The 56,783-nt window shown below is 68.5% G+C and carries 49 protein-coding genes and 2 pseudogenes (2 of these 51 cut by a window edge); 22 read left to right on the top strand and 29 right to left on the bottom strand.

Features of this window, described 5'->3' with window-relative positions:
- The 7 genes from ACIQRW_RS32320 to ACIQRW_RS32290 form a co-directional block, all read right to left on the bottom strand.
- Positions 1-606 carry the 5' portion of a P1 family peptidase gene (locus ACIQRW_RS32320; protein ID WP_403767154.1) on the bottom strand. Its footprint begins 579 nt before the window's first position, so only the first 606 of its 1,185 coding nucleotides appear in the window; it begins with the start codon at positions 604-606; its stop codon lies off the left edge, out of view.
- Positions 603-1,466 carry an ABC transporter ATP-binding protein gene (locus tag ACIQRW_RS32315; RefSeq protein WP_403767151.1) on the bottom strand — a complete coding sequence of 288 codons (864 nt, stop codon included), beginning with the start codon at positions 1,464-1,466 and terminating at the stop codon, positions 603-605. The genes ACIQRW_RS32320 and ACIQRW_RS32315 overlap by 4 nt, the downstream gene beginning before the upstream one ends.
- Positions 1,463-2,464: an ABC transporter ATP-binding protein gene (locus ACIQRW_RS32310; protein WP_403767149.1), complete on the bottom strand. Its 1,002-nt coding sequence runs from the start codon at positions 2,462-2,464 to the stop codon at positions 1,463-1,465. Before ACIQRW_RS32310 ends, ACIQRW_RS32315 begins: the two co-directional genes overlap by 4 nt.
- Position 2,465: 1 nt before the next feature.
- A complete protein-coding gene (locus ACIQRW_RS32305) occupies positions 2,466-3,329 on the bottom strand; it encodes an ABC transporter permease (RefSeq protein ID WP_403767146.1) in 864 nt (287 codons plus the stop codon).
- Positions 3,326-4,300 (bottom strand): ABC transporter permease, encoded by a 975-nt coding sequence (locus ACIQRW_RS32300; RefSeq protein WP_403767143.1) that lies wholly within the window; start codon positions 4,298-4,300, stop codon positions 3,326-3,328. The genes ACIQRW_RS32305 and ACIQRW_RS32300 overlap by 4 nt, the downstream gene beginning before the upstream one ends.
- Positions 4,297-5,931 carry an ABC transporter substrate-binding protein gene (locus tag ACIQRW_RS32295; protein ID WP_403767140.1) on the bottom strand — a complete coding sequence of 545 codons (1,635 nt, stop codon included), beginning with the start codon at positions 5,929-5,931 and terminating at the stop codon, positions 4,297-4,299. Before ACIQRW_RS32295 ends, ACIQRW_RS32300 begins: the two co-directional genes overlap by 4 nt.
- Positions 5,932-6,085: 154 nt before the next feature.
- Entirely contained in the window at positions 6,086-6,688 is a 603-nt protein-coding gene (locus ACIQRW_RS32290) for a M23 family metallopeptidase (protein WP_403767137.1), read from the bottom strand.
- Between the two features lie 224 nt (positions 6,689-6,912).
- Here ACIQRW_RS32290 and ACIQRW_RS32285 point away from each other — a divergent pair, with 224 nt between their 5' ends.
- A complete protein-coding gene (locus ACIQRW_RS32285) occupies positions 6,913-7,518 on the top strand; it encodes a TetR/AcrR family transcriptional regulator (RefSeq protein ID WP_403767134.1) in 606 nt (201 codons plus the stop codon).
- A gap of 86 nt (positions 7,519-7,604) precedes the next feature.
- Here the strand turns inward: ACIQRW_RS32285 and ACIQRW_RS32280 are convergent, their stop codons facing one another.
- Both ACIQRW_RS32280 and ACIQRW_RS32275 read right to left on the bottom strand, forming a co-directional pair.
- Entirely contained in the window at positions 7,605-8,027 is a 423-nt protein-coding gene (locus tag ACIQRW_RS32280; RefSeq protein ID WP_403767131.1) for a type II toxin-antitoxin system VapC family toxin, read from the bottom strand.
- Positions 8,024-8,254, bottom strand: a complete 231-nt coding sequence (locus ACIQRW_RS32275) for a FitA-like ribbon-helix-helix domain-containing protein (protein WP_403767128.1) — start codon at positions 8,252-8,254, stop codon at positions 8,024-8,026. Before ACIQRW_RS32275 ends, ACIQRW_RS32280 begins: the two co-directional genes overlap by 4 nt.
- A 154-nt stretch (positions 8,255-8,408) precedes the next feature.
- Here ACIQRW_RS32275 and ACIQRW_RS32270 point away from each other — a divergent pair, with 154 nt between their 5' ends.
- Positions 8,409-9,947, top strand: coding sequence for a UvrD-helicase domain-containing protein (locus ACIQRW_RS32270; RefSeq protein ID WP_403767126.1), 1,539 nt, complete (start codon positions 8,409-8,411; stop codon positions 9,945-9,947).
- A gap of 583 nt (positions 9,948-10,530) precedes the next feature.
- Complete coding sequence (locus ACIQRW_RS32265; RefSeq protein WP_403767123.1) at positions 10,531-11,376, top strand: hypothetical protein; 846 nt, start codon at positions 10,531-10,533, stop codon at positions 11,374-11,376.
- A gap of 188 nt (positions 11,377-11,564) precedes the next feature.
- Here the strand turns inward: ACIQRW_RS32265 and ACIQRW_RS32260 are convergent, their stop codons facing one another.
- The 3 genes from ACIQRW_RS32260 to ACIQRW_RS32250 all read right to left on the bottom strand — a co-directional run bounded on the left by ACIQRW_RS32260 (position 11,565) and on the right by ACIQRW_RS32250 (position 15,462).
- The gene (locus ACIQRW_RS32260) at positions 11,565-13,754 is read right to left on the bottom strand and encodes a hypothetical protein (RefSeq protein WP_403767120.1); all 2,190 of its coding nucleotides are present in this window, start codon (positions 13,752-13,754) and stop codon (positions 11,565-11,567) included.
- Positions 13,754-14,410, bottom strand: coding sequence for a hypothetical protein (locus tag ACIQRW_RS32255; RefSeq protein ID WP_403166073.1), 657 nt, complete (start codon positions 14,408-14,410; stop codon positions 13,754-13,756). The genes ACIQRW_RS32260 and ACIQRW_RS32255 overlap by 1 nt, the downstream gene beginning before the upstream one ends.
- Positions 14,411-14,619: 209 nt before the next feature.
- Complete coding sequence (locus tag ACIQRW_RS32250; protein WP_403166070.1) at positions 14,620-15,462, bottom strand: vWA domain-containing protein; 843 nt, start codon at positions 15,460-15,462, stop codon at positions 14,620-14,622.
- A 477-nt stretch (positions 15,463-15,939) separates the two neighbouring features.
- Here ACIQRW_RS32250 and ACIQRW_RS32245 point away from each other — a divergent pair, with 477 nt between their 5' ends.
- The 4 genes and pseudogenes from ACIQRW_RS32245 to ACIQRW_RS32230 all read left to right on the top strand — a co-directional run bounded on the left by ACIQRW_RS32245 (position 15,940) and on the right by ACIQRW_RS32230 (position 20,981).
- Positions 15,940-17,115 carry a DUF3631 domain-containing protein gene (locus ACIQRW_RS32245; protein WP_403767117.1) on the top strand — a complete coding sequence of 392 codons (1,176 nt, stop codon included), beginning with the start codon at positions 15,940-15,942 and terminating at the stop codon, positions 17,113-17,115.
- Between the two features lie 418 nt (positions 17,116-17,533).
- On the top strand, positions 17,534-18,388 hold the full coding sequence (locus tag ACIQRW_RS32240; RefSeq protein ID WP_403767114.1) for a DUF2637 domain-containing protein: 855 nt from the start codon (positions 17,534-17,536) through the stop codon (positions 18,386-18,388).
- A gap of 324 nt (positions 18,389-18,712) precedes the next feature.
- Complete coding sequence (locus ACIQRW_RS32235; protein ID WP_403767111.1) at positions 18,713-19,273, top strand: MobC family plasmid mobilization relaxosome protein; 561 nt, start codon at positions 18,713-18,715, stop codon at positions 19,271-19,273.
- Positions 19,270-20,981, top strand: a pseudogene (locus ACIQRW_RS32230) (mobilization protein). Before ACIQRW_RS32235 ends, ACIQRW_RS32230 begins: the two are co-directional and overlap by 4 nt.
- Before the next feature lie 105 nt (positions 20,982-21,086).
- Here the strand turns inward: ACIQRW_RS32230 and ACIQRW_RS32225 are convergent.
- The 7 genes from ACIQRW_RS32225 to ACIQRW_RS32195 all read right to left on the bottom strand — a co-directional run bounded on the left by ACIQRW_RS32225 (position 21,087) and on the right by ACIQRW_RS32195 (position 25,591).
- Positions 21,087-21,500 carry an NUDIX hydrolase gene (locus ACIQRW_RS32225; protein ID WP_103417968.1) on the bottom strand — a complete coding sequence of 138 codons (414 nt, stop codon included), beginning with the start codon at positions 21,498-21,500 and terminating at the stop codon, positions 21,087-21,089.
- A 183-nt stretch (positions 21,501-21,683) separates the two neighbouring features.
- Positions 21,684-22,058 (bottom strand): hypothetical protein, encoded by a 375-nt coding sequence (locus ACIQRW_RS32220; protein ID WP_403767109.1) that lies wholly within the window; start codon positions 22,056-22,058, stop codon positions 21,684-21,686.
- Between the two features lie 19 nt (positions 22,059-22,077).
- A complete protein-coding gene (locus ACIQRW_RS32215; protein WP_403767106.1) occupies positions 22,078-22,665 on the bottom strand; it encodes a class IV adenylate cyclase in 588 nt (195 codons plus the stop codon).
- An 11-nt stretch (positions 22,666-22,676) separates the two neighbouring features.
- Positions 22,677-23,339, bottom strand: a complete 663-nt coding sequence (locus tag ACIQRW_RS32210) for a bifunctional 2-polyprenyl-6-hydroxyphenol methylase/3-demethylubiquinol 3-O-methyltransferase UbiG (protein ID WP_128818216.1) — start codon at positions 23,337-23,339, stop codon at positions 22,677-22,679.
- The gene (locus tag ACIQRW_RS32205; RefSeq protein ID WP_403767103.1) at positions 23,257-23,829 is read right to left on the bottom strand and encodes a hypothetical protein; all 573 of its coding nucleotides are present in this window, start codon (positions 23,827-23,829) and stop codon (positions 23,257-23,259) included. Before ACIQRW_RS32205 ends, ACIQRW_RS32210 begins: the two co-directional genes overlap by 83 nt.
- A 61-nt stretch (positions 23,830-23,890) precedes the next feature.
- Positions 23,891-24,793 (bottom strand): radical SAM protein, encoded by a 903-nt coding sequence (locus tag ACIQRW_RS32200; RefSeq protein WP_403767100.1) that lies wholly within the window; start codon positions 24,791-24,793, stop codon positions 23,891-23,893.
- A gap of 105 nt (positions 24,794-24,898) precedes the next feature.
- Positions 24,899-25,591 carry an HAD family hydrolase gene (locus ACIQRW_RS32195; RefSeq protein WP_403767097.1) on the bottom strand — a complete coding sequence of 231 codons (693 nt, stop codon included), beginning with the start codon at positions 25,589-25,591 and terminating at the stop codon, positions 24,899-24,901.
- A 96-nt stretch (positions 25,592-25,687) separates the two neighbouring features.
- Here ACIQRW_RS32195 and ACIQRW_RS32190 point away from each other — a divergent pair, with 96 nt between their 5' ends.
- The gene (locus tag ACIQRW_RS32190; RefSeq protein ID WP_403767094.1) at positions 25,688-26,461 is read left to right on the top strand and encodes an XRE family transcriptional regulator; all 774 of its coding nucleotides are present in this window, start codon (positions 25,688-25,690) and stop codon (positions 26,459-26,461) included.
- Complete coding sequence (locus ACIQRW_RS32185; RefSeq protein WP_403767091.1) at positions 26,448-26,915, top strand: NUDIX hydrolase; 468 nt, start codon at positions 26,448-26,450, stop codon at positions 26,913-26,915. Before ACIQRW_RS32190 ends, ACIQRW_RS32185 begins: the two co-directional genes overlap by 14 nt.
- Here the strand turns inward: ACIQRW_RS32185 and ACIQRW_RS32180 are convergent.
- Positions 26,903-27,457 carry an HD domain-containing protein gene (locus ACIQRW_RS32180; protein WP_403767188.1) on the bottom strand — a complete coding sequence of 185 codons (555 nt, stop codon included), beginning with the start codon at positions 27,455-27,457 and terminating at the stop codon, positions 26,903-26,905. The genes ACIQRW_RS32185 and ACIQRW_RS32180 overlap by 13 nt on opposite strands.
- A gap of 418 nt (positions 27,458-27,875) precedes the next feature.
- Here ACIQRW_RS32180 and ACIQRW_RS32175 point away from each other — a divergent pair.
- Together ACIQRW_RS32175 and ACIQRW_RS32170 are read left to right on the top strand one after the other, a co-directional pair.
- A pseudogene (locus ACIQRW_RS32175) lies at positions 27,876-28,644 on the top strand (transposase).
- Between the two features lie 677 nt (positions 28,645-29,321).
- Entirely contained in the window at positions 29,322-32,099 is a 2,778-nt protein-coding gene (locus ACIQRW_RS32170; RefSeq protein WP_403767088.1) for a HEAT repeat domain-containing protein, read from the top strand.
- An 831-nt stretch (positions 32,100-32,930) separates the two neighbouring features.
- On the opposite strand, the gene ACIQRW_RS32165 is transcribed toward ACIQRW_RS32170, so the two are convergent.
- On the bottom strand, positions 32,931-33,095 hold the full coding sequence (locus ACIQRW_RS32165; RefSeq protein WP_403767087.1) for a hypothetical protein: 165 nt from the start codon (positions 33,093-33,095) through the stop codon (positions 32,931-32,933).
- 134 nt (positions 33,096-33,229) lie between these two features.
- Entirely contained in the window at positions 33,230-33,988 is a 759-nt protein-coding gene (locus ACIQRW_RS32160; RefSeq protein WP_403767084.1) for an ASCH domain-containing protein, read from the bottom strand.
- Positions 33,989-34,927: 939 nt separating this feature from the next.
- Here ACIQRW_RS32160 and ACIQRW_RS32155 point away from each other — a divergent pair.
- On the top strand, positions 34,928-35,956 hold the full coding sequence (locus ACIQRW_RS32155) for a polyprenyl synthetase family protein (RefSeq protein WP_403767081.1): 1,029 nt from the start codon (positions 34,928-34,930) through the stop codon (positions 35,954-35,956).
- Between the two features lie 13 nt (positions 35,957-35,969).
- Here the strand turns inward: ACIQRW_RS32155 and ACIQRW_RS32150 are convergent, their stop codons facing one another.
- Positions 35,970-36,641 carry an FMN-dependent NADH-azoreductase gene (locus ACIQRW_RS32150; RefSeq protein ID WP_403767078.1) on the bottom strand — a complete coding sequence of 224 codons (672 nt, stop codon included), beginning with the start codon at positions 36,639-36,641 and terminating at the stop codon, positions 35,970-35,972.
- Between the two features lie 132 nt (positions 36,642-36,773).
- Between ACIQRW_RS32150 and ACIQRW_RS32145 the strand changes: the two genes are divergently transcribed.
- Entirely contained in the window at positions 36,774-37,694 is a 921-nt protein-coding gene (locus ACIQRW_RS32145; RefSeq protein ID WP_403767075.1) for a LysR family transcriptional regulator, read from the top strand.
- Between the two features lie 26 nt (positions 37,695-37,720).
- On the opposite strand, the gene ACIQRW_RS32140 is transcribed toward ACIQRW_RS32145, so the two are convergent.
- Genes ACIQRW_RS32140 through ACIQRW_RS32130 form a run of 3 tightly spaced genes read right to left on the bottom strand, consistent with a single transcriptional unit; the run spans position 37,721 to position 42,031 of the window.
- Positions 37,721-38,188 (bottom strand): nuclear transport factor 2 family protein, encoded by a 468-nt coding sequence (locus ACIQRW_RS32140; protein ID WP_403767072.1) that lies wholly within the window; start codon positions 38,186-38,188, stop codon positions 37,721-37,723.
- 10 nt (positions 38,189-38,198) lie between these two features.
- The gene (locus ACIQRW_RS32135) at positions 38,199-39,173 is read right to left on the bottom strand and encodes an NAD-dependent epimerase/dehydratase family protein (RefSeq protein ID WP_403767070.1); all 975 of its coding nucleotides are present in this window, start codon (positions 39,171-39,173) and stop codon (positions 38,199-38,201) included.
- Complete coding sequence (locus ACIQRW_RS32130; protein WP_403767067.1) at positions 39,173-42,031, bottom strand: AMP-binding protein; 2,859 nt, start codon at positions 42,029-42,031, stop codon at positions 39,173-39,175. The genes ACIQRW_RS32135 and ACIQRW_RS32130 overlap by 1 nt, the downstream gene beginning before the upstream one ends.
- 1,023 nt (positions 42,032-43,054) lie before the next feature.
- Here ACIQRW_RS32130 and ACIQRW_RS32125 point away from each other — a divergent pair.
- The 4 genes from ACIQRW_RS32125 to ACIQRW_RS32110 all read left to right on the top strand — a co-directional run bounded on the left by ACIQRW_RS32125 (position 43,055) and on the right by ACIQRW_RS32110 (position 46,524).
- Positions 43,055-43,729 carry a LuxR C-terminal-related transcriptional regulator gene (locus ACIQRW_RS32125; RefSeq protein ID WP_403767064.1) on the top strand — a complete coding sequence of 225 codons (675 nt, stop codon included), beginning with the start codon at positions 43,055-43,057 and terminating at the stop codon, positions 43,727-43,729.
- A 101-nt stretch (positions 43,730-43,830) separates the two neighbouring features.
- Positions 43,831-44,622, top strand: coding sequence for a LuxR family transcriptional regulator (locus ACIQRW_RS32120; protein ID WP_403767061.1), 792 nt, complete (start codon positions 43,831-43,833; stop codon positions 44,620-44,622).
- Positions 44,623-44,809: 187 nt separating this feature from the next.
- A complete protein-coding gene (locus ACIQRW_RS32115) occupies positions 44,810-45,754 on the top strand; it encodes an ACP S-malonyltransferase (protein ID WP_403767058.1) in 945 nt (314 codons plus the stop codon).
- The gene (locus tag ACIQRW_RS32110; RefSeq protein WP_403767056.1) at positions 45,751-46,524 is read left to right on the top strand and encodes an IclR family transcriptional regulator; all 774 of its coding nucleotides are present in this window, start codon (positions 45,751-45,753) and stop codon (positions 46,522-46,524) included. The genes ACIQRW_RS32115 and ACIQRW_RS32110 overlap by 4 nt, the downstream gene beginning before the upstream one ends.
- 37 nt (positions 46,525-46,561) lie before the next feature.
- On the opposite strand, the gene ACIQRW_RS32105 is transcribed toward ACIQRW_RS32110, so the two are convergent.
- Entirely contained in the window at positions 46,562-47,257 is a 696-nt protein-coding gene (locus ACIQRW_RS32105) for a hypothetical protein (protein ID WP_403767053.1), read from the bottom strand.
- 235 nt (positions 47,258-47,492) lie between these two features.
- Here ACIQRW_RS32105 and ACIQRW_RS32100 point away from each other — a divergent pair, with 235 nt between their 5' ends.
- From ACIQRW_RS32100 to ACIQRW_RS32090, 3 genes are all read left to right on the top strand, one after another.
- Positions 47,493-49,034: an acyl-CoA carboxylase subunit beta gene (locus tag ACIQRW_RS32100; RefSeq protein WP_403767185.1), complete on the top strand. Its 1,542-nt coding sequence runs from the start codon at positions 47,493-47,495 to the stop codon at positions 49,032-49,034.
- Between the two features lie 11 nt (positions 49,035-49,045).
- Positions 49,046-49,288 (top strand): acyl-CoA carboxylase epsilon subunit, encoded by a 243-nt coding sequence (locus tag ACIQRW_RS32095; RefSeq protein WP_403767050.1) that lies wholly within the window; start codon positions 49,046-49,048, stop codon positions 49,286-49,288.
- 100 nt (positions 49,289-49,388) lie between these two features.
- Positions 49,389-52,391: a BTAD domain-containing putative transcriptional regulator gene (locus ACIQRW_RS32090; protein WP_403767047.1), complete on the top strand. Its 3,003-nt coding sequence runs from the start codon at positions 49,389-49,391 to the stop codon at positions 52,389-52,391.
- 21 nt (positions 52,392-52,412) lie between these two features.
- Here the strand turns inward: ACIQRW_RS32090 and ACIQRW_RS32085 are convergent, their stop codons facing one another.
- Positions 52,413-52,586 carry a hypothetical protein gene (locus ACIQRW_RS32085; protein ID WP_403767044.1) on the bottom strand — a complete coding sequence of 58 codons (174 nt, stop codon included), beginning with the start codon at positions 52,584-52,586 and terminating at the stop codon, positions 52,413-52,415.
- 212 nt (positions 52,587-52,798) lie between these two features.
- Between ACIQRW_RS32085 and ACIQRW_RS32080 the strand changes: the two genes are divergently transcribed.
- Positions 52,799-54,622 (top strand): BTAD domain-containing putative transcriptional regulator, encoded by a 1,824-nt coding sequence (locus ACIQRW_RS32080; protein WP_403767041.1) that lies wholly within the window; start codon positions 52,799-52,801, stop codon positions 54,620-54,622.
- A 73-nt stretch (positions 54,623-54,695) separates the two neighbouring features.
- Here ACIQRW_RS32080 and ACIQRW_RS32075 read toward each other — a convergent pair whose 3' ends face one another.
- A complete protein-coding gene (locus ACIQRW_RS32075) occupies positions 54,696-54,935 on the bottom strand; it encodes a DUF6269 family protein (protein ID WP_403767038.1) in 240 nt (79 codons plus the stop codon).
- 247 nt (positions 54,936-55,182) lie between these two features.
- Between ACIQRW_RS32075 and ACIQRW_RS32070 the strand changes: the two genes are divergently transcribed.
- On the top strand, positions 55,183-56,783 hold the 5' portion of the coding sequence (locus tag ACIQRW_RS32070; protein WP_403767036.1) for an ABC1 kinase family protein. 472 nt of this gene lie beyond the right edge of the window; only the first 1,601 of its 2,073 coding nucleotides appear in the window; its start codon is at positions 55,183-55,185; its stop codon lies beyond the right edge, outside the window.

Below are 56,783 nucleotides of genomic sequence, written 5' to 3'. Positions count from 1 at the left end.
CTTGTAGCCGTAGCAGCTCATGCCGGTGCCGCCGCCGACGGATCCTTCCTCGATCGCACCGCCGGTGGCTGCGTCGAGGGCTCGGCGTGCGAGGGCTGTGGTGATGTGGTCACCGTTGATGTCGTTCAGGTAGCCGTCGTACGTTTCGGCGACCACGGGCGTGTGCCACCGGTCGCGCAAATCCGGACGTGCGGTGTTCAGCCAGTCGATAGCGCCGCGGTGGCAGGCGCCGACGGCATGCGAGTTGGTCAGCAGAATCGGGGTGGTCAGTGCGCCGATTTCGTTGATCCATGCGGTGCCGGTCATCTCACCGTTGCCGTTGAGGACGCTGGTCCCGGCCGCGCACGGCTGGTCGAGGCCCTCCCTTCCGCGCGGAAGGATGGCGGTGACCCCGGTGCGGACCGGGCCTCTCCCGGTCTCCAAGGGCCCGTTGCCGTCGATCACCGTGACGTATCCCACCTGAACGCCGGGCACGTCGGTGAGAGCGTTGCTGGTGCCCGGTGCTCCGGCGAAGGGTATGCCGAGCCCGCGGGCGCGCAGAAGTCCCGAAGGGGTGGTGCGGTGCGGGTCGGCTCGGGGGACGTGAGGTGTGGTGGGTGTGGTCATGTGGTGGGGCCCTTCGTCAGGGGCCGGCGGGTGCTGGGCACCGGCGGCGCTGGGGTGTCGAGTGCGGCGCGGGCCGCGGCGATGTCGTGGAGGTCCCAGCCCGGGCGCGGGACGGAGGCACGCAGCAGCCTGGTGTAGGGGTGGGCGGGGGTGCGCAGGATCTGCCGGGTCGGCCCCGTCTCGACGATGGAGCCGTGCCGCATGACGGCGACCGTGTCGGTGATGTGTGCGACGACGGCGAGGTCGTGGCTGATGAACAGGTATCCGATCCGTGTGGCCTCGCGGATGTCGGCCAGCAGGTTGAGGATCTGGGCCTGGACGGAGACGTCGAGCGCGGCGACGGCCTCGTCGAGGATCAGCAGCTGCGGCCGTGCGGCGAGCGCGCGGGCGATGGCGACCCGTTGGCGTTGCCCGCCGGACAGCTCGCGGGGCAGCGCGGCCGACTCCCGGGTGCCGAGTCCCACGAGGTCGAGCAGTGAGGAGATCCGCCGGGCTGCTTCGGCTCCGCTGGTGCGGTGAAGGCGCAGGACCTCCGCCAGTGTCGCGTGGACGGTGATCCGCGGGTCGAGGGAGAGGTAGGGGTCCTGGAAGACCATCTGGATCTGGCGGGCACGCTCGAGCCGGACGGCTTTCCTCGGTCGGTGGACCCTCGTGCGGGGTGCTCCGTCGAAGGTGATGGTCCCGGCGTCGGGCTGGTCCAGGCCCAGCAGGAGGCGGGCCAGCGTCGTCTTGCCGGAGCCCGACTCTCCGACGATCCCGAGGGAGCCGCCGGGCGGTATGTGCAGGCTGACGTCATCAAGGGCCCGCAGGTCACCGAAGTTCTTCCGCAGGCCGTCTACGGCCAGCAGCGGCGTGCTCATGGAGCGCTCACCTCCAGGGGGTGCCGGCAGGCGACCTGGCCCGGATCGGACGGTTCTCGGGTGGTGGGAGCCAAAGGGACGCGGCCGGCGCGGCAGGCATCGGTGGCGCGGTCGCATCGCGGGGCGAAGGCGCAGCCCGGGGTGGTCTCGTCGAGGCCGAGAGGACGTCCGCGAACCGCGGTGAGCCGGTCGGAGTGACGGTCCAGGCGGGGCCGGGACGCGAGGAGCGCCGCGGTGTAGGGGTGGCGGGGGGAGTGGAACAGCCGGGCCGCGGGTGCGTGTTCGACGATCCGGCCCGCGTACATCACGTAGATGTCGTCGCAGATGGCGGCGGCGAGATCGAGGTCGTGGGTGACGAACAGCAGGCCGAGGTCTCGTTCGGTACGCAGCTTTGCGAGCAGGGCGATGACCTCGGCCTGGATGGAGACGTCGAGGGCGGTGGTGGGCTCGTCCGCGAGCAGGAGCCGTGGCCGGCAGGCGAGGGCTGCTGCGATCATGACGCGCTGGAGCATCCCTCCGGAGAACTCGTGCGCGTACTTCCGCAGTGCTGCGCGCGGTTCGCGCAGGCCGACCGTGGCCAGCAGTTCGGCCGCAGCGGTCATGGCTTCGGTCCGGCTCAGCCGGTCGTGACTGCGCAGTCCCTCGGTGAGGAAGTCCCCGACGGGGCGCAGCGGGTTGATCGAGGAGCGCGGATCCTGGAACACCATGGCGGCCTCGCGGGCTCGCACCCGCCGCAGTTCGCGGGGTCTCATCGTGAGCAGCTCGTGGCTCCCCACCCGTACGGAGCCACTGACCTGAGCGCCTCGGGGAAACAGCCCGAGGGCCGCGCGGCAGGTGACGGATTTGCCGGAACCCGACTCGCCCACCAGCCCGACGGTCTGCCCGGGCAGCACGGTGAGATCGACGCGGTCCAGGACGGGACGGGCTGCTCGCCCGGCCGGCAGGAAGAGCGTCATCCGCCGGATGTCCAGCAGCGGCTCGTGTGCGGTCTGGTTCATGTCAGCGCTCCCTGTGGGTGACCCGGTCGGCGAGAGCTTCGCCGACGACGGTGAAGACGACGACGGTCACCATGACGGCCAGCACCGGTGCCGCCGCGGACAGCGGTGAGCCTGCGAGTACCGCCTGCTGGGCGATCTGGATCTCCGAGCCCCAGTCCGGTGTGGGGGGCTGCACACCGAGGCCGAGGTAGGAGAGGACCGCGAGGTCGAGCAGGGCGTAGCCGAAGTTGAGCGTTGACTGGGCCAGCAGGACCGGAGAGACGTTGGGCAGGACGTGCCGCAACGCGATGGCCGGCCCGGAGAAGCCCTGGACCCGGTACGCGGTGACGTAGGGCTTGGCCTGTTCGCCGATCGCGGCGGAGCGCACCAGACGGGCGACGTAGGGCGTGTAGGCGACGCCCATGGCGAGCGTCGGGGCCAGCAGCCCCGGGCCGGTGACGGCGACCACCACCATCGCCAGCAACAAGCCGGGAAAGGCGAAGACGAGGTCGAGTCCGCGCGAGATCAGCGTGTCGAGCCACCCGCCGCGCCACGCCGCCACCAGGCCGAGAAGGGTGCCGAGGACAGAGGAGACGGCTACGACGCCGAGTGGACCGAGCAGACTGATGCGGGCGCCGTGGATGAGCCGGGACAGGGTGTCTCGGCCGGAGAAGTCGGTTCCGAGCGGATGGGCGAGGCTGGGCGGGGCGAGCGAGGAGTTCAAGTCGGTGAACTCCGGATCGTGCGGTGCCAGGAGCGGAGCCAGCACCGCGGTGATCACCAGCACGCCGAGGACGACCAGCGACGCGGAGAAGAACCTGTCGCGGCCGCCGAGGCGCCGCACGCTACGCAGCCCGGGCCGGCGACGCAGAGCGATGACGCTCATGCCGTCACCTCCCTGCGCCGCCTGGTGCGCCGAGGAGTTCGCAGCCTCGGGTCGACCAGCGGCGAGAGGAGGTCGACGGCCGTGTTGGCCACCACGAACGCCAGGACCGCCAGGAGGCTGACGGCTTGGATGACGGGGAGGTCCTTCGCGGTCACCGACTCCACCAGGAGGGATCCCACGCCGGACAGCCCGAACGCCACTTCGACGACCGCGGTCGCCACGACCAGGCCGGCCACCACCAGGCCGGTCACGGTCATCACCGGTGGTAGCGCGTTGCGCAGCACATGCCGCCGCACCACTCTGGCCTCGGCGAGGCCCCGCGAGCGGGCCACCTCGACATGCTCGCGGCCCAGTTCGGTGAGCATCGAGGTGCGGGTGATCCGCGCGAGCAGCCCGGCGATCGACAACGCGAGCGCGAGCGCCGGAAGCGTCAGGTGCCACACCCGGCCGGTGAATCCCTCACCGGCGCCGAACACGGGGAACCAGCCCAGGCCGACGGCGAACACACCGATCAGAACGATCGCCGCGATGAAACCCGGCATCGCCGACGACACCGTGGAGCCGATCACCACCACGCGGTCGACGAAACCCGGGCGCAGAGCTCCCAGCACACCCAGCGCCATACCCGCGGCCAAGCTCAGCAATGTGGCGTAGGCGGCGAGGAACAGGGTGGTCGGCAGCCGGGAGACGATGAGACCGGCGACGTCCTGACGGAACTGTACGGAGCGGCCGAAGTCTCCCCGCACCGCGCCGCTCAGCCAGTGCGTGTACTGGACGTGCAGCGGTTCGTCCAGCCGGTACTGGGTGCGGATCTGCGCCAGCACCTCCGGGTCGACCGATCGCCCCCTCAGCAGGAACGCGGCCGGATCTCCCGGGGCGATGTGGACGAGGCTGAACACGAGAAGCGAAGTCGCCAGCAGCGTCACCACGAGTGCGGCCAGTCGGCGCAGCACGAACTGGGCCGTGTTCACCGGGAGCTGCCGATCCGCGCGGCCCACGGGTAGTACAGGTAGGCGTTGGTCGCCGGCGCACCGGTGATGCGGCGGTTCATGAAGAGCGTGCCGGGCGTCTGTACCAGGGGTATCCACAGCAGTTGCTCGCTGACGGTGCGCTGCGCACGGGCCGTGAGTTCCGCCCGTGAGAGCGGGTCGGGCTCCGCGAGGGCCTCGGTGATCAGCCGGTCGTAGGCGGCGTCGCGGTAGCCGCCGTAGTTGGCGAAGCTCTCGCTGTGCCAGTTCTGGTACACCTGCAGCGGCTGCGCGATGTCCGCGTACCAGCTGGTGTGGAACAGATCGATGCCCTCTCTGGCCTTCGCGTCGCCGAACAGCGCGCCGTAGGCTTCCGGGGCGATCGCCTTGATCTCGACGTCCAGGCCGATGCGTTTTCCGGCGGCCTGGACCTCGGTCCCGATCAGCGGGTTCACCGAGCCGGCGTTGCTCGCCGCGACGACGATCGGCCGGGACGGCTTGCCCGCCTGTGCGACGAGCCGCTTGGCCTCGGCCACGTCCTGCTCGGCCGGCGGCAGCGACTTCCATGCCTTCTCGAACACGGCGCGGGCAGGTCCCTTGCCCCAGGTGAACCGGGAGGCCACGGCGCGGGACGGCTCCGCGTAGCCACCGAACGCTGTCTTGGCGAAGCCCTTGCGGTCAAGGGCCAGCGACAGCGCGCGGCGCAGCCGCACATCGGCGAGCGGGCCCTTCAGATCGGAGACGACGAGGTTCACCGTCGAGGTCGTGGGCCCGAAGACCAGAGCGCCCTTGCCGGAGGAGCGCAGGCGGGCGTAGCTCGGGGCCGCCACCCCGTACGCCCCGTCGACCTCGCCGGCCACGAGCGCGTTGACGGACGTCGTGACGTCCTTGAGGAAGACGAACTCCACGGACGCCGGCTTCGCCGCGCGAGCCGGGTCCCAGTACCCGTCATGCCGCTCCAGAGTGATCGACTGACCCTTCGACCACCGCTTCAGGCTGAACGGCCCGGTGCAGTTCAGCCCCCCGTCCGGACTGCCGAACCTCTTGCCCAGCTTCCGCACCGACGCCTTGCTCGCCACCACACCGGGCGGGACGGCCATGAGCTCGTTGAACAGCGCGTCAGGGCGGGACAGTTTCACCGTCACCTGCCGTGGCCCGGACACCTTGACGGATGCCACGTTCGCGTACGCGGTCGACCAGTAGGAACCGACCTTCGCGTCCCGGTGCCGGGACAGGCTGTAGGCCACGTCCTCGGCGGTCATCATCGACCCGTCGTGGAACGTGACGTTCTGGCGGACGGTGTAGACATAGGTCAGTGGGTCGGGGTGATCCACCTTCTCTGCGAGGTTCGGCTGCACGGAGAAGTCCGGGCCGATGCGCATCAGGCTTTCGCATACGTTCGACAGCACCGTGTTGGGCGGGTAGTCGTAGCCGTAGACCCAGTCGAGAGACGGCGGCTCGGTGCCGACGTTCCAGCGCAAGGAGTCGACAGCGCCTTTCGCCGCGGGGGTCGTGACCTGGAGCTTCGCAGATCCGGGACCGGACGGTCCCGAACCGGGCGACTGTTGGCAGGCAACGGAGGCGCTGACCAGGCAGAGCAGGGCAGCGGTCAGGCGCAGAGGTCTGGAGATCATGCCGAGATGCCTCGCAAAGGGCACATGCGCGATGGCGCGGGGGCGAAAAGAGGCGCACCGACCGCGGCGTCCGCGGCAGGACCGGGGAAGCGGCCGGTGGGCGAGAGGGAAGAGGGATGGCCGACGGACGGGGGAGCGTTCGCCGACCACGTACTCAGGAAGGCAGTCCGAGGGCGTCCCACAGGACGAAGGGGTTCATGTCCTCGCACGGCCCGATGGGGCTCGCCCCATGGTTACCGCGCGTGGCGCGGAAGTGGACGTGCGCGTGGTTCAGGCCATCGGCCCTGGTGCCGACCTTCGCCCACAACGCCCCACGAGTGAAGGTGGTCCCCACGCGCAGCTCCGATCCGTCCAACAGGTGTCCAAGGGTCAGGCTCATGTCGACGGACGGGAAGTAGACCTGGATCCACCGGTTGTACCCACCCGGGTCGTAGCCGCGCCCGACGACCCTGCCGCGGCCCCAGGCATAGACCTGGTTGCCGGTCGGGGCCCCGACATCGACGCCCTTGTGCCGCTGATCGCCGTTGCACCCGAACTGGTATCCGGGGAAGTACTCGTTGTAGTTCGACGTCGTGACGCCACCCTGAACCCCCCACCAGGTTCCTGCGGGAAGTTCCGCCGCCGCGACCGGCGGGGCGGACACCGCGGTGGACGCGGAAGCGGCGGGCGAGGCCACAGCGAGACCCGTGACCATGACCACGGCCGCCGCCACCGCCGCGAGCGTGCGGCGGGGTTCCCCAGCTACTGATCCGAGCATGAACGGCCTTCCTCTCGACGGAACACCTGGCGCGGCGGCAGAGGCCGCCTCGCCGCTCACCACGCACAACTGCGCTCGGTCGGTACGAGTCCGGCTCTGCCGGAACCCGTAATTCTTCGTACGGGACGACAAAAAACTAGGGATTAGAGGTGTCCACGTCAAGAGGTGCGGGATAGCATCATCGGCGAACCCCGCGACCGACCGCCCGATCGAGGACCGCAGAATTGGCCAGACCCAGACAGCAGGACGCGCGCCGGGAGCACCTGATCGGCGCCGCCCGTGCGGCGATCATCCAGCGAGGCCTCGGCGCCACCAGAGTGAGAGACGTGGCAGACCAGGCAGGGGTGGCCACCGGCACCGTGACCTACTACTTCCGCGAACTCGACGAGCTGTTCGACCTGGTCTTCGCTCAAGCCGTCAACCGGTTCTGCACCGAACGGGAGAACGACGCCGCCTCCCGCGCAGACCCCCGCGAACAGCTCGCCGCCGTCCTGCGCTCCGGCCTGCCCACCGGACCTGACGACGAACTGTGCTGTCTGCTCTACGAGTTCTCCCCGCAGGCCCGGCGTCGGCCGGGAGACGCACGGCTCCGTAAACAGCTCTACGAACGGCAAGTGGCGCTGTACGAGCGCATCCTCGTCGCCGGCGCGGAAACCGGCGCCTTCGTGCCGCGGAGTCCCCCAGCTGAGATCGCCGCCAACCTGGTCGCGCTCGAGGACGCGTACGGCTACCACGTCATCGCGCAGACCTCCATGAGCCGAGCCGGCGCCGAAGCGCACCTCTTCGGCTACGCGGCCCTCGCCACAGCCGACACCTTGCTGGCGCCGTGATGCCGAGGCCGACGTTGTGTCTGTGAACCGCGGGCCGTCCTGAGGCCAATGACGCTGCCGAGCCCTGCGCGTTGGTGCTGCCAGATTCAGGTGCTGGATGCACCGAAGGTCTCGATCGTGCAGCGTGCAGCTCCGCTGCGCTCGATCCTGGCATCGCTGGTGATCAGCGGAACACCGAAGCTCTCGGCGAGGGCCACGTAATGCGCGTCGTAGACGGAGAGGTTGTTCGACAGCTCACGTACGCGCTGCCACAGGACCAGCGTGGGGTGCAGGTCGAGGGCGAGGGCCTGGTAGTCGGTGATCGCCTTCAGGGCCTCCTTTTCCGTGATCTTCGGCTTGTCCCCTCGCCGGCCGCGGGCGAGCCCGAAGGCGGCTGAGGTGATCTCGTAGTCCAGCAGGCCGGGCGCCGCGAGAGTGTCGGCGCGGCCTACTCGCTCACGGATCGCGGTTCCGGTCCTGCCGTGGTCGAGGAGGAAGTGCACGAGGCTCGAGCAGTCAATGACGATCAACGTCGGTCCCGCCCATCCTCGATGGCGTCGAGGATGTCGGGCGTGCTGAGCTCGGTGCGGGTTTCACGCTCCATGCGTGTGGCCATTTCCGCGAGGGTGGGCTTGACGGCCTCCCGGGAGAGGAGATCGAGGGTGTACGCCTGGAGCGACTTGCCCGCCTGTGCGGCGCGGACCTTCAGAGCGTTGACTGTGTCGTCCGGGACATCCCGGATCGTGATCGCGGTCATGACTCCAGTTTAGCAGCGTTGCAGGCAATATGCAGTCCTCGGTGTCGGCGGGCACGGAAGGGGCAGCGGATTCTGTGATCACCGGACGCGGAACATCTCTGTGTGTCACCGTGCGATCGCGTTGTGAAGCCGCACCCACCCATTGAGGAGCACGATGCCCGCACCCACCCTTGAGCAGAGCGCGGCTGTCGATACCTTCCGGCGTGGGGGGCACATGGTCCTGCAGGCTGGCGCCGGAACCGGGAAGACGACGACGCTGGCGATGCTCGCGGCCAGTACAACCACATCAGGCCGGTACATCGCGTTCAACAAGTCGATCGCGAACGACGCAGCCCACAGGTTCTCCAGCAACGTGCGGTGCAAGACCGCGCACTCTCTCGCCTTCGGCGCCGTGGGTCACAGGTACGGGTCCCGGATGAACGCGCCCCGGCTGCCGGGCTGGAAGATCGGTGCCTCCCTGGGCATCGCCGTCAACATGCGCATCCGCATTGGCGAGCGGAACGTGACCAACAAGGCGCTCTCGTACACCGTACTGCGGACCGTCACCCGCTTCTGCCAGTCCGCGGACCGCACCATCCAGCGCCACCACGTCCCGCGCCTGCGCGGCATCGAAGCCGAGAACCTGCACGCCCAGCTCGTCGACGTCGTGCTGCCGTACGCCAACCGGGCGTGGGAAGACGTCCAGAATCCCCAGGATGGCGTCGTACGCTTCGACCACGACCACTACCTGAAGATCTGGGCCCTGACCGAGCCCAGGATCGAAGCGGACTTCCTCCTGCTCGACGAGGCCCAGGACACCAACCCCGTCGTCGAGAAGGTCTTCAACGCCCAGCGCGAACACGCCCAGTTGGTGATGGTCGGTGACTCGGCCCAGGCGATCTACGGCTGGCGCGGCGCCCGGGATGTGATGAGCGCCTTCGACGGTACCCAGCTGGCCCTGTCCCAGTCCTTCCGTTTCGGCTCCGCGCTCGCCGAGGAGGCAAACCGGTGGCTGCATATCGTCGACTCCCCGATCCGGTTGACCGGTACCCCGGCGATCAACACCCGCCTCGAACGCGTCCAGGAACCGGACGCGATCCTGTGCCGGTCCAATGTCGGCGCGATGCTCGAAGTCATGCGCTTGCTGGAGGAAGGCCGCCGCGTCGCCCTCGTCGGTGGCGGCGAGGCCCTGCGGGCTCTTGCCCGAGCCGCCCGCGACCTCAAGACCGGCAGGCGCAGCACCCACCCCGAGCTGATCCTCTTCGACTCCTGGGGCGAACTCCAGGAGTACGCCGAATACGACCCGTCCGGCCGTGACCTGCTGCTCCTGGTCGATCTTGTCGACGAACACGGCGTCGACGTCATTCTCGCCGCGGTGGACAGACTCTCCGTAGAGCAGGGCGCTGAGATCGTGGTCTCCACCGCCCACAAGGCCAAGGGCCGAGAATGGGCCTCCGTCCGCATCGGCGAGGACTTCACCGAGCCGATGGACCAGGAAGAGACGGACGAGAACGGTGACCCACTGCCCGGAGACATCGACGACGCCGAAGCCCGCCTCGCCTACGTCGCCGTCACCCGCGCCCGTCAGCGACTCGACATCGGCGGTCTGGGCTGGATCAACCAGCACCCCGACGGCAACCCCGGCGGAAAACATCCGCGCCAAGAGCGCGAAGCCCCCTCTCCCTGGGACACGTTGGAATCATCTCCGAACTGAACCGACCGCCGGGGGTGCCTGCCGATCGAGGCCACACCTCCACTCGCTGCCGACGCAGGTGCTTTTGTCGAGGTCGGACAAGCACTCTGTCTGCCCGTCTGCGGCGTCAGGAGCTACGCTCGCAGCCACGCAGTGCCCCCGCTGACCTCTTCCTGCTGCCTCACCGGTGGACAGCCGGTGGACAGCCGGTGGACAGACGCCTTTGGACGGTGCATCACGAAGAAGCACGAGTCAACTTCCTGCACGTGCTCTGATCAGCACAAACGTCAGCGGCCAGTACGGCGAAGCACCAAGCAGCACGAACGCTCGCGGTCTCGTAATGCGTAGGTCTCGGGTTCGAATCCCGAAGGCGGCTCAGAGAAAGGCCAGGTCAGACATTGTCTGACCTGGCCTTTTCTGTTTCCGAGGCGTGGCCGGGTGTGCGGCTAGAGTGCTGCAGGTTTGCTTGCGTGAGCGATGCGTGAGCGGCAGGTCCCGTGGCCTGCGACTCGGCACCTCTGACATGTGGCTTGCGCCGTTGCAGGAAGCTTGCTGATTTGGAGCAAGGATGGGCACTGTCGGTGGCCAGTGAGAGACTTGCATCATGGCGCTGCGGTCACCCATCTACCTGGACACCGAGACCCTGCTTTCGCAGGCGGAGTACTACGACATCGACGTGCCGCGGCAGGCGGATATCGTCGAGAAGACAGTGCGCAAGAGGTCCGGTGTCGGAAAGGCTGGCATCTCCGGCTTCGGAGTGGATGCGTCCATGGGAACGGACGTCGAATATCAGTCGGCCTACAGCCTGGAGCCGAAAGAGAAAGTGACCGTCAGCAAGGTCATCGATTCCCTCATTGGTGCCGCTGCCGCAGTCAAGGTTGACCCGGACGGCAATACAGTCCTCGGGAAAGACGATCTCGTTGAGGTTGAGGGGATCACTCGTATCACCGCTGCTAGCCTAGACGGCAAGATGTTCTTCATCTTTCGGCGGCTCATGGAGACTGCGGAAGGTGATCTGGGCAGCATCTTCGACTTCGATATCAGTGACGCGAGAGTCGCCGAGCAGCTGAAGCAGGTGTATCTACGAAACGAACTCCTGCCCATCCCAGTCTTGTTGGAGCTAGCCGGGTCGCGCCTGCCGCAGAAGGTCTACATCAACGTGAGCCCGGACCACTTTCTCGACGAAGCATCTGCCAATAGGGTAGAGGGTGAACTGCGCGTCTTGGGTAGTGTCAGTCGCCTCATCCCTGATGGCGACGACGGGTACCTCAGCGCCGAGGAGTGGCTGCTCCATGGCTGGGAGCACATGATGCGGCGCAAGCTGATGCCCAGCGTGGGTGACGTTGTAGAGAGCGTAGTGAATCAGTTGCAGCTCGAACTTCCGGCCGAGGACGTACGCGCCTACATTGCAGGTCCCGCCATCGTGGTGGATGCAATCGCGCTCTACTGAAAGTACTCTCATCAGGTGTTTTTGCTTACTGTGTATCGCGCCTTCCGGTCGGAGTAGGAGGAAATGAGCGGAAGTGCTGTGGCCCCTACTTCTTGGGGCTTCTTTCGCTACGCCTTCTTCTTTCCTGCGGCCGGGGGCTTTGTGTCGGCCGCCAGCATGAGTGTGGCTCCTTCGTGGCGGGTGGCCGGTCAGTGGCCTGTTACGACGAAGCGGAGGTAGCGGCGCAGGCCAAAGGCGCGGCGGTGTTCCGCGCCCGCTGCGGTGAGCTGGGTGACCAGCAGGCCATGCGTGGTGGTGGCGTCGGTGAGTTGAGCCTGGCGCTGAAGCAGCACCGCGCGCTGCTGCTGGGTGGCCCCCTGGTGCTGCTGCTTCTCCACGTTGGTCTGCTGCAGACGAGTGGTGATGCGCTGTTGGAGCTGGTCACGCTTGTGGCGGGCCGCGTTCTCGGCCTGCGTGATTTCCGCTTCGTATCTCTTCTTTCGCGCAGCGAACTGTTGCCGTATCGCGGCCCGTTCCTGGACGCCTACGCTGGTGGGAGCCGACTTTCGGGCCCGCTGCTCCAGTGAGGTCCGCCAGCTTTCGAGCGCTGCTGCTCGGACCTCGCCGACGCCTGGGATCTTGACCTGATGTCCGTTAGAGCGGATGAGGTACGCGTCACGGTTGCCGTATCTGCTGCCCTGTACGTACCGGACCCCGGTGAAATCGGCGGCTGTGTGGATACCGGCGGCGATCAGGTTTGTGACCGTCCCGCTGCCCATGTTGGAGAGCTTCTTGACGTCTTGGATGGACGTCCGGCGTAGCCTGTCCTGGACGTGTGTCCTGACCGCCGATGCTAGCGCGGCGTCTAGTTGCTTCTGTTCCTTGCTGGTCAGACCGCTCAGCTTGGTCCTGAGCTTCCCGGTCTCCTTGTTGAGCGTGACGGTGATCCGCGACTGCTCGTCGCGCAGCTCGGTCTGCAGGCTCTTGATCTGCTGGCTGATCTGCGTGTCCCGGCTCGCGCTGGCCGCGTTCAGGGCTTCGATCTCCTGGTGGATCCTCTGCGCCGCTGCCACCGAGTCCGCCAATGCATCCACCTGCTGTTGGAGCACCACTATCCGGGCCTTCGAAGCCTGAGTTTCGGGGCGGGAGCGTCGGGTGGCGTGGAGGGCCCCGCCAGACAGGAGCAGGGCTCCCAGCTGAGCGGCGCCCACGTAGCCCGTCGGCAGCATGCTGATGGCCGTCAGTGCGGCCGGCGCTGCCGATCCGGTCAGCGCGAACACACCGGCGAGGATGTCTGTGGGGCGCCGGCGGGCAAAGCCTGTACCGGCGGCTGTACCCATACCCGCGCCGCTTGCCGCAGGCGTGTTCCGGGGCTGCGGAATGTGCCCGGCCAGCCAGGAGGGGGCTCCGCCCTGCTGGATCACCGCAGGGGCCGGACGCGGGGACGGGGTCGGGATCGCCCCTGCCGTGGTCAGCGGGGGAACCGCCTGGGCGGTCGCCGTGAGGTGCCCGTGCGTCTGAGCAGCCAGCGACCGGAGGTCTTGGTCTGTATGGGTCAGCAGCAAGCTCCAGGCCAGTGAGGATCGCGGCTCCTTGAAGTCGTCCTCTTTCAGGATCAGGAACTCGCCCTGTTTATCGTGCAGTTGGTCCCAGATGGTGGGATCAGTGGCAATCGCAACGAGGCTGAGGTAGATGACCCAGGCCGAGAAGCGGTCCATAGCAGGGCCGAAGTCCGCGCTCGTACGGGTCGGGGACTGGTAGTTGCGGTGTCCGTTCTCCGTGGCGCCCTTCCCCTTCAGCGCAGGTACGTACATCCCGTCGTAGTCGACAAGGCGGAGCGTGCTGTCGGCGGCGATCAGGAGATTGCCGTGCTGGAGGTCGCCGTGGGCGACGCCGAGTTTCTCCAGGTCGGCGACCAGTGCAGCGAACCGCTCAGCCGTCCTGAGAACCGCCGCCGCGTCCCGGACGTTTTGCTCGATCCACGTGATCAGGCTGGCGCCTTCCACCCAGGCCATCTTCAGAGCCGGGTACCACTCACCGGCGACGAGGACGCCTCTTGGCAGATACTCCATGCCGACCGGCCAAAGCTGGGACAGCCCGGAGGGCCTGAGGCCGGCTAGCTGTCTGCTGATGGCCTGATAGCGGGCCTCTAGCGTGCTGCTGTCGCGAGTGAAGCACTTCAGTGCGTACCGCTGTCCGCCCGGGGCGGTGATGGAGAAGACGCTTGCAAAATTTCCCGAGATCGCCTTCGGGCCGAGTACGGGGCTCTGCTGGACCGTCCCGTGCTTGAGGTCAGGGTCCTCGAAGCACAGCGTGGGGTTCTGGAGGGCTTCCACATAGTTTGCGCCGGTCGGGAATTTCCGTCCTGCGGCAGGTCCGCCGGTGCGGGAGACCGCCATTACCCCTCCGTCTTCACCCGCATGCGAATGAGGGCTACGTCGTCGTTACGCATCCGGGACTTGTCGCGCTCGCTCTGGACCCACTCGGCAAAGGTCTCTTCGCCCAGATCGGCAAGCTTTCCGAGCTGCTTGCCGGATCCGCCCGAAGCGATTTCAGGGTGTGGTAGCAACCATGCGGCCAGCGCATCGGTTGCCAGCAGCAGCTCGTCGTCCGCGCGTAGTTCACCAGTCGCGGTCGACGCGCGGTCTGCGATCAGCTCGGCATCCCAGTTGCGGCTGCCGAGCAGCTGTGGGGTGATGCCGAAGCCGTCTCCGTCAGCGATGGGAAATGAGGTGATCAGCTGGCCCTCGCGGAGGTGCAAGAGGCAACTGTCGCCGAGGGCGAAGGCGTGCCAGGTCCAAGGCCGTGGGTCCTCAGGGTCTTCCGGAACCGCTGGTGCCGCCCGGATGTGGACGGCTACCAGCGTGGCGAAGGCCCCTTTTTCCAGCCCTGGCTGCTCGTACCAGGTGATGGGTCGGCCGCGGGCCGCCCGCTCCGCCTGATACTCCGCGATGTAGCCGTCCCACTGACCGACGGTGCGGGTCAGGAGATCCTGGACGAAGGACTCGGACTGGCTGGTCTCCCCATCGCGTTGGCGGTCGTCGGCAGCCACCATCGAGGCGACGGCGCCTCTTACGAGCTGCCTGGCCCAAGCACCGGAGAGCAGACTCTCGGACGCCCCATCCGACACGGCGGCGAAGACAGAATGCTCGTCGGGTGACGACGCAACGTATGTGGCGTCCTCACATTCCTCTGGAGAGCTGCCTGCCTTGGGCACCAGGAAGCACTGGAAGTCGATGGGCGTTGGGTGTGCGCCCATGCCGATCAGCGCAGTTCCGTGGCGCGCGTACCGATGTCGAGGAACTCGACGATGGAGGTAATGTCGGCGTTGTAGACGAAACCGCGTGTGGCTTCGCTGACCCGGTGCCCCTGCGAAGCAGCGTAGGAGCGCATGTGGCTGGGCAGCACGCTCGACATGTGGAAGAGCAGCCGGGAGTAGGTGTCCGGGAGTTCGCCCTCGCTGTCGGGGAACGTGACGGGAGTCCCGCCGGCCCCGGACACGTGCAGGTTGAAGAGCAGCACCGACCCGTCGGCGGTGGCGTGCGAGGCGAGCCCGATGGCCGCGCTCGTGGGATCACCGTCGGTGGACTCGCCGTCGGTCAGGTTGAGAACGATGGGCGGGAAACCGCCCGGGTGCTCATCAACCCAGCGGGCTACCAGGGAGTCGGCGTAGCCGAGGGCGCGGGTCATGGGAGTGCCGCCGTTGGTGACCGGGTCCATCCAGACAGGGAACTGAACGGTTGTCTCGACGAGGCCGCCAGCGCCATCCGGAACCTTCTTCGTACGGCTCTCCAGACGGGCGGGGTTGTTCGCAATCTCGCTCAACGGTACGAGGTCCCGGCCAGCGAGCGCGCCGGTGAAGGCAGAACCGACCTGGTTGTGGCCGTAGCCGATTACCGCGACATGGAAGTAGTCGCGGACGCCTTCTTCCTTTGCGCACTTGACCGAGAGCTCGGTCAGCAACCGGTTGATGGCGTCCGACACGACCTGGGCGCGCTGCTGTACCGCCTCACCGCTGCCGATGGGATCGCTCATCGAGGCTGACTGGTCTACGAGGAAGATGAAGCAACCGGGGTTGGTCCGGCTGATCTCGGCGGTGTACGGCATCTCGGCGACCAGCTCCTCTGCGTGGCAGGGGCTGAGCGCCGCGGCATGGGACGCGCACGGAAACCTGACCCCCCAGGGAGGCTGATGGTAGCGGATGCAGTGCAGCTCAGTTAGCGGGATTGGAGGTCTTCACATGTTCCGAAAAGGCTTGATGTACTCGTCGGTCAAGCTTCCGGCGACGCCGCCCGCGGCAGTCTGGACTCACGCGTCGTGACGTGGGGCGTCTGGGGTCCGTCGTTGCACGTGACGGCCTGGGACTCGAGCCCTCGGCCGTGACCGGATGGGCTCTCAGCCCTTCTTGGCGTCCTTCTTGGCCTTGGCCTTCTTCTTCCGCTTGGACTTCGCCTTCTCGGCCTTCAACCCGAGAACCCCGACTCCTATTCCTCCCCCGCCCGAGCGGCCTGGCCCACCACAGCTATCCCCGGCTGGCCCGGCGCTCATCTGGGTCCGGCCCAGGCCGCCTATGCCACAGCGGAGATGCACGATGGCCCGGCTGACGGCAGCGAGGCGGACCCGGCAAGGAGCCTGGAGACCATTCCCGACGCGGAGCCGACGCCAGGCTCGGATCTGCTGGACGAACTGCGCTCCCAGGTAGCCCAGTTCGTGATTCCGCCCTCTCCCGAGGTGCTGGACGCGACCACCCTCTGGGTGGCGGCGACGCAGCTCCAGCCCGCCTGGCAGCACGCCCCGCGGCTGGCAGTGGTGGGACCTGCGAAGCGGTGCGGGAAGTCTCGGCTCCTGGACGTGCTGACCGAAACGGTCCACGAGCCGATGCTCACCATCAACACCACACCAGCGGCCATCTTCCGCTCGATCAACGAGGAGGAGCCGCCGACGCTGCTGGTGGACGAGGCCGACACCATCTTCGGCCCCAAGGTCGCGGAGAAGAACGAGGAGACACGCGGCCTCCTCAACACCGGCCACCAGCGCGGCCGGTACGTCACCCGGGTCGTTGGCAACGACCACACCCCGCACAAGTTCGCCACCTTCGCCATGGCGGCCATCGCGGGCATCGGTGACCTGCCGGACACCGTCATGGATCGATCCGTCGTCATCCGCATGCGCCGCAGGGCCGAGGGCGAGAAGGTCAAGCCCTTCCGCTCGCGACGTGACATCCCCGCTCTGCACGAACTGCGCGACCGTATCCGCGCCTGGGCCCTCCCGCTACTGGAGGACGCTGCGAGCCTGGAGCCGGAGATGCCGGTCGAGGATCGAGCCGCCGACACCTGGGAGCCTCTTGTGATCGTTGCGGACCTGGCCGGCGGCCGCTGGCCACGGCTCGCGCGGATCGCGTGCGCACGGATGGTCGCGGCCGAGGTGGCGGCCGAGGAGGACCACCCGAGTGGGGCGCGCATCCTCGCTGACATCCGACGGGTCTTCTTCGCGCAGCGGGAGGCGGACAGCCTCTCCACCGAAGACCTCCTGCACCACCTGAACGCGGACGCCGAAGCTCCGTGGGGAGAGCGTGGACGCTACGGCCTGACCTCCCGGGAGCTCAGCGGGATGCTGCGCGACTACGACATTCGGCCCGGCAACGTGCGCATGGCCGACCGGACTCAGCGCAAGGGCTACACCCGCAACAAGTTCCTGGACGCCTGGCGGCGCTACTGCCCGACCATCCACCCGGTCGACGCTCGTCGCGGCGAAAGCTGACCCCCACCTCCCTGGTTGCCGTACTTGCCGTCCCTGCCGTGATCGTGCAGGTCAGGGCCCACATCAGCAAGACGGCAGCCGAGGGCAAGACGGCAGCGCACGCGCCTGAGCACGTGCAGCCAGCAGGGGCACGGCGTCCAGATCCGTCTTGCACCGTCTCAGGCGTCTTCGCCGTATCGCAGCAGGTCACAGTCCTGCTCGCTGGGACGGCTGCCGCGACCGGCCGTCCCAGCGGATGCAGGCGCTCGGACACGAGCCGGGGCGGATCCGCCTCACCCCTGTCCCGAGTCGGGACAAGACGCCAGAGCTTCTGCCAAGACGGCACGTCCGGCGCGCTGCCGTACCGCGCTGACCTGCACGTGCAACGCACAAGACGGCAAAGACGCCCCTCACCCACTACCCCCAAGGAGATTCCCGCTTGACCGCCCCGCACCTCACCACGTCATCGCCGCAGACCCGAGATGACGTCCCAGCCGAAGAGCAGCGACCGAAGCGTGCCGACGCAGAACAGCTCGCGCTCGGCGCGGCCGGCATCGTCATCGTGGCCCTGACAGCCGGAGCGTTCTGGCTGTCCTACGCGCACCTCGCCGATGTCGCCGGCCAGCACGGGCTCGGCGCATCCCCCATCCGCCGGTGGGCTTGGCCTGCCACCTTGGACGCGTTCATCGTCGCCAGCGAACTGCTCATGCTGCGTGCTGCGCTCCGGCGTACGACCGACCTCTGGGCGGTCGCCGTGACCGCTGCCGGATCGGTCGGCTCTATCGCACTGAACGTCGCTGGGGTCAGCGGCGCGGACAACGGACGCAGCGTTCCGCTCCTCGACTACGTGGTCGCTGCCGTCCCTCCGGCCGCCGCGATGGTCGCGTTCGGCGTGCTGATGCGACAGATCCACCAGCTTGTGGCACCAACCGATGCCCCATCCGGTATCGGCTCCGTAGCTGTGCGGAACCGGCCGGTCGGTGAGCACGGTGAGGGTCGATGGCAGGACGCTGCCGCCGAGGATCCGCCAGTTTCTGGCGAGGAGCGGACGGAATTTACGTCCCCGGTGCCAGAGGCCAAACCAGTTGGCGGCCGTCCTCCGAAGGCGACCATCGCGGAACTGGAGGCCATCGGTCGGGCCGCCGGTCGTCAGCACGGCAAACTCACGCGTGACCTGCTGCGAGCTGCCGTGAAAGAACGGAATCTGACGATCGGCAGCGCGCGGCAGACCGAAGTCATGGAGTCGCTCCGGCCGGAACTCGAAGCCGCTGGCGTCAAGGTCTCCGGCGGTTGACGCCTCGCGTGCTCGGGTGACCGGAACCCTTCCGGTCACCCGGTCACCCGCCGGTCGCCCCGCAGATCCCCACACCTGTGGACAACGCGATGGCTCGCGCCACCGGGTCGCCGTGATCCTGTCCGCCGAGCCGCATTTGGAGCATCTTCCATGCAGCACAGCCAGCACCTACCTGACGACACGCCCGCTGAGCCGTCCGCCTCGACACGGCCCCCTACGCTGCTGTCCCGTCTGCGTCGGGCATTTGGGCGGACGGCCCCGGGCGGAGCCAGTAGTACCCCGAGTCCGACTCAAGGCCGGTCTTCGGGGATCTCCGCCCCGGGGGTGGCGGAGACGGCCCAGCGCCAAGGGGCGCCTGGCCGGCAGGTCGGGGCCGAGGGCGGCCCCGACCAGGACGAGCTCCACGCCGTCCAGCAGCAGATCCTTCGCCCAGCACATGCCACCGAACCGACGGCCGGCGAACGAGCACCGCAGAGCGTGCAGCCGACGATTCGCCGCTTCACCGGCACCAAGCGGACCGTCCGTGTCGGACCGCTGCGCTTCACCGGCGACGAGCACGCCGCGCTCCAGGAGGCAGCAGCCGAGCACGGCTACAAAGGGGAATCCGGCTTCACCGCAGACATCGCCCTCACCTTCATCACCGGTCGGTTCACGGCGAACCTGCCGCTGTCCGAGGACCGCCGCCGCACCCACATGTTCCGCGCTCAGGTGCTGCGCGAGCTCAACCGGATCGGCGTCAACGTCAACCAGATTGCCCGCGACCTCAACAGCGACCTCACCCCGCCCGACGTACGTGACCGTCTCGATGAGCTGCACCACCTGCTGGACCTGCTCGCCGGGGCCCTGTGTGAACCCGCCGAGGCGGAGAAGGAGAAGGCCGCGTGATAGCCGCCATCAAACCGGCCGGAGCCAACACCCGTGGCCTGCTCGCCTACCTCTACGGCCCCGGCCGCCACGACGAGCACCTCGACCCGCACATCGTCGCCGGCTTCGCGATGCTCGGCATGCCCGACCCCGGCCGGAACCCGGACGCCACCCTCACCCAGCTCGCCCACCACCTGGACGAACCCGTGCACCTCCGGAACAGCGAGTTCGGGAAGAAGATCACCGACCACGTCTGGCACTGCCCCGTCCGCGCAGCCCCCGAGGACCGGCACCTCTCCGATGCCGAGTGGGCCGACATCACCCAGCGCATCGTCGAAGCCGCCGACATCGCCCCGCCTGGCGACGACCTCGGCTGCCGCTGGATCGCCGTGCGCCACGCGGACGACCACATCCACATCCTCGCCACCACCGTCCGCGAAGACGGCCGCCGCCCCAAGCTCCACGGCAGCGGTATCCGCGTCGGCGACGCCTGCCGCCAGATCGAGACCGACTACGGACTGGGCCAACTGAAGAAGGGCGACCGCACCGCCGGAAAGCGCCCCACCCAGGCAGAGATGCACAAGGCCCAACGCCTCGGCTGGGAGCAGACCAGCGGCGACTGGCTCCAGGACCGCATCCGCACCGCCATCCCCCACGCCGGCAACGCCGAGGAACTCCTCGCCTACCTCGAAGCCGACGGCATCGCGATCAAACCCCGCCGCGGACCGTCCGGAGATCTCCTCGGCTACGCCGCCGGCCGCCCCGGCGACCTCAACAAGGACGGGAAACAGATTTTCCACCCCGGCGGAAGGATCGCCCCCGACCTCACCCTCCCCAAGCTCAAGGCCCGCCTCGAAACCACCGCACCCGAAGAACACCCCACCGCACGCCGACAGCGCCCCACCACCCCCTGGCACCAGGCCACCGATGCCGTCGACATCCTCAACTCCGCCATGGCTGACGACACCCACGCCCAGGCCCACATCACGGCACTCGGCGAACTCATCGAGGCCACCGCGCAGAAAGCCCCTGATGATTCCCGAGCCGAACTACGAACCGCAGCACGGACATTCGCCCGCGCCCAGCGCTCCCAGATCCGAGCCGAGCACCAGGCCGCCCACACCCTGCGCTGCGCGGCCCGCGACATCGCCCACACCGCAACCGGCCCCGATGGCAGCACCTTCGCCGCCCTGCTCGCCGCCCTCGTCTGGGCCACAATCATCGCCGCCCGCTGGCACGAGGCGAAGAACCACACCCACCAGGCCGAAGCCGCCCGCCAGACCCTCCACCACCTACACAGCACCGCCGACCACGCCCTCGCCCCGGTCATCGACAACCTCGCCGCTCGTCAGCCGAGCGACCAGGCCAGCCGAACCCTGGCCCATGACGTCCGGGCCGCCGTCCCCGACCACGCCGACCGCATCCTCACCGACCCGCCTGGCCAGCGCTCGCCACCGTCCTGGCCGATGCTGAAGCCGGCGGTCACAAGCCCCACCAGCTCCTTAAGGAAGCCGCCGCTCAGCGCGAACTCACGAGTGCCCGCCAGCCCGCCCGCGTCCTGATCACCCGCATCCAGCACACCAGCCGCAACCCCGCACCCAACCTCCGTGCCGAGGCGGCCCGCAGGACTACGACCATGCGACTGTCCGCGACTGCACTATCGGCCGGTGTGGCTGAGCCCGCACGGTCGGCGGTCCCAGCTGAACAGAAGCACCGTCCACGTCTGTGAGGGAGGAGGCGTTCTTTGGCTCGGAAGTCCTGCATCCAGGCAAGATCCAGTAGGTCGTGGAGCCTTGGTGCTCTCCCGCAGTTCCCCGCCGGAACTTGGAGAGGTCTACGCGGACAAGGTCCCGTCGAGGTAGTCCTGCACCGGCTCGAACAGCCCGTACGGCACATACTCCGGGATGTCGCCATGGGATACCCAGGCAAGCTCGGCAAGCTCCTCGGTATCGGCGACGTGAGCTCTGCCGCCCAGGATCTGGCAGGCGGTGTAGGACATGAGGCGGCCTGTCTTGGGGTGAACGCGCTCGCCGAGCAGCTTGACCGCCTCGACGGTCAGCCCTGTCTCCTCCTTGGTTTCCCGTACGGCGGCGGCCTCACGTTCCTCGCCGGGCTCGACCTCCCCGGCGGGGAACTGCCAGGAGAGCTGCCCCTCGCTCACCCGGCGGCGGACCATGAGCACGCGGCCCTCGTGAACGACGATGGCGGCGGCGATGCCCGGCCGCTCGTCCGTGGTCTGCTGCGTCACGACTGCTCCTCCAAGAGGCCCAGGCTGGGTGGGAAGACCGTATCGGTGGACGTGAAACGGTCGCTGCGTTGTCAGACCGTTCGTCTCGGCGCTTCCGCTGAAGGCGCGCACGCCAATGACCCGCCCCGGCCACGGGCTCTCGCTGCAGGGGACAGCGGGCGGCAGCGTGACCGGGACGGGGGCTTAACTACGGCGGAAGAGCCTGCTCTGGCTCCGATGCTTGCCGGTTGTCTTGCCGGAGGTCGACTGCCCCACCTGGGCGGATTCGCTCGGCCGGGTGGAGCCGGCCGGGCGGTTCTCGTTGAAGAAGGATTGCCAGACCCGTTCCTGCAGCTCGCCGATGCAGGCGCCGCACGCGTACATCGGGGCCTGGGCCCCGGCAACTCTGGCGGGGCCGATCCACAGGACGCGCGTCCACCGCTGTCCGCAGTAGAGCCAGCAGAGTCCGTCGACCCACTCGTTGCCGTCGTCGGTGGCCGCCGGTGAGGGCAGTCCTCCTCGGGCGAACTCGGCGATCCCGGGGATCACCCTGTGCTGTAGGGCGACTTCCGTCAGCATCGCTCGTCTCCCTCCGTGATCAACGGTCCTGGGCCGTAGGGGAAGCGTCCTTCTGTTTCTCGGCTTCGGAGAACAGGAGGGTGGGCTCGGCGAGGATGTCGCGGCCGGCCTCGCTCTTGTAGATCTCGTCGACGCTGCCGAACCGGGCCGCGGTGTAGTCGAGGTCCAGCAGGGCGGCGGCTTGGCGTACCGATGCCTCGTCGGGTCCTTCGATCTCCAGGAAGGTGGGGAGATCGGGCCAGGTGTCGAAGTCGAAGGCGACCTCGCCCAGGCGCCATTCCTCGCGGTAGTTCTCCTGGTAGCGGACTTCGGTGAGGCCGACCCGGCGCAGGATGTCGGCCATGGCGTGCAGGTCGGTGACCTCGGTTTCGATCTCCGTGGTGCCGTTGATCGTCGTGGCGTCGGTGACCTGCTTGAGCGTGAGCGTCGAGCGGGTGCCCTCGTCCCGCAGCCGAATCCAGGCTCCGCCGTCGAGGGAGTCGTTCTCGAAGATCTTGCGGGTGAGGAGAGTGCGGGGGAACGCCTGGACGGCACCGAGGGCGCTCAGCTTGGTCTGGAGGTCGGCGACGTCTACGGCCAGGAACTTCGCCTCGTACTCGTGCTTCATGGGGCCTTCTCTCAGAAGTGGTCGGTGAGGGTGGACGTTCGGGCTGCGAGCAGCAGGCCCATGCGGTGGGTGTGGTCGTGCAGCTGGCCGACGTGGGGCCGCTCGGTGAACTCGGTGGTGCGCAGGGTGAGCAGGACCTCCCAGTCGCCGATGAAGTGGGGGTGAAGGCGTTCCGGGGAGGTGTAGTGCTCGATCATGTGGTGGCGTCTTTCGACGGGCATCATGAACTCCGCGCCGAACACGCCGCCCGGGCGGACCAGGCGCTGCATGCGGTCGACGAACTCGCCGAGCGGGCGGTGGTGGTTGGCACTGTAGTGCCATGAGCAGCTCGTCCAGACCGCGTCGCACTGCAGGCCCAGGGGTTCACCGTCCAGGAAGTCGTCCTCTACGACCTCTACGCGTTCGTGGAGTTCTTCGAGCTTCAGTCGATCGATCAGGCCCAACGCGTGGGCCTGGCTGTCACCCGGGAGGTGGACGTCGCCCCCATGGAGGGCGACCGCGTCACGTTCGACGGCGACGACGCGGTAGCCGGCGGCGGCGAGGGGTAGGACGAACTTGCCGTCGCTCGCGCCGACCACGGCGACGGTGGCGTCAGGGGCGACACGTTCCCGCAGTGTGGCGAGGAACTGCGGGAAGAACGTGAGGGTGTGCTCCCACAGGCTCTGAGTCTGCATGAGGGTGCGCTCCTTGCGTATCGGTATCCATGATCACTCGAAGGACCTCGTCGGGGCTGCGCCCCGTGGTGTCGACGCGATGCATCGGGAACGATGCATAGGCGTCCGTCACTCGGGCCGTAGCGGTCTCGATCAGCGAGTCCCACCGCGACACCGGCTTGTTCCGCCCAGCGAGTCGACGCTGTCTCTCAGTGTCGTCGCAGACGAGGTGGTACGTAGCAGGTGTCGGCAGCCAACTCGGCAGGGTGATACCGAGCCGTGCCCCCAAGGCCCGGTGAGTGGTGAGGCACCGGGCGAAGTAGCTCTCGACGACGACCGGGACGCCGGCGTCGAGGTGGTGCTGGATCTCCTCGGCCGCGGTGAACAGGCCAGAGAGGTAGAAGCACATCCGTGCCTCTACGTTCGTCCGCTCGTCCAACGCCTGTCTGAGCGGCTGGTAGGGCAGCGGGACGGTAGCGACGAGGACGGCCTGCCGGGCGGCGGCGAGCATGGGCGCCAGGGTGGATTTGCCGGTGCCGCGTAATCCCTCCAGGCTCTCGAAGCGCGGGTGATCAGGCACGGCCGTACACCACGTCCGGTACCGCGAGGGTGAGCTCGTCGACGGACGAGGGCTTGTGGACGATGCGTCCTGCTGCCTTCTCGTACCAGAAGGCGTGCGCGTCCTTACCCACGGCCTTGCAGGACATGGTCAGCGCACCGCGCGGGTCGACCTCGATGCGGTCGATTTCGCGAGGACCGTCGGAGGGCGCGCACACCTGCGGGGCGCCGTCCTCGGAGAGGTCCTCATCGACGATCACCTCCAAGGGCAGATCGGCTGACGCCAGCTCGTCCCGGAGCCGGCCGTAGGCGGAAGGGGAGGTGACCAGCAGTTCGGGGTGGTCGGCGGCGTTGCCGACCGGCCGCAGGTGGTGGAGTTTGAGCTGCCGGACCCCGAGCTGCGCCAAGGCCCGTCCGAGGGGCAGGACTTCGGCGATGTTCCGCGAGGTGACGGTCATGGTCGCACCGGTCGAAACGCCAAGATCCCGAGCCAGACCGAGCGCGTTCAGGGCGCTCTGGTAGCTGCCCTGCTTTCGGATGCCGTCATTGGTCGACCCGACGCCCTCCAACGAAACCCTGAGCAGATCCAGGTAGGGGGCGATCTCGGTCAGACGGCGCTCGATCCGATACCCGTTGGTGCAGATCTCGACGCGCAGGCCCAATTCCTCCTTGGCGTGGCGGACGACCTGCGCGAGGTCCCGGTGGACGAAGGGCTCTCCGCCGAGCAGTGTCACGGCCTCGGTGCCGTACTGGTCCCGCATCAGGGTGAGGAGATCCGCGGCTTCGTCGACGGTGAAGGCGTCGGCGTACTGGAGCCGCTTGCCGTGGAAGCAGTGCAGGCACGTGAAGTTGCAGCGGTAGAGCAGCTGCAGGTACAGCATGCGGATCTTCTTGATCCCGGTGACTTCCTCGATCACGTCGGCTCCTTCGGCTGGTTGCCTGTTGGGAGCCTGATAGTGGCCTTCTGCTCGGGGACCTCGACACCGCGTTCGGGGACGATCCAAGGACGTCCTGGGACGTTTTCAGTGACCTGCGAAGGACTCCAGGATGCCGAGGACACGCTTCGTGTCCGACAGGTCGGGCAGGACTTCGACGGCTCCGGCGGCGGTCAGTTCCTCCTGGGTGTGGATGCCGGAGGCGACGGCGAGGACGCCGGAGCCTGTGGTCAGAGCCGCTTCCACGTCACGAGGGGTGTCCCCCACGAGGACGGTGGGAATGTCGGCCGGAACACCATGAAGCCGCTGTGCGCGCTCGCGGGCGACAGCGACCAGGTGGGGGCGGAGCTCCGCGTCCGCTCCGTAGGCGCCGACCGGTAGATCAAGCAGGGAGTCGAGGCCGAACGCGGCAAGCTTCACACGGGCGTTGGCGGCGACATTGCCGGTGAGTACTGAGGAGACCCAACCAGTGTGAGCCGAGGCGGCTTTCAGGGCGTCGTGCACACCGGGCAGGGCGGTCCCGCGCCTGCGCAGCTCCTCCAGGCGCGCTTCCCCTGCCTGGGCGAGTGCTGCTTCGATGAGGTGCCAGTCGGGCACGGGCAGCCCTTCGCGGACGAACATGTCGCGCATGATCAGACGATCCGTACGCCCCTCAGTACGCGCCGGCTCCGTGGGTTCGCGACCTGAGAGGCCACGAAAGGCAGCGGCGTAGATCTCCTTGCTGACCCCCGCGTTTTCGATGAGGGTGTGGTCGATGTCCCACAGGACGAAGAGCTCCATGCCGCCAGAGTAGGCAGTCCGCGAGGTTCCACTACAGCGGACTGCGTCCCAAAACGTCCTTGCGCGATCACGCGCCGTGCCGATTCGATGACTGCTGTGAACAACCGACTGCGAACCGTGCTCGGCCAACGCGGCGTCTCGCCCAATGCACTCGCCGAGATCTGCGAGGTAGATCCCAAGACGGTCAGCCGATGGCTGGGCGGGCGGATTCCCCATGCACGGCACCGCTTCCGCGTCGCGCGACACCTGCGCGTCGAAGAGACCTTTCTCTGGCCCGAGCCGTCCAAGGGTCCAGGCCGGCCGAGGGACGGGTTAGGCGCCGAGCTGGTCGGCACCTACCAGAACCGGGCCAGCGTGCCCCGGGACGTATGGCTCGCACTGCTGCGAGAGGCTCAGCACGAGATCGGCGTCCTCGTCTTCTCCGGCACCTTCTTCGCCCAGTCCAACCCTCACGTCGCCAAGATGCTCTCCGAGCGCGCCGCCGACGGCGTGCGGGTGCGCCTGTGCTTCGGCGATCCCGGCGGGCAGGCAGTCGCCGTACGGGGTCGCGAGGAGGGAATCGGCGACACCCTCGCCGCCAAGATCCGCGCCTCACTGACGTACTACCGACCGCTGCTGGGCGAGGCCGGGTGCGGCGTACGACTCCACGACACCACCCTCTACACGTCCATGTTCCGCTACGACGACAACCTGCTCGTCAACCCACACATCTGGGGCCAACCGGCCAGCGCCAACCCCCTCCTGCACCTCAAGAGGGCAGGCGATACAGGGTGGTTCGACAACTACGCTGAAAGCTTCGACGCCGTCTGGGCCGCCGCGAGGCAATGGGCACCCGACCAAGAGAGGACCGCCGACCATGGGCAGGACTGAGTACTACAACGACCCCTCTGCCCCGAAGGCGAACACCCTCATCCCGGCCAGCAACCTGCTCGTCGCCGACGAGACGGGCGCCATCCTCCTCCAGCGGCGCCGCGACACCGGCCAGTGGGCCCTCCCCGGCGGAGCCCAGGACATCGGCGAGACCGCGGCCGAGTGCGCGATGCGCGAGTGCTTGGAGGAGACCGGGATCATCGCGGAGCTCACCGGGTTTCTCGGCGTCTACACCAACCCGAACCACATCGTCGCGTACACCGATGGCGAGATCCGCCAGCAGTACGAGAACACCTATATCGGCCGGCCCGTCGGCGGAGTTCCCACGATCAACGACGAGGCCGACGGCGTCCGCTTCGTTCAACCGGCCGACCTCGACCAGTACGACATCCACCCGAGCATGCGTCAGCAGATCGGGGACTACCTCGCCGGCACCTACCCCTACCTCGGCTGAGCTGCCAGGGCGGCTTCCACCCGCTCCACGGACGCGAAGATCTCTGGAGCCGCCCGGCGGATGAACCGCCCGACGACGCTGTCGTCCCCGTAGCGGCTGCGGATCTCCGCGACCCGGTCCTGCGCGGTGGTTCGGTCGCCGTCAGGCGTGGTCGTCATGTCGCAGTACACGAGGGTGTCTACCAACAGCGGCTGATCCAGCAGCGGGAACTCCGTGGCGAGCTCCTCCTGCAACCCGTGCTCCTCCGCTTCTAGGAGCGCGAACGAGTGATTCGCGACCAACCGCACCAGCCGCTCGTCGGCCCGGTGTTGGTCACGGAGGAACCGGGCTCCGTCGAGGGGGTGGAAGCCGGTTTTCGCGAGCCTCGGCGCGTACCCAACGTCGTGAAGCGTGGCGGCAGCACGGAGCAGGCCAGCTTCTGCGCCGAGGACCTCACGCACTTCAACCGCGCGTTCAGCCACTCCCTGTGTGTGTGCCCATCGTCGTGGAAGTGGACTGCTGAGTTCGGCTTCCGCTGTTTTCGTCGCCCACTCAACGAGCATGTTGTCCATGCAGTGGTCTGTGCCCAGAGCGCGTTGCGCTCAAGCCCTACGGGACTGCTGCGGGCTAGGTTGGCCTCTGACCTGTCCTGACCTGGCTGGGAGGCGGGCTCGAAGGATGTTGAAGTGCGGCTTTGAGAGCGAAGTGCGCTACGGTGCGGCCACGTTGGCGGATCGGCACCGTTCTATACACGGCGCCGCCAGGTGGGCGTTGGCCACGACAGCGCCGCAGGCGAAGAATGATCCGGTTGCCCTGCGTCCAAGCCAGTAGTGCGGCCCGTTGTTCCGGGTCGGTCAGGGGCTGAAGCTCTTGGCCGCGCCTGTCGCAGCATGGACGGCGAGCGCGACGCGCTCGTTACTGATCAGCTCATCGCCTAAGACCTGTCCCGTAACTGCTGGTCAGCGCTGAGATGATCTTGCTGTGTCTGGTGTGATCACGGCGTCGCAGCCCTCCTGGACAGCCCCGTTCAGCGGGCTGAGCCCGCGCCAGTTCGGCAGGCTGATCACCGCGCTCCGGCGCGAGGGTGCAGATCCGGTGCGCAAGGGTCGGCCATGGAGTCTGCCACTGGAGGATCGCGTACTGCTTCGCCGCCTACTGGCGGACGAACCTGACCCTGCGGCAGCTGGCACCGCTCTTCGGGGTGTCCAAGTCCGCGGCCGACCGCATCATCGACCACCTCGGGCCCTCGCTCGCCCTGCAACAACGCAAGCGGTTCCGCAGGGACACCGTGCTGATCGTGGACGGCACGCTGGTCCCCACCCGCGATCACACCGTCGCCGAGCAGTCGAAGAACTACCGGTACCCGACCAACCACCAGGTCGTCATCGATGCCGATAGCCGACTCGTCGTGGCCGTCGGCCGACCGCTTCCCGGCAACCGCAACGACTGCAAGACGTGGGAGCTGTCCGGCGCCAAGGAAGCCGTCGGGAAGACCACGGTGATCGCGGACGGCGGCTACCGGGGCACCGGCCTGGTCATCCCGCACCGACACGAACCCGGCCAGACCGAACTCCCGGCCTGGAAAGAGGAACACAACACCTCCCACCGCAAGGTCCGCGCCCGCGTCGAGCACGCCTTCGCCCGCATGAAGACCTGGAAGATCCTCCGCGACTGCCGCCTCAAAGGCGACGGCGTCCACCACGCCATGCTCGGCATCGCCCGCCTGCGCAACCTCACCCTCGCCGGCTGACGAAGCACGAGCAGGTCAGCAAGCACGACGTAGATCATTTACGGGACAACGCTTAGAGAGGAGAAACCAGCGTGCCAGAGGTAGGCAAGCGCTAAGGTTCCGGCCATGGACTGGGGAAGCGCACCTGCCTGGGCTGCGCTGGTAGTAGCAACAGCAGCCTTCATCGTGAGCTTTAAGGCGATGCGGAATGGAGCTCGAAGCGCGAAGGCTGCGGAGAATTCCGCTGCAGCCTCACTGAGATCTGCTGCGGCGTCTGAGGCAACGCTCGCTGATCGGCGGGCGGAGGCTGACCGCGAGAACCGCGAGCGGGACGAAGCAGCGAAACCTCGGCCGGATGTGCATATCGAATATGTCAGCGGCGACACCTGGGCCCTCCGGAATACCGGCACCACCGTTGCTGACGGTGTGACGGTGACAGAGCGAGGTTGGCCGCAAGCAACGACTCGTCCCGAGAGCTGGAGCCTGGCGGCCGGGGAAGCGAAGACGTTCCTCATGGCGGGGGACATGTCTACACCGGTACCGCCTCAGCTCTGGCTCACGTGGGCGGGCCAGGATGAACCGGTAGAGAGGGCGGTACAACCTCGAACACCACGGGTACGGAAATCAAAGTAAGGGAAAATGTTAGGAGAATTGCATGACGGATTGGCACCCTCTACCGCTTGGGTCATCGCTTAACGATGCAAGCCGTCAAGAAGTTCCGAGCGACAAGGCGCCCCTTCTCTGTCGACCGTCTCGTCATCGGTGTAGCCCGCCCATTTCGAACTACCAAAGCGATCGAAGAGTTTGCGGCTCAGCGTAAACTTCTCCAGCCTATCGAGTTGGATTTGTGGGATTCGCAGGAGCTATCGTATCTCCTCAGAGGTCGGCCGGAAATCGTTATTGAATTTTTCGGGATGCCCACCGCCGAAGCATTCTGTCTTCCCTTTAAGGTGGACGTAACCGTTGTTCCTCGTGCTGAGGTAGTGGCCGTCCGAGAAGCAATCGCTCGGACGCCCGAAGTTACCACTGGTGCTCAAAAGGACTTCGATGATGCAGCAGAATCATCCGATTCTGCGCGAGCGCTCTCGCTGATCGAGGCGGGGCAAGCGAAACTACGTGACGCCGGATTTTGGCCACATGCACGGCAATACAACAAAGAGCGCGTTCGATTGTTGGCGAAGGTAGGGCGCACTAACGAAGCCGCGCGGCATGTACTGGATGCGTTTTGGGCCGCTCTAGACCAGGGATTGTCGGGAACCGCGCAGATCACCAGATCTCAACTCGATGAGCTGTCACGGCTTGATAAGGAAAACGATCATGTCGATCTCTATCGACGCGTAATCGACAAAGCGCTAGATCTCTACAATAACCCCACCGCACATGTTCCGGACATCGTGTCTATTCTGATTGGAGATCCTCTCGACCGGATTCGTCTCGCGCTACTCGCGGGCGAGACAGCTTTGGCAAACGACTACCAGGATTGGCTTACGCAAGCCGCTCCAGAATTTGTCGCGCTCTCAGGAAACGATGCAATTGATCAAGTTCTTCGTACACGACTCAGGCTGCTCGCCGCGGACGCTACTGGAGTCTGGGCAGAGCTACTTTCCGACGCCCGCAGGCTAAATCTCGGCCATGGTCTTTTGGGGCTGGTAACGGCACGTTACGCTCGACATCTTGCCTTGCAGCAGAAATTTGAGGAGGCTGACCTGGCGTGGGATGAGGCTTCGGGCTCCGCTTCGCTGGCACAGCAATGGAGCGAAGCATCGACTTGGATCTTCAGCCGTCGAGCCTTTCGAGGGCGCTGGAACCCATTCACTGGTGACGGCTTGCTTCCGCTGCAGACGGCAATCCGCGGGATGGGAACTTCTTCACCCCTTCTTCCTGTGGCCGCTGCAGCACATGAGGACGCGCTGGCTGCGTTGAGTGAGCAGAAACTGCGGGCTGGAGCAATTTCGGCCCAGCGTGCGCTTCGTGATGCTGTGTCAATCAGTGACTGGGTCGGAGAGGAGCGCGCCCGCCGGGTTCTCGCTGCAATTCTCGTGAAATCCGATGAGCCTGTGCTCGCTGCTCGTCACCTAATTCGAGCTGGTGCTGCGAAAGCTATCGAGGAGCTTGGTAAGTCCCTTCCTTGCGATTTTATCGACATTATCGCTGAACTTGGCGCACCCAATTACTGGTCTATCGGGACAAGCTATCGCCTGCTCGCTACCCAGTCAGACATTATTCCAGACAGCCTTATCGATGTCGTGTCACAGCACCTCGTCGGAGAGCTAGTAGCGGACCGCAAGCCGGACCTTCCAGCATTTGCTGCGTCGAGATACAATAATGCAGTGAAAGCTCTGGCCGGCATTTCCGAGCGTCTCGATGTGAGTCGCGCCAGTGCTATGTTGAGTCATTTTGAGCAGCAGTCGCCCGTGGAAAAAAATCATTATCGATATCATGACGAGGATGAAGCTGTCGCGGTCGCCAAGGTTGCGCTCACCCACATTCCTCTCGCTGCGCGTGCCATCTCTCACCTGGTAGCCTTGCTCGGTCGCTCTCAAGCTGCGCGTCACAGCATCACTCTTGGTGCGATCGACAAGAATCAACCCCTCGCTCACGACGCGCTTACTAGCCTCGCAGCAGCAGGTAATCCATGGGCGAGCGAGATGCTGTCATTTGAGGGGTCTGAGTATTTGGATGCAGATGTCACTCAGCAGGCTCTGACCAGACTCACAACCCCACTCAAACACGCGACTGGCATTTACTCTACTGGGACGAACGCCATTGGCGATTCGCTTCTAATTCGCCATCACGCTCCCGATTCCATCAATACAGCCGTCGGCGAGCTCCTGTCACGGGCTGACGACCCTCATATCGGATCGGCGGATAGAGGTGAATACCTTATTGCCGCGTCTAATCTAGTCCCTCACCTGAAGGATTCTAGACGGGAAGAATATTTCGAGGTTGCGGTGCGAATGGCCATCTCGCCCAAATCTTCGGATCACGATAAAATCGACGATCAATTTCGACATAAACTTGGCGGTTTTCGGATTGATGGAACACCGCGTGACAGTCGTGGTCAGGCGGTTGTGCTGGCCGCCGCTCTGGCGAGAGATGCGGAGCAGCGTGAGCGCGTGAGAAGCCTGGTGTATTCGCGGTTGGGTGAGGAGTCCGACTTCTGGCCGACCCGAGCTCTACAGCAGCTCGGGGACACCGTAAAAGGTGATCTTGCCTTTCTCGCCAGTCAAGGCTGGGCGATCCGTAGCCTTGTGGCAATCTTGTGGGTTGAGCATGGGGAACCACCGCATTTGGGTCTGCGGCTGGCAGCAGACCCCGACGTGCGTGTCCGTCGGGCGTTTGCCGGCGCTCTGAGTCGAAAAGGCGACTCGTCTCACGCCGCCGTTTTTGAGGAATTGGCAGCGGACCCGGCCTACAGCGTGAGGTCGGCTCTCGGTATTTCGTTCGGCGAGTCGCGTTCCGCAGAGGCCAAGTAAGCGAAGCGGTCGCAGGGCCCGCGAAGCTCCGAGTAGTCGACGAGGCGCTGGTGATGGCAACTCGGTATCGACCCCAGCGCGTGGGGGCGTGAGCGATGCGTGAGCGGACGGTCCGGCAGAGGGAGGCTCGATCTGGATCGGTTGTCAGGGTGAGTTCCCCTGACCAGGCAAGTCAGGACGGCTTAGTAGCGTCCGGACTCACACGGCAGAAGTTCGCCAGCCCTCGTAATGCGTAGGTCTCGGGTTCGAATCCCGAAGGCGGCTCCAGGGTGAACCCCAGGTCATGGCTTTGACCTGGGGTTTCTTGTTTCGGGTGACCTTGGAATCCGGGCTGACCCTCACCTGTGTTCTGTGCATCGAATGCGTAGGTCTGGGATCGACTGGCAGTGGGCGTTTGGGTTCACAGGGCTGTGACCTGGCTTTTTGTTCTGCGTTGTCGGTCAGCGCGGGTCTGTCGGTTTCGATGTGGTGGCCATGTGGTGGCCAAGCGTGCAGCGATTGTGTAAATGGGTCCCGATCTGCTGTGCGTTCACAGCGTGGTTGGGACCGCAGGGGCGTGCCATCCGGACAATTCCACGATCAACGCGCTCCACCTGGGGCACGATCGACAGGAGCCGCCGCAGCGGTACAGCCAGTGGTGATGTTCACCGATGCCAGGTCGCGGCGTCGGCTGGGCGGCCGGTCGAGGCTCGCCGGGCCGCAGTGCTTCAGCGCCGCTTCTTCGCCGTGGTCCACAGCAACAACACATCCGGTCCGAACCCGTCGGAGCCATGCCCGTCATGTGGAACAGCGATGAACGGGCGGACAGCAACCGCGGCTAAGCGAGTGGCATCAGAGGGAGACGATCAGTGCCAACACGGCAGCCAGGTAGTGGCAGTGCCAACACGGCAGCCAGGTAGTGGCAGTGGCTCGCCGGGCGCTGGTGACGCACCCTTCCTCCCAGTGCCACCACCCCTCGGCCTCGCCGTGCTCCCAGAGGTGGTTACTGGCCTGCACAAGGTCTGACTCCTTGTTGGTGAATGGTCGAGCCCCTGGCCCTGGGCCAGCGGTGGAGTCGCTGAGCTCCGAGCCATCCAAGTAGCCGTTGTCATACCGGCTGGCCCGTCTGATCGCCGAACGCCAGTTCCCGGTCAGATGGTCTTCCGGCTCCCTCGCGGCAACCCTGGGGTCCCTCCTTCGACTGTGAACGTCACAATTTCGACTTCGGCATCGGAGGGCAAACCGGGATAGTGGCTCTGGAGGCCCGTCTTGAGCTCGTCGATGGTTGTGCCGCCATCGAGCCGAGCCTGTGCGGTGGTGAGGCGATCGAGCCGGTGGTGTTCGACGCTGGTGACGGTGCCGTTCAACGTGCGGTGGGCTTCGTCGTCCTCGAAGAGGAAGGTTGCGGGACCTGGTGCGATCGGATCGTCGTAGCGGACGGTGGAGGTCTTCTGCGCGGTGGCGACGGCCTCGTAGTAGCGCTTGTTGAACCGAACAATTCGGTGCGCTGCGGCATCGGGGAAGAAGTAGGTGTCCGGTAGAAGCTTCCGAATCGGGCGCAGTGCCGGCCCGGCGTCGGTCGGTACCGCGACGAAGACGTCGGGATGGAGGTCGAGAAGCGCCTGGCGGCAGCGGCCGCACGGCGGGATGAGGCCGCGACCCTGGTCTCCCGCGGCGGCGATGGTGACGAGAGGGCCGGCTCCCGCTGCTGCCGCGGCACCGAGTACGACGAGCTCGGCACACGGTCCGCCGGTGAAGTGGTAGACATTGACCGCCTCATGGATCCTGCCGGCCGTGTCCATCGCCGCTGCGGCCACGCTGTGGTTCGGGTCGCTCCCAAGGAGAGTAGCGAGCCGTTCCGCGGCATCGATGACGCGGCGCTCGGAGTCGAAGAGCTTCATGGAAACCATGGCGCCGACCCTAGATCGGCCCAGCCAGACTCCTCGACACATTTGTTCCGATGGGCCTCACCTTCAGTGAGGGCTGTTGTTCCGATCTTGAGGGGTGTTGGTCGAACGGGGTCCCGTTCGGGTGATCGTGGTGTGGTCCGGGCATGATGCCAGGGCCCCTTGGTAGCTCGGTAGGTGACTACGCCAACGAGTCGTCCAGGAAGCCCTGTTGTCGCAGTTCTACGCCTTCGGGCAGGCCGGGTCCAGTTCACTCACCCCGTCGTGCGACTGTCTCGCGCACCGGTTCGGGAACGCTGCGGACAACGGGACGCGTCAGCGGCGCTACCCCACCGACATGACGGACGCGCAGTGGGCCGTGGTCCGTCCGCTGCTGCCGGTGCCCGGCTGGCTGGAGGGACGCGGTGGGCAGCCGGAGGCGTACTGCCACCGGGCGATGCTGGACGCGGTCCACTACTCCACTACCTGGTCGACAACGCAACCAAATGGCGGGCGATGCCGGCCGACTTCCCGCCGTGGGAGCGGGTCTACGCCTTCTTCCCTATCTCGGTGGCCAGCCGGTGGCCGGACGCCTTTGGACGACACCGTACGAGGTAGCAGGTATCAACCGGCCGTAAGTGCTCTGATCAGGCAGGGCACCACCCAGAAGTACGAGCAGGCATGACGCAACACGATCCCTCACGGGCTTCCGTGTTTTCCTGGCGGGGGCCCCGTCGAAGCGGTCGGGTGGCACGGGACGGTGGCGGGCGCTGCTGGTGCCCGGCACGGCAGGTTGCTGCCACCGGTGAGGTCAACGTCTCAGGCGGTCGTCGCTCCGTGGGGCCTCCCTGTCCGATAGCGGACAGGGAGGCCGGGATCGCTGTCGACGGGAGGCGGCACGTTTCTAGGCTTCGGTGGGGAATGCCGACGGCCGAGAGAGAGCCGTGTACCGGAGGGAAGCTGATGACCGCGCTGGCGGCGAGGATGCGGGGGCGGTCGATCATCAGTCGGCTGGTCGTCGGTGAGAGCGCCTTGGAACGACGGGTGCTCCGAGGGCTGGAACAGGTGGAGGCCCGCCTGCTGAAGTGCGCGGGGGAGGCGGAGGATCCGCGGCTGGCCGAAGTCGCCGGGCATCTGATCGCCGCGGGGGGCAAGCGGCTGAGGCCGCTGCTCACGCTGCTCGGGGCCGAGTTCGGCGACGTCAGGGGTGAGGGGGTCATCGAGGCCGCCGTGGTGACCGAGTTGATCCATACGGCTTCGCTGCACCACGACGATGTGATGGACGAGGCGCTGCTCCGGCACGGTGTCAGCAGCGTCAACGCACGCTGGGGCAACACCGTCGCCGTCAGGTCGGGCAACTGGCTCCTGGCCAAGGCCGCCCGGCTGTCGGCCTCTCTGGCGTCCGAGGCGATCCCGCTCCAGGCCGAGGCGTCCGAGCGGCTGGTCCGGGGGCAGTTGCGGGAGCTGGTCGGGCCGGACGGTGCGGAGCAGCGGCTGTCCCACTACTTCGAGGTGATCTCCGACAAGTCGGCGTCGCTGATCTCCCTCTCGCTGCGGCTCGGCGCGGTCCAGGCGGGCGCGCCCGCCGCGGTGGGCGAGGCGCTCGCGGCGTACGGCGAGCATCTCGGTGTCGCCTTCCAGATATCGGACGACCTGCTCGACATCACCTCGCCCTCGGCGGATCTCGGCAAGGAGCAGGGCAAGGACCTCGCGGTCGGCGTGGCCGGCCTGCCCGTTCTGCTGGTGCTCGACGACGCGTCGCCCGGTGACGAGGAGCTCCGCTCGCTGCTGAACGGACCTCAGGCGATGCGGGGGCAACAGCACGAGCGGGCCCTCGTGTTGCTCCAGCGATCCGGCTGCATGGCACGGGCCCGGGGGATCATGGACGAGCGGCTCGCCGCAGCGCGTGCGTCGCTGGGGCCGCTGCCGCCGGGTCCGGCGCGGAAGGCCCTGGAGTCCCTGTGCGACTTCGTGGCCACCAGGACGGCGTAGCGGGCGCTCGCGATCAGAGGCGCGCGCGTTCGCGAGCGCGCTCCACCGCCTGCTTGAGCGAGGTCTGGGCGGCGCCCCGGTAGGGGGCGAGCCGGGGGACGTGCCCGGACCTGGTCGTCTCCGCACCCAGGAACAGGAGATCGTCGGCGAGCCCCACCGTGCGGAACGCCGCGCGCAGATAGGGCTCCTGGAAGTCGTCGGCACGGTCCGCCGCGCCGGGGCGGAGGCTTCCGCCGCGAGCTGTCGCCACCACGGTCCGCAGACCGGACAGCGGTCCCCCTCCGGTTTGCGGGTCGACGAGCAGCGGCGGGATGGCGATCCGGTCGAACCATGCCTTGAAGGCGGAGGGAACGGAGAGGTTGTACATGGGCAGACTGATCAACAGGGCGTCGCACGCGACGAGTTCGTCGATCAGCTCCCAGCTGTGGCCCCAGCTGTCGAGCTCCTCGGGGGTGCGGGCCGCCCGGCGCGCCTCCTCCAGATCCACCGTGCCCGCCGATTCGAGCCGGGAGACCACCTCGACCTGGGCCGCGTCGACATGGCGGACGGGCGTGGCCGCCAGGTCCCGGTGCAGGACCCGGCCTCCCGGGTTGGCCCTCTGCCAGGCCGCGGCGAATTCGGCCGAGATCTGTCGGGAGACCGACTCGGGTCGGGGGCTACAGTCGACGCGGAGCAATGTGGACACGCCGGGCTACCTCTCATCGAAGGGTCGAGAGTGCGGGAATAGCTCCATTCAACCGGTCAACTCGGTCTCAGGCCGTGCACCTGGAGTAACCATTGGTGACGTTCGGCATTAGGGGAATCGACGGTACGCATCGTGCTTGACGTACGGAAGCTGGTTCTGCTGCGCGAGGTGCAGGCGCGCGGATCCATCGCCGCGGCGGCCGAGTCCCTCAACTACACGCGCTCGGCGGTGTCCCAGCAGCTGTCCGCGCTGGAGGCGGAGACCGGGACCGAACTGCTCGACCGGCGCAGCAACCGGGCCGGTCTGACCTCGGCCGGGCGGCTGCTGGTGGAACACGCGGAGCACATACTCGTCGGCCTGGAGACGGCGGAGTCCGACCTGCTCGCCGCGACCGGCCGGGTCCGTGGAGAGCTGCGGGTGGGGGTGCCGTTCCACGAGGGCCCCGCCCTGCTGATTCCCGCGCTGACCCGGGTGCGGGATCTCCACCCTGCCCTCAGGATCACCTTGCAGGGGCTTCCGGTGGGCGGCTGCCGGGAGGCGGTCCGGCTCGGGCAGGTTGATCTGGTGCTCGCGATGGGCTACGACGAGGTGCCCGAACCGTCGATGCCGGGACTGTACGAGGAGCCGGTGGCCGCCGACCGGGTCCGGCTGGCCGTCGGGCCGGGGGGAGCCGCCGACGAGCCGACAAGCCGCCCGCCGGACCGGCTCGCCGCGTACGCCGACCGGCCCTGGGCCCTCGACCCGGACTCGGGGCTCGGCCGGCTCACCGTGCATGCCTGCGCCTCGGCGGGTTTCGTCCCCGACATCGTGGCCCGGACCTCCGATCTGCAGGCCACCCTCGGCCTCGTCTCCCTAGGCTGGGGAGTCTCCCTCGTACCGGATCTGGTGCCCGACCGGCCCGGTTACCCGGTCCGCCGGATCACCCTCGACGGCCCCGGGCTGATGCGCCACGTCTCCCTCGTCGTACGCAGTGGGGCCGTGTCCAACCCCGCGGTCGCGGCCGTCCTCGCGGAGGTGCGCCGGCAGTCGGGCGCGTCGCTCCGGCTGCCGTGACGCGAGGGCGGGGCCGGGGCGGGCGGTCAGGTCTCGATGAGCCGATGGAACAGGACGGTGTCGAAGATGTCCTCCATCACCGTGGCCTTCCCATCGCGCAGCGTCCAGGAGTGGACGAACTCCAGCTCCTCCGTGTGACCCCGCAAGGAGGTCACCTGACGTACGCCGAACACCACGATCCGGTCGCCCGCCACCACGTACTCCCGTGGTTCCAGGCGCATTCCCCCGAGAACGGCGGGCACCCGGGCGAGGAAGCTCCGGACGCCGGCATGCCCGTGCCGGGCGCCGCCCAGTTGGTATTCGGACATGCCGACCGGGTGGATCCACTGGATGTCCGGCGCCAGGATCCCCAGGAGGACCTCGGCGTCCTGGCGGTGGAAGGCGCGGTAGGCCTCCTGGACCAGCTCCAGGTTGGGCGGCGTTCCGGTGGACGCCGGGGACTCCTGGACGACCCGGGCGGGCGGCGGGGTCACGGACTCGTCGGTCACGGGCATGGGACTCTCCTCAACGGTGGACAGGGCTCGGGGGCGTCGTGCCGATCACGGCCGGGTCCGCCTCGCGGACGTGCAGGGGGAAGTGGGCGGCGAGGGTGCGGCGGATGCCGTCCTGCCAGGAGACCGTGCAGGGTCCGGTCAGCGCGCGGCGGCGCGTCGGGTCGAAGCGGTAGGTCTCGCGCGTCACCTCGGACGGCGCCAACGTGGCGGGCACGCCCGTCAGTTCGCTCATGTGGCGCACGCAGTCGGTGATGCCCACCGACTCGTCGCCGCCCCAGTTGACCAGCGTCGCCGGGGAGGACGCGGCGTCCCACAGGGCCGGGACCTGGGCCACGAGGTCGTCGGTGTACAGCGGTGAGAACCAGTTCTGTCCCTCCACCGGGACGGGGATGGGTTCTCCGGCGAGCATCCGCTGGAAGTACAGCATCGGTACGCCGCCGTATCCGCCGGGTCCGTAGGCGATGTTGAGGCGGGCGATGGTGGTGGGCAGGCCGAGGACCTGGCTGAAGGCGCGCACCGCGCCCTCGGTCGCGATCTTCCCCACAGGGTAGGCGGGCAGCCAGTCGGCGACCCCGTCGACCGGGTCGTCCTCGCCGTAGAGGTGGTCGAGCGACTGCCGCGCGTACAGGGCGCCGGTGGAGACGTACAGGAACGATGCGGCGGCGGCGCAGTGCGACATGAGCCGGCCGGTCGCGACCGCGTTGGCCTCGATGGTGGCGTTGAAGTCGCCGTCGTCCCCGCGGCGTACGGCGGAGTGGAAGACGTGGGTGAAGTCGTCGGGTACGGCGGCGAGCGCGTCCGGCGAGGGGTCCTCCAGGTCCCAGTGCCGGGTGGTGATCGACTTCCGGTTGAGCTCCCGCTCGATCCCCGGAGTGCCGAACCTGCCCAGGCACCACACGTCGTTGTGTTCGGCGAGTGCCTCCGCCACGGGCCGGGCGACCTGTCCGGTGCCGCCCGTGACCAGGATCTTCTTGCCCTTCAGCATCAGCTCTCCGTCTTGGTGGTGGTGGAAGTGGTGGAAGTGCTCGCCGCGGTGGAAGTGGTGGCTGCGGTGGCCCGATCCGTGCCGTGGGCCCGCTGCCGTGCCGTTTCGTCGGCGTCCGCCAGGGCGCGGTCGAGCTCCCGGCGCAGAATGGCCTGGAAGGACGCCACGTGCTGGGGGCTCATCAGTGTGTAGTGCTCGCCGGGAACCTCGATGTAGCGGTTGGGCCCGGTGGTGTGCTCGTCCCAGCGGCGCAGCTCGTTGTTGAGCCAGTCCTCCTTGGTGCCGCGCAGGGGGATGGCGTGGAAGACGCTCATCGAGGGCACCGTGCCGGTCGGCCGGTAGGAGCGGCCGAGGTCGGTCAGCGAGTTGGCGACGTGGGCCCAGCCCGCGAACTTGTCCGCGGTCAGGTCCAGTTCGGCGAGTCGTCCGGGCCGGGCGAGTTCCAGGAGCCGGGCGACCTGGTCCTCGAGGGGCAGCCCGCGAAGCAGTCCGGGCAGGTCCTGGGAGTGCTTGCGGTCGATCAGGGCCAGGAAGAACGCCAGGTTGACGGCCGTCTCGGTGAAGTCCAGCTCTTTCATCCGGTACTCGATGTTCGGCGGCAGGTTGAAACTGCCGACGAAGTCCACGCGTTCACCCCGGGAGCGCAGCACCTTGGCGATCTCGAAGGCGACCGCGCCGCCGTAGGAGTATCCGGCGACGGCGTAGGGGCCGTGGGGCTGCCGGGCCCGGATGGCGTCGACGTAGCAGTCGACCATCTGCTCGAAGGTGGCGAAGGGCTTGTCCCCCTCGTCGAATCCTCGGGCGCGCAGCGCGTGGAAGGGGCGGTCGCCCACGAAGTACTTGGCCAGGTTGACGAAGACGAGGACCTCGCCGACCCCGGGGTGCACGCAGAACAGCGGGGTCTTGGCGCCGCTGGTCTGCATCGGCACGATCGGGTCGTACGGGGTCGCTTCGGCGGCGGTCCGCTCGGTGAGCCGTGCGGCGAGGGCCCGGGCGGTGGGGGCCCTCAGCACCGTGATGATCTCCAGGCCCAGGACGCCGAGGTGCCGGCCGACCTTGGAGCGCAGGCGGAGAATGTCCAGGGAGGTGCCGCCGAGGTCGAAGAAGTTGGCGGTCGCGCCGACCGATCCGGGCGCCACGCCGAGTATCTCCGCGTAGATGTCGCACAGGATGCGCTCGGTGTCGTTCACGGGCGCCGTGTAGCCGCCGAGCATGCGCAGGGTGAGGTCGGCGACGGCGCGGGCCGGTCCGGCGTACGCGCCCGACTCCAGGCGTTCGCGCATCAGGGACCGCTGGATCTTGCCGAGGCTGGTCTTGGGGAAGGCTTCCTTGGGCAGGGGCAGGACGAGGAAGGGGCGGAAGCCCCAGTGCATGACGGCGCTGCTGCGTACGGCGGTGAGCACCTGGTGGAGTGCCGTGTCGTCGCCTTCGGGGATCTCCGGGTGCAGGGCGATCACCAGCTGTTCGGTGTCGGCGCCCGCGGGACGGGTCGGGAAGGCCGCCACATAGGAGCCCGCCACGCCGGTCAGCTGCTCGACGGACGTCTCGATCTCGTGGCTGTAGTAGTTGACCCCGTTGACGATGATGCTGTCCTTGCTGCGGCCCACCAGGGAGAGCCGGCCCTCGACGATCCGGCCGAGGTCGCCGCTGCGGAACCATCCGTCGGCGGTGAACGCCTCGGCGGTGGCGCGGGGGTTGTTGTGGTAACCGCGGGTGATCATGGGGCCTTTGAGCTGGAGTTCGCCCGTCTCGCCGTCCTGTAGCTCGTGATCGTGGTCGTCGGCCACGCGCATGGCCAGACCGGGCACCGGGGTGCCGAGGGAGGCGAACTCGCTGTCCTGGTCCACGCCGGGGAAAGCCCGGTGGGAGTAGATGCTGCCGGCGCAGGTCTCGGTCATGCCGAAGGCCGGCCACAGGGCGTCGGGGGCGAGACCGTACGGGGCGAACGCGTCGAGGAAGGCCTCGCCGGTGGCGCGGACGACGGCCTCGCCGCCGCTGACGATGTGCCGCAGCCGGGTCAGGTCGAGTTGTTCGCCGCTGTCGCGCAGCTGCTCGACTCCCGAATTGAGCATACCCAGGAGGAAGTTGGGCGTGAAGGTCATCGTCACGCCGTGTTCGGAGGCGATGCGCAGGAACTGCATCGGGTCCTCCAGGACGGCCTGAGGCTCCACGTGCAGCTGGCTGCTTCCCTGGGACAGGGGGAGGAGATGGCACTCCAGGAGCGCGGCCACATGGTCGAAGGAGATCCAGTTCAGGGTGGTGTCCGCCGGGGTGAGCCGGTGGTAGTGGTTCTTCCCCGCCATGGAGGCCAGCAGGTTGGCGTGGCTGAGCGCGACCGCCTTGGAGTTCCCCGTCGAGCCCGAGGTCAGGACGAGCAGCGCGGTGTCCTCGGGCGACGCGGTGTACGGGGCGGCGGGCTCCGCGGCGTGCAGCTCGTCCGCCAGGGCGACCATGAGGCCGTCGACCGCCGGGAGTTCGGCGGCCAGGGCCCCGTCCGTGACGACCAGGGGCCGGTCGAGCAGGGCGTCGACCTGGCTCAGCCGGGCCGCCCAGCGTTCCGGGTCGCCGCGCAGGGGAGCCATGGGGCACGGCACGAAGCCGCCGAGCACCGCCGCCCAGAACACGGTCAGGAACTCCTTGGGCTGTTCCAGGATCAGGAGGATCTTGTCCTGGGGTCGCAGTCCCCGGGCGCGCAGTCCGGAGAGCATCCGCAGGGCGTCGTCGAGGAGTTCCGTGTGGCTCTGCTCCTGTACGCCCACGGGCGTGCCGGGGAGGCGGTAACGGAGGCCGGAGGCGGAGTGGTGCCGTGCGGCATGCACGAGAAGGCCGGCGATGCTCTGGTGCGGTGAGGTGTTCACACTTGTCTCCCTTGCCTGATGGCGTGACGGGCCTGATGGCACTGCGCAGGGCGGAGCTGAGGACGGGTGTGCCGTGACAGGGGAGTGCGCACGGCTGATCACGTGCGGTACGACGGCGGATGCGAGCCCGGGAAACCGAGAATTGCGCGGGTATTCATCGGTTATTTATGGTGGGGAATCGCAGTGAGTTGAATAGGGTGATGCTGGCCCGTTTCGGGCGGTATAGGGGACCGGTGTTCGCGTCGGACGGAGGGGATAGTCCTTGCCGACGGCATAGTCCTCGCCGACGGCTGGCGCGTGATGGTAGGGGAAGCGACGGGGGTTGCCTGGGAGTGGCTGATTCTGCGTGGTCGCCCCGGCTGTTCGGGGTGGAGCGTGCTGGCTTGAAATGTGTGGCTCTGTCAGTACCTCGGATGACTGAGGTGCGCTTTCGGTGTGCGCGCTGGTGCCGGTGTGAAGGGTGTTGCCGATCGGCGATGTGTGCACGGCGTGGGCATGCCGAGGAATCTAGGCGGATACCTGTCCGCAGTGCGGGACGTATGGCCGCTAGCGGACAGGGATACTACGTAACGTGAGTGTTACGTCACAGTAATGCAGGCGAAAGGGAATGTGAGCCGCCGCTTCCGGTGATTCGGTGCAGTTTGCTGACAAGAGCCCACAGGTTGTTTCTGCAAGGCCGTTCCTGTGTTGTGGGTGACTGTTCTATATTCAATAATGCCTTAAAGGGTGTAGGGGCCTGTTGACTGGATGTGATTGCTCGAACTACTGTCTGGAGCAATCTGGTCGGGCTTCCTGTCGACACATAGTCGATAGGCCGACGAATGGCTTAGTCACCAAGGTTCCCGCGGGGGCGTACCTGTGAAGCCCGTGGCCGGCGGAAGTCTCGCCGGAGAGCGGAAGCCTGGTGCGCTACAGGGGGGCTTTCAGATGTCGGACGCGTTGCTTGAACACAGAAGTGGCGAGAGAGCGGCGACCGCCGATCACTCCGCCAGTTTGGAACAGACGCTGTTGCAGGTCAGCGCCTTGATCGATTCAACGGTCCTGCTGCACAGGCAGCGTTCGATGTCTCCCCAGCCGGTGGCCCGCACGGGCGGAGTCCCCATCGGCGACGCGCTGGAGGCGCTCATCGGCCGGACCCGCCACACGGTGTGCGTCGCCTTGACGGAGACCGGCGAGTTCGCCGACGCGGTGGTGCGTTCGCTGAGCAGGATCCCGGCCCGGACGGCCGTGCGGATCCTGTGTACCGCGGAGGCGACGGACTCCTCCCTGGCGCGGCTCAACCAGTTGGCCGACCGTCGGGTCGAGGTCCAGGTGTCGGAGAGCGAACTGCGCGAGACCCTGGTGGTCGACGGGGTGGCCGCACTGGTGCGCGGCGTCGAGGGGACCAGGGGGCAGACCGCCATCGTGAACGACCCCGCAGCGGTGCGTGCTCTCGAGCTGCTCTTCGCGGGCGCGTGGTCCCGGGGCCGCAGGCTCGCCGATCACCTCCAGCTGAGCCCCCGCCTGCGCACCGACCTGGCCCGGCGCATCCTGGAGCGGCTGCGCGCGGGCAATACGGACGAGACCGCGGCCCGCGAACTCGAGGTGTCGCTGCGCACCTACCGGCGCTACGTGGCCGAGATCATGCGCGAACTCGACGCGCACTCACGTTTTCAGGCCGGAGTTCGGGCCGTGGAGGCCGGACTCCTCTCGGAGTAGGCATGCCACCGCGGTCGCGGAACCGTGCGAGTGGAAAACGATCCCGGGCGGACATCGTGCCCAGAGATCTTGACGGCTGAATCAAGGTAGGTGGATACGACGTGCCCATCGGGGGAGACGATGAGCTGGAGAGCGCTCTACTCCAGGTACGGGCGCTGATCGAGTCGACGGTCGCGCTGCACCGCGACCGCAATCTCCAGGAGAGCCTGATCACCGGTCTCGACAACGACTACGACGTCGTGCTCGACCATGCGCAGCGGCTCATCGGGAGTGCGTCCCGGAGCATCGACATCGTGCACGCGCGCAAGCTCGGCTCCGACGAGCGGTCCGAGCGTACGGAGCGGGAGCTCATCTACGAGGCCCGGGAGGGGGTGAAGGTGCGGCTCCTGTCCAGCCCGGCGATGCTCGACGAGGGCTATGTGCGCGAGCAGTTGACCAGGGAGAACCCGGTGGCCATCCGGGTCGCCCGGGTTCCTCCGCTCCAGGCGCTGGTCGTGGACGAGTGCGCCGCCCTGGTGGTGGCCGACTCGGCGGTCGGCCGGCGGGCGTCGGTGATCCGGGCCCCGGAGGTGCTCAACACACTGCAGAGTCTCTTCGAGAACGTGTGGCTGCGGGCCGTCCCCGCCGGGGAGCGCACCGTGTTCGGGGACCGGTACCGCGCCTCGCTCGCCCGGCAGATACTCGGCGCGCTCCAGGCCGGCGTAACGGACGAGGTGGCGGCCCGCGAGCTGACCATCTCCGTACGCACCTACCGGCGGCATGTCGCGGAGATCATGGCCCTGCTCGGAGCGCAGTCCCGGTTCCAGGCAGGGGTGCGCGCCGCCGAGCTGGGATTGCTGCCAACGGCGGCCGGGTCGGGCCCTGAGCGTGGCGGCCCGTTGGCACCTTCCTGAAAGGTCCGTTGCCGCCCGCGCCTTACCGCCGTTTCATGAGGTGTCAGGAACGGGACTCCCCGATGGGGGCCCGTTCCCCGGCGGCTGGTACCCCCCCCGTTGGCCGTCGGCGCACGAGGCCGGTCATCCCGTCCAGGATGGCCGGCCCTGCGTGCCCTTCGAAGAGCGTCGTGCGGAAGGCGGGTTCATGAATCAGGTACCGGTCGGGCTGGTGTTTCCCGGTCAGGGGACACAGAAGCGGGCAATGGGCGCGCCCTGGCGGGACACTCCGTCCTGGGCGATCGCGGAGGAGGTCTCCGCCGTCACGGGGGAGGATCTTCCCGAGCTGCTGCTGCACACCTCCGACGAGCATCTCCGGCGTACGGATCTCGCTCAACTGACGGTCTTCACGGTCGCGTTGATGGCCCATGCCGAAGCGGTGCGTGACGGCGTCCTCGACGGCCCGGTCGCCGGCTGCGCCGGACACAGCCTCGGTGAGTACGCGGCCCTCGTCGCGTCGGGGGTCCTGACCGTCGGCCGGGCCGCGGCCCTGGTCGCGGTCAGGGGACGGGCCATGCGGGAGGCCGCGGGGGCCCGCGACGGCACGATGGGCGTCGTGGTGGCGGCCCCGATGGGCGAGGTGGAGGCCCTGGTGGGCGAGATGCGCGCCTCGGGCGCCGACGTGTGGGTGGCCAACGTCAACGCCCCCGGTCAGACGGTGGTCTCGGGTTCGCCCGACGCGATCGGGGAGGTCGCGGACCGGGCGCCGTCGATCGGGGGCAAGATGCTCCGCCTCGCGGTCGGCGGGGCCTTCCACAGTCCGTACATGGCCCCCGCCGCGGAGGCGCTCGGCCGGTCCCTGCGGGACACTGTCTTCGCCCCGGCCGCGGTGCCGGTGGTGACCAACGTCGACGCCGAGGCGCATACGGGCGAAGCCGACTGGTCGGCCCTCTGTATCCGACAGCTCACCTCCCCGGTGCTGTGGGAACGGAGCGTACGGACCCTCACCGGCCCGCTCGGCTGCCGCCGGCTCGTCGAGCTGGGGCCGGGGCGGACGCTCGCCGGGCTGATCCGTCGGATCGAGCCGGGCGTGGAGACCGTCTCGGTGAACAAGCCCCTGGACGCCCCCGCCCGGTCGGCGGGTGAACGATGAGCGTGGCGACCCGGCAGCCGAAGCGGGTCAGCGGCATCGGGGTGCTCGACAAGGCCTCGGCACTCCTCGACGTGGTGGAGAAGGGCCCGGTGTCGCTGGCGGAGCTGGTGTCGGGCAGCGGGTTCACCCGTCCGACCGTCCACCGCATCGCCCTGGGGCTGGAGAGCCTCGGACTGCTTGCCCGCGACTTCAGGGGACGGTTCGTCCTCGGTCCGAGGCTCGGCAACATGGTGGTGGATGTGCAGCGCGACCGGTTGGTCGAGGCGGCGTCCCCGGTGCTCTCGGAGCTGCGGGACCTGACGGGGCTGGACGCGCGGCTGTTCCGGCGCAGCGGGGCCATGCAGGTCTGCGTCGGCGCCCGGGCCGAGACGGGCGGCGTCGCGGAGGATCTGCCGGTCGGTACCGCGCGGTCGCTCCGGGCGGGCCCGGTCGCCCAGGTCCTGCTGGCCTGGGAGGAGCCCGGGGAGCTGTACGAGGGGCTGCGCAGCGCCCGGTTCACCGCCGCGCAGCTCTCGCTCGTGCGCCGTCGCGGGTGGGTGCACGGCCCCGACGCGATGATGCCGGGGGCCGTCTCGATCGCGGTGCCGGTGCGGGCCATGGGCAAGCGGGTGGTGGCCGCACTCGCCCTGACCGGAACGCCCCCCCGGATGCCCGCCACCCCCAGCCGGCTGCTGCTCGGCGCCGTCATCGACGCGGCGGGTGAACTCGGCGACGTGCTCGTGGATTCCCGGCCTGTCCGGACGCGCGCGGCGGCTTCTCGCCGTGGTTAGCCCTTTGCCGGCCGGGCGCGTCCGCCGCCTGTTCCGGTCACTCGCAGCCGCGCTGCCAATTCCACCCGATAAAGGTGTTCTTCAGCTTCACGTCGAAGGTGCAGTCGGCGGTGGCGTCGGCATGAAGCCGCACGGATGAGCTATGGGTGTTCGCGTACGTGTCGCCGGACGGGTCGAAGATTCCCTTGTAGGTGAAGTCGGCGGTGGATTCGTGGTTGACGACGGAACAGTCGGTCGCGCAGTCCTGGTTCTCGGAGGCGGATTTCAGCGACCAGCCGGCGTTCCACGGCTCGCGGTTCCACTCCTGGGTCGTGCCGGTGGCGGCCGTGGTGATCCGGCCGGCCGCGGTGTTCCAGTCGGCGGTCGAGTACAGGCCGGTCATACGGATGTTGCAGCAGTCGAACATCTCGTTCCAACTGCGGATCTGCCGGGCGGCCGAGGGCGCCGCGGCGCTCCGTGCCGAGGACTGCGCGGTGCTCGGCGCCGGGACGTACCGGACCGGACCCAGTTCGGGCTCGCATCCTTCGCCGATGGTCACCGTCTGCCGCACGGACATCCCGGCCGGGGGCACCGGGAGCGAACCCGACAGGTCGAGGGGACCGCACGACCGCTCGGCGCTCTGCTCCGCGGCGGACGCGGCGGGCGCGGCGGGCGCCGCGACAGCCGTCGTACCGAGGGCCGGGAGGAGACCGACGGCGGCGATCGTGACGAAAGCGAGGTGCTTGTATCGCATTTTTCCGGGTCTCATTCCTTCTCGACAAGTTCTTTGATTCAGGAGAGTAACTTCCTTTCCTTGGCGCGGGACCGGCTGCGCGGATGTTGGCAGGAAGGTGAACAGCACTGGAATTCGGCGGCCTCTTCTGCATATCGGCACTTTCATGTCACGTCTATTGGGCGAAGCCGGTCGCGCTGCGAGAGTCGACAGCGACCGTCGCGGTCCCGGGCCACAGGAGGAATCGGGTATGACGATGCATGACCGGGTGGGCGAACTGGCCCAGATCCGTCACGAGGTACTCGCAGGCGTCGACACGGCCACGCGGGCCCAGCACGCCAAGGGGAAGCTGACGGTGCGCGAACGCCTGGCGCTCCTCTTCGACGAGGGCTCCTTCACGGAGACCGAGCAGTTGCGCCGGCACCGGGCCACCGGTTTCGGCCTGGAGGCGAAGAGACCGCACACCGACGGCGTGGTGACGGGCTGGGGCACGGTCGAGGGGCGCACGGTCTTCGCCTTCGCCCATGACTTCCGGATCTTCGGAGGGGCGCTCGGTGAGGCCCACGCCGCCAAGATCCACAAGCTGATGGACCTGGCGATCGCTGCCGGAGCCCCGCTGGTCTCCCTCAACGACGGGGCCGGAGCGCGTATCCAGGAGGGCGTCTCCGCCCTGGCGGGCTACGGGGGGATCTTCCAGCGCAACACCCGTGCCTCGGGCGTGATCCCGCAGATCAGCGTGATGCTCGGGCCCTGCGCCGGCGGCGCCGCCTACAGCCCGGCGCTCACCGATTTCGTCTTCATGGTCCGGGACACCTCGCAGATGTTCATCACCGGACCCGACGTGGTGCGGGCCGTCACCGGTGAGGAGATCACCCAGAACGGGCTCGGCGGGGCCGACGTCCACGCGGAGACCTCGGGTGTGGCGCACTTCGCCTACGACGACGAGGAAACCTGCCTCGCCGAGGTCCGCTACCTGCTGTCCCTGCTGCCCTCCAACAACCGGGCGCTGCCGCCCGCCGTGCGGCCGGAGGACCCGGCCGACCGGCGGTGCGAACGGCTGCTGGACCTGGTGCCGCTGGACGGCAGCCGTCCGTACGACATGCGCGAGGTGATCTCCGAACTCGTCGACGAGGGCGAGTACATGGAGGTGCACGAGCGCTGGGCCACCAACGTCATCACGGCTCTGACCCGGCTGGACGGCCAGGTGGTCGGGATCGTCGCCAACCAGCCGCAGTCCTTCGCGGGGGTGCTGGACATCCACGCCTCGGAGAAGGCCGCACGGTTCGTCCAGCTGTGCGACGCCTTCAACATTCCGCTGGTCACCCTCGTCGACGTGCCCGGCTTCCTGCCCGGCGTCGACCAGGAGCACCGGGGCATCATCCGGCACGGGGCCAAGCTGCTGTACGCGTACTGCAACGCCACCGTTCCCCGGGTCCAGGTGATCCTGCGCAAGGCGTACGGCGGCGCGTACATCGTGATGGACTCCCTCTCCATCGGAGCGGACCTCTCGCTGGCCTGGCCGGCCAACGAGATCGCCGTGATGGGGGCGGAAGGCGCGGCCAACGTGGTCTTCCGGCGGCGGATCCAGGCGGCGGACGACCCCGAGGCGACGCGCCATCAGTTGGTCAAGGAGTACAAGTCCGAACTGATGCACCCGTATTACGCGGCGGAGCGCGGGCTCGTCGACGATGTGATCGACCCCGCCGACACCCGGTCCGCCCTGGTCCGCGCGCTGGCCATGCTGCGCTCGAAACACGCCGCGCTTCCCTCGCGCAAGCACGGAAACCCCCCGGTGTAGAGGAGTAAGCCATGCCGATCTCCCCGCTCGACGGGCCACTTGGTGACGGACTGCTCAAGGTCATCAGCGGCTCCCCCTCCCCGGAGGAGCTCGCCGTCGTCGTCGCGCTGCTCACCGCTCTGGCCGCCGATGGCGGGGCCGCGGCCCCGGCGGACGACGGTCGCGGCGCGCCGCCCGTCCGGGCCGGCTGGTCACGCCGGGACGGCGGCTCGCCCTGCTCCTGGGCTGCGGTGGAGCCCGCGGCTGGCAGCTAACTGCCAGCCGCGTTGCGGGCCCTTCGGCACCCTGTTAATCAGTACAAAAGCGGAGTGAACGGGTCATGCAGAGGCCGTCCGCGATATCGGGAGGCAGCTCGTGCTTCAGGTGGTGTTCCGGATCCTGGGGCCATTGGACATCAGCGCCGGAGGGCGCGCGATCGTCCTCACCGGCGCCCGTCAGCGCACGATCATGTCCATGTTGCTTCTCTCCCCCGACCGGGTGGTCTCGGTGGACAAGCTCGCCGACGCCGTCTGGCACGGGGCCCCGCCGCCGACCGCGCGCAACCAGATCGCGATCTGCGTCTCGGCCTTGCGCAAGACGCTCAAGGCGGCGGCCGGGGTGGACGACATGCTGGTCACCAGCCACCCCGGCTACATGGTGGTCACCGGCGAACACCGCATCGACGCCGTGGAGTTCGAGGAACGGGCGGCGCTGGGCCGGGAGGCCGCCCGCAGCGGCCGGATCGAGGAGGCCTGCGCCCACTTCGACGAGGCCTTCGCCATGTGGCGCGGCCCTGCCCTGGAAGGGATTACGGCCGAGCGGGTCGAGGCCGAGGCGTCCCGGCTGACCGAGACGAGGCTCGACGCGTACGAGGAGTACATGGGGCTGCGCCTGGAACTGGGCCAGCACCGGGAGGTGCTGGGCGAGCTGGCGCCCTTCGTGCGCGAGCACCCGCTGCGGGAACAGGCCACGGCGCACCTGATGCTGGCCCAGTACCGGTCGGGTCGGCGGGCCGAGGCGTTGGAGACCTACCGCGAGGGCCGCCAGATCCTGGCCGACGATCTGGGCATAGACCCCGGGCCCGCACTGCGCCAACTGCACGACCAGGTCCTGGCCGACTCCCCGCTGCTCAGCCTGCCCGTCGAGCCGGTGCTGCCGGCACCTCCGGTGGCGACGCCGGCCCATCTGCCGCTCAACGTCGTCTCGTTCACCGGACGGAACGGTGAACTGGCTGCCCTGGACCGCCTGTTGGATCATGTGGGGGGATCGGCGCTGCCCGTCGGATCGATCACCGGTATCGGGGGCGTGGGCAAGACGGCGCTCGCCATCCGCTGGGCGCACCATGTCGTCGGCCGCTTCCCCGACGGCCAGCTCTTCGCCGACATGCGCGGATACGACGAGGAGGCACCCCGGCGCGCCGGCGCGGTGCTCGACCGGTTCCTGCGCGCGCTCGGTGTTCCCGGACCTGACATCCCCGGGGACCCGAACGAGCGGATCACGCTCTTCCGTAGCGTCCTGGACGGCCGCCGCGTCCTGATCGTGCTCGACAACGCGCGCTCGTTCCGGCAGATACAGCCCCTGCTGCCCGGCTCCGGTCTCTCCTGTGTGCTGGTCACCAGCCGCGACCCCATGGGCGGAGCCCTGGCCGGTGACTACGCCTTCGTCCCCCTGCACCTCGGCGCACTGGGACACGAGGAGTCGATCGCGCTGCTCTCCAAGGTCGCCGCGGACGGCCGGCTCGCCGCCGACCCGGAGGCCGCAGCCCGCCTCGCCGCCCTGTGCGACCGGCTGCCGCTCGCCCTGCGCATCGCGGCCGCCCGGCTCGCGGCCAAACCCCACTGGTCGGTCCGTACCCTGGTCTCGCGGCTGGAGGACCAGCACCGCAGGCTTGACGAACTCAGTCCGGACGAGCGGGGTGTGCGGGCGGGCCTGCGGCTGAGCTATCGCGATCTGCCGGCCGCCACCGCGCGGATGTTCCGGCTGCTCGGCTCCCTGAACGTGCCCGACTTCGCCTCCTGGGCCGGGGCCGCCCTCCTCGACATCGACCCGATCGACGCGGAGGACCTCATCGAGGAGCTCGTCGACGCCCAGATGCTGGTGCCGCTCCCCTTCACGACCGACAGGGTGCGCTACCGCTTCCAGGACCTGCCGAGGCTGTTCGCCCGGGAACTGGCGCTGGCCGAGGACACCGAGGAGGAGCGGCGCGCGGCCCTGCGCCGCGCGGCGGGCGCGTGGCTCGGTCTCGCGTCGGAGGCGCATCGACGGGTGTACGGGGGCGACTACACGATCATCCACGGGACGGCCCGCCCGTGGCCGTTGTCGGCGCGGCTGACGGAGAGCCTGCTGGAGGACCCGATGGAGTGGTTCGAGAGCGAGCGCGCCTCCGTCATCGCCCTGGTCGACCAGACCGCCCGGGAGGGCGAGTCCGGATACGCCTGGGACCTGGCGAGCACCAGTGTCACCCTCCTGCAGAACCGCAACTACCTGGAGGACTGGCGCTTCTGCGGCGACCGCGCGCTGTCCGCCGTACGGGAGTCGGGCGACCGGCTCGGCGAGGCCGTGATGCTGCAGTCCCTCGGGACGCTCGGGATCATCCGGTGGGAGTTCGACGAGGCCGCCGTCTTCCTCGACCAGGCGTGGAAGCTGTTCGAGGAGTTGGAGGAGGCGCAGCGGGAGAACGGCGAGAAGGGGCGGGCCCTGGTGCTCCGCAACCAGGCGCTGTGCGCCCGCCACCGCGGGGAGCTGGACGTCGCACGGGACCTGGGCCGACGCTCGCTGGTGATCTTCCGCAGGGTCGGCGACCGGTACGCGGAGACCCATGTGCTCGGCCTGCTGGCCCAGATCGAGCTGGAGCGGGGGCAGTCGCGGGCGGGCCTGCTGCTGTCGGCCGAGGCGGTCGCCCGCAGCCGGGGGCTGGGGAGCGTACGCGGAGAGGCGCAGAGCACCGTCCGCTTCGCCGAGGCGCTGATCCACCAGGGGGAGGGGGTCCGGGCGGAGGAGGCGTGCCGGCGTGCGCTGGAACTCGTCCGCGGCAGTGGCGACCGGCGCGGTGAGGCCCACGCGCTGCGGACCCTGGGCGAGGCGCTGTGCTGCCAGGACAGGTACGAGGAGGCCGAGGCGGTCCTCGCGCTGGCCCTGTCGGCCGCGGGCATGGTCCCGGACCGGTATCTGGAGGCGAGGGCCGAGATGGCCCTGGGCTGTGTGCGCGCCCTGCTCGGGGACCGGGAAGGGGCCGCTGTCTGCTTCCGGGCGGCGGGCGACCATTTCGCCGGGGTCGGCGCACCGTACTGGCGGGAACGGACGACCCTGCTGCTGGCGGCGCTCGGCCGGCGCGAGCAGATCGCCCCGCCGGGGCTCATCGAACTCGTACGGCCGTGAGGGGCCCCGCCCGCCGGGGCGTCACGTCCAGGGGTCGTCGCCCCGCACGGAGGTCCACGGGTCGTCCGCGGCTGCCCCGGTGACCGCCCGGTCCGCCGACGGGGCAGTGAACGCGGCGGAACCGATGGCCGCCACGAGCAGTACCGCGCCCGTGGCGACGACTGTCCTGGCCGAGGTGAAGACGAAGTGCTGCACGGCACTCTCCTGAGGTGGGTCTGGCGTGGTCCGGCCCTGAGGCGTTGCCACGCGGTATGCCGAGAAAGCTACGGCGGCCGCTTTTTCCGGCGGTTTCGTCTCGCTTTCGCGACCGCGAAATCCCTCCGACATCGCTGGAGAAGTCACGTTCCGTAGCGTTTCGCGGCGGGTGGCCCAGCGTCCGGAGCGGGTCCGCGCAGCGAGGAGAGACCATGCACTTCACCCTGCTCGGCTCCGTGTCGGCCGAGACCGGGACGCGCGTGGTGGCCCTCGACGGCAACAAGCAGCGCACCGTGTTCGCCGCCCTGCTGCTGGCCCACGGCAAGGTCGTGACCGACGAGCGGCTCATCAGGTTCGTATGGGGCTGGGACCCGCCCGCGAGCAGCGTCAACCAGCTCTACACCTATGTCTCGCGGCTGCGCACCCGGATCGGGACCGGGGTCCGGCTGGAGCGCAGGGGCCCCGGTTACCGCCTGGACATCGGCGACTCCACGGTCGACTGGGAGACCTTCCGGAGTCTGGCCGACGCGGGCGACGCGGACCTGCGGGCCGGACGGTACGCGGAGGCCGAACGCCAACTGGCGGCGGCCCTCGCCCTCTGGCGGGGGCCCGCCCTCACGGGAGTCACCGAGCAGTTGGCCGGGGCCGAGGCACCCCGGATGGAAGAGGCCCGGCTCTGCGCCGTGGAGCACCGTACGGAGGCGGCGCTCGCCCTGGGCCGCCACACCGAGACCGTGCCCGGCCTCACCCGCCAGGTGGCGCGGCACCCTCTGCGGGAGTGCATGCGGGGCCAGTTGATGACCGCGCTGTACCGGTGCGGCCGGCAGGCGGAGGCGCTCGCGTTGTACGAGGCGGGACGCCGCACCCTCGCCGAGGAGCTGGGCATCGACCCGGGCCCGGCCCTGCGCGGACTGTACGAGGAGATCCTCCGGGGCGCCCTGCCCGCGCCGCCGGCCCCCGAACGGGTGCGGAGCGCACCCGTCGGCCCCGCGCGGGAGACCGGTCCGGCGCCGGACGGCGGCGGGGCCGCCGGCCTCGTGCCGTCGCTCCTGCCCGCCGCCCCCGGAGACTTCACCGGCCGGGCCGCGGAGGTGGAGGCCGTGCTCGCCGCGCTGCGCGAGCAGCGGGACGTCGTGGTCACCGGTGCGCCGGGCACGGGCAAGTCGGCCCTGGCGCTGTACGCCGCCGAGCACTGCCGCGACGCCTTCCCGGACGGCCGGCTCTACGCCGACCTGCGCAGCGGGAGCGGTGCGCGCCGGCCCAGGGAGGTCCTCGGCTGGTTCCTGCGCGCGCTGGGCGCGGACCCGGACCGGCTGCCCGGGACGCTCGACGAGCGGGTCCAGCTCTACCGCACGCTCCTGACCGGGCGGCGGACGCTGGTGGTCCTCGACAACGTGGCCGACGACGCCCAGGTCCGTCCGCTGCTCCCCGGCGGGGGGCCGAGCCGCACCGTCGTCACCGGCGTCCGGGCCCCGCTGGCCTCGCTGGAGGGGACCCGGGTGGTGCAGCTCGGTCCGCTGGGCCCGGCCGACGCCGTGCGACTGCTCACCGCGATCGTGGGCCCCGCCCGGATCGCGGAGGACCCCGAAGCGGTCGTCCGCATCGCCGAGTTCTGCGACCGTCTCCCGCTCGCCCTGCGGATCGCCGCCGCCAGGCTCGTCGCCCGGCCGCAGTGGTCCACCGCCCGGCTCGCCGGGCGCCTGGCGGAGGGGCACCGGCGCCTCGGCGAGCTGCGGCTCGGCAGCCTGGACGTCACGGCGGGGCTGCGACATGTCGTGGACGGCCTGCCGGTCCGGCTGGCCGAGGCGTTCGTACGCCTGGCCTCGGCCGGATCTCCGCAGCTCACCGCACCCGACGCGGCGGCCCTCCTCGGCACGGGGTGCGATGAGGCGGAGGAAGTCCTGGAGCAGCTGACCGACGCCCGGCTGGTGGAGGGCTGGAGCGCCGGGGGCGACCACTGGCCGTGCTACCGCTTCCCGAGCCTGGTCCGGCTCTTCGCCCAGGAGCTGCGCGGGGCGGGACTCGCCGTCGCCTGACCATGGTTCGCCCGCCCCTCCGGGGCCCGTCCCCAGGAGTGGGACGGGCCCCGAAAGCGTTGTCCGGCCCCGGTCAGCCACAACCGCCGGCGTGCCCCTCGTCGAGGCTGTATATCTCGGCGGGCCTGTTGAACTCCTGCCCCTGCGCGACGAGTTCGTTCAGTGAATCCACATACTGGGCGAGCAGCTCGGCCCACGGAGCGGGCGTGGCGCTGAGCAGTCCCTCGGTGCTCCTCGACGCCTCTACCTCGATGTCCTCCAGAACTTCCAGCGGATGCTGCACCTGGACAGGGGAGTTGGGGCCTTCACGCATGGTGCCTCCTCTGTTCGCGGAACGGGCCTTCCCGAGGCCTCGCAATCACAGAGTCGGGCGATCTTCCGGAGGAATTTCTGCGTGTTTCTCTCGTCTCCCGAAGAGGGTTCCTCATGGCGCGGTACAGAAATCCGCAAGGTCGCCGGGGTGGAGCGGCGGCTGCGGCTTTGCATGAAGCTGCCACATCCCCGTGGCCTCCGAGGAGTTGCGCCTAGGGTGGCCCGCGACCTACCGAGGGAGCGGTTTCATGGCAGTACTGGCCGACGGCGCGTTCAACGACCTGTCCCTCGTCCTTCTCGTCGCCCTGACCGCCGTGATCCTGCTCGGCCCCCTCGCCTTCGGCGTCTCCACCGCCTCGCGGCGGCTCCTGGGCATCAGGGTCGGCCCCTTGCGCGCGTTCGGCGCGGGGCTGGTGGGCATCGCGGCCCTCGCGGCGTACGGCCGGCTGACGCGGAACAGCGAGAAGGACCTGGGCGCGCTCTCCACCATGCAGATCCCGCTGGTGCTGTTCGCCGCGATGGCGGCTCTGGTGGTTCTGGAGGTGTTCCTTCCGCACGGCAGCTGGGCCCGGCCGCTGCACCTGGTGCGCGGCCTCGGCGACCGCGTGCGCCGGGCCCGTCGCTACTCCCGGATCAGCCGCATCTTCGTGAAGCACGGTCTGGGCCGGGTGCTGCGCGGTCGGAGCGCCTGGCACCGGGCGATGCAGCCCGGACCGTACGGCGAGCAGTGCGCGGCCTCGGCGAGGATGGCGCTGGAGGAGTGCGGGGGCGCGTTCGTCAAGCTCGGCCAGGTGCTCTCCACCCGGCGGGATCTGCTGCCCGCGCACTTCATCGACGAGCTGAGCCGGCTGCAGAGCGATGTGCCCCCGGCGCCCTGGCCCGAGGTCGAGGCCGTGCTGCGCAAGCAGTTGGGGAAGCCGGTCTCCGAGGTCTTCGACTGGATCGAGCACAAGCCCCTGGCGGCCGCCTCCATCGCCCAGGTGCACCGGGCCCAGCTGAGCGGCGGCCCCACGGTCGCCGTCAAGATCCAGCGGCCCGGCATCCGGGAGGCCGTCGAGCGGGACCTGGACATCGTGCTCTCCATCAGCCGCGGTCTGCAGAGCTGGCTGCGCTCGGCGCAGGGGCTCGGCCTGCGCGAACTGGGCGACGGATTCGCCGAGTCCGTACGGGAGGAGCTCGACTTCCGCATCGAGGCGCGCAACTCGTCCACCGTGGCCAAGGTGACCGGCGGCTACGAGGCCGACGCGCCCGTGCGCATCCCCCGGGTGCACTACGCGTTCACCTCGGACCGGGTCCTGGTGCAGGAGTGGCTGGAGGGCGTCACCTTCGACCGGGCGGGGGCGGCCGCCGACAAGGCCGGCTTCGACCGGGAGGCGCTGGCCCGCACGGCGATCGGCTCGATACTCGACCAGATCCTCCGGGTGGGCGTCTTCCACGCCGACCCGCACCCCGGGAACCTGCTGCTGCTGGACGACGGGCACATCGGTCTCATCGACTTCGGTTCGGTCGGACGCATCGACCCGTCGGTGCAGATCTCCATCCAGGAACTCCTGGTGGCGGTGGGCCGAGGCGATCCCGCCGGGCTCCACGACGCGGTGATCAGCCTGCTCGGCACCCGTGCCACGACGCACGAGGAGCTGATACCGGACCAGTTGCTGCTGGAGCGTGAGCTGGGGCGCTTCATGGCACGTCACCTGGGTCCCGCGGCCCAGCCCGACACGGAGATGTTCACCGCGCTGTTCCGCATGTTCGCGCGGTTCGGCCTCGCGGTGCCGCCCGAGGTGGCGGCGGTGTTCCGGGCGCTCGCCACCATCGAGGGGACCCTCACCCGCCTCGCCCCGGGATTCAA

This window comes from Streptomyces sp. NPDC091287, from assembly GCF_044768525.1.
GTDB lineage: Bacteria > Actinomycetota > Actinomycetes > Streptomycetales > Streptomycetaceae > Streptomyces.
Note: the sequence above shows the minus strand (reverse complement) of the source record. Positions and strands in the feature narration are given on the sequence as shown.

Bases quoted from the DNA above. Each gene is read 5' to 3' on its own strand.
- ACIQRW_RS32315 (WP_403767151.1), bottom strand. From the start codon at position 1,466: ATGAGCACGCCGCTGCTGGCCGTAGACGGCCTGCGGAAGAACTTCGGT.
- ACIQRW_RS32310 (WP_403767149.1), bottom strand. From the start codon at position 2,464: ATGAACCAGACCGCACACGAGCCGCTGCTGGACATCCGGCGGATGACG.
- ACIQRW_RS32305 (WP_403767146.1), bottom strand. From the start codon at position 3,329: ATGAGCGTCATCGCTCTGCGTCGCCGGCCCGGGCTGCGTAGCGTGCGG.
- ACIQRW_RS32295 (WP_403767140.1), bottom strand. From the start codon at position 5,931: ATGATCTCCAGACCTCTGCGCCTGACCGCTGCCCTGCTCTGCCTGGTC.
- ACIQRW_RS32290 (WP_403767137.1), bottom strand. From the start codon at position 6,688: ATGCTCGGATCAGTAGCTGGGGAACCCCGCCGCACGCTCGCGGCGGTG.
- ACIQRW_RS32275 (WP_403767128.1), bottom strand. From the start codon at position 8,254: ATGACCGCGATCACGATCCGGGATGTCCCGGACGACACAGTCAACGCT.
- ACIQRW_RS32270 (WP_403767126.1), top strand. From the start codon at position 8,409: ATGCCCGCACCCACCCTTGAGCAGAGCGCGGCTGTCGATACCTTCCGG.
- ACIQRW_RS32265 (WP_403767123.1), top strand. From the start codon at position 10,531: ATGGCGCTGCGGTCACCCATCTACCTGGACACCGAGACCCTGCTTTCG.
- ACIQRW_RS32260 (WP_403767120.1), bottom strand. From the start codon at position 13,754: ATGGCGGTCTCCCGCACCGGCGGACCTGCCGCAGGACGGAAATTCCCG.
- ACIQRW_RS32255 (WP_403166073.1), bottom strand. From the start codon at position 14,410: ATGGTGGCTGCCGACGACCGCCAACGCGATGGGGAGACCAGCCAGTCC.
- ACIQRW_RS32250 (WP_403166070.1), bottom strand. From the start codon at position 15,462: ATGCCGTACACCGCCGAGATCAGCCGGACCAACCCCGGTTGCTTCATC.
- ACIQRW_RS32245 (WP_403767117.1), top strand. From the start codon at position 15,940: ATGCACGATGGCCCGGCTGACGGCAGCGAGGCGGACCCGGCAAGGAGC.
- ACIQRW_RS32220 (WP_403767109.1), bottom strand. From the start codon at position 22,058: ATGCTGACGGAAGTCGCCCTACAGCACAGGGTGATCCCCGGGATCGCC.
- ACIQRW_RS32215 (WP_403767106.1), bottom strand. From the start codon at position 22,665: ATGAAGCACGAGTACGAGGCGAAGTTCCTGGCCGTAGACGTCGCCGAC.
- ACIQRW_RS32210 (WP_128818216.1), bottom strand. From the start codon at position 23,339: ATGCAGACTCAGAGCCTGTGGGAGCACACCCTCACGTTCTTCCCGCAG.
- ACIQRW_RS32205 (WP_403767103.1), bottom strand. From the start codon at position 23,829: ATGCTCGCCGCCGCCCGGCAGGCCGTCCTCGTCGCTACCGTCCCGCTG.
- ACIQRW_RS32195 (WP_403767097.1), bottom strand. From the start codon at position 25,591: ATGGAGCTCTTCGTCCTGTGGGACATCGACCACACCCTCATCGAAAAC.
- ACIQRW_RS32185 (WP_403767091.1), top strand. From the start codon at position 26,448: ATGGGCAGGACTGAGTACTACAACGACCCCTCTGCCCCGAAGGCGAAC.
- ACIQRW_RS32180 (WP_403767188.1), bottom strand. From the start codon at position 27,457: ATGCTCGTTGAGTGGGCGACGAAAACAGCGGAAGCCGAACTCAGCAGT.
- ACIQRW_RS32170 (WP_403767088.1), top strand. From the start codon at position 29,322: ATGCAAGCCGTCAAGAAGTTCCGAGCGACAAGGCGCCCCTTCTCTGTC.
- ACIQRW_RS32160 (WP_403767084.1), bottom strand. From the start codon at position 33,988: ATGGTTTCCATGAAGCTCTTCGACTCCGAGCGCCGCGTCATCGATGCC.
- ACIQRW_RS32155 (WP_403767081.1), top strand. From the start codon at position 34,928: ATGACCGCGCTGGCGGCGAGGATGCGGGGGCGGTCGATCATCAGTCGG.
- ACIQRW_RS32140 (WP_403767072.1), bottom strand. From the start codon at position 38,188: ATGCCCGTGACCGACGAGTCCGTGACCCCGCCGCCCGCCCGGGTCGTC.
- ACIQRW_RS32135 (WP_403767070.1), bottom strand. From the start codon at position 39,173: ATGCTGAAGGGCAAGAAGATCCTGGTCACGGGCGGCACCGGACAGGTC.
- ACIQRW_RS32115 (WP_403767058.1), top strand. From the start codon at position 44,810: ATGAATCAGGTACCGGTCGGGCTGGTGTTTCCCGGTCAGGGGACACAG.
- ACIQRW_RS32110 (WP_403767056.1), top strand. From the start codon at position 45,751: ATGAGCGTGGCGACCCGGCAGCCGAAGCGGGTCAGCGGCATCGGGGTG.
- ACIQRW_RS32105 (WP_403767053.1), bottom strand. From the start codon at position 47,257: ATGCGATACAAGCACCTCGCTTTCGTCACGATCGCCGCCGTCGGTCTC.
- ACIQRW_RS32100 (WP_403767185.1), top strand. From the start codon at position 47,493: ATGCATGACCGGGTGGGCGAACTGGCCCAGATCCGTCACGAGGTACTC.
- ACIQRW_RS32095 (WP_403767050.1), top strand. From the start codon at position 49,046: ATGCCGATCTCCCCGCTCGACGGGCCACTTGGTGACGGACTGCTCAAG.
- ACIQRW_RS32080 (WP_403767041.1), top strand. From the start codon at position 52,799: ATGCACTTCACCCTGCTCGGCTCCGTGTCGGCCGAGACCGGGACGCGC.
- ACIQRW_RS32075 (WP_403767038.1), bottom strand. From the start codon at position 54,935: ATGCGTGAAGGCCCCAACTCCCCTGTCCAGGTGCAGCATCCGCTGGAA.